This is a genomic window from Paracoccus sp. UBA889, assembly GCA_002294185.1.
GTDB lineage: Bacteria > Pseudomonadota > Alphaproteobacteria > Rhodobacterales > Rhodobacteraceae > Paracoccus.
In genome coordinates this window covers 28,740-70,972 of the sequence record DBFD01000030.1, presented here as the reverse complement: position 1 = coordinate 70,972, position 42,233 = coordinate 28,740, and the positions used below count along the sequence as shown (strand labels likewise).

Sequence of the window (42,233 nt, the reverse complement as noted above, 5' to 3'; positions counted from 1 at the left end):
AGGCCGGCAAGCCGGGTGCCGGCCTGATCCTGCGCAATCGGGCGGCCGGCTAGCCGGGCTGGGGTTTTTCATAGTCGAACCGGCACCCGGCCGACCACGCTTTCCGGTCGTTGCCGTGGCTGGGGATGCCGCCAGCATCCTTCAGCATCCGCGCCATGTGCAGCAGGTTCCAGGTCATGATCGTGGTATTGCGCTGCGTGAACTCGTTGTCGAGCCCGGCGCCATCATCGCCATAGCTCGGGCCTGGGCCCGCCTCGCCGATCCATCCGCAATCGGCCTGCGGCGGAATCGCGTAACCCAGATGCGACAGGGAATAGAGCACGTTCATCGCCACATGCTTGATCCCGTCCTCGTTGCCGGTGACCACGACACCGCCGGTCTTGCCGTAGAAGATGGACTGGCCCTTGTCGTTCAACATCCCCGACATGGCATAGAGACGCTCGATCAGCAGCCGGCAGACCGAAGATTGCTCGCCCAGCCAGATCGGCGTGCCGACGACAAGGATGTCTGCGGCCTTCACCTTGGGCCACAGGTCGGGCCAGTCGTCGCGGTCCCATCCATGCTCGCGCATGTCGGGTTGCACGCCAAAGGCAATATCGTGCGCGGTCATGCGGATCTCGTCGACGGCGACGCCGCTCTTGCGCATGATCCTGGCCGAGCTGCCCATCAACAATGAGGTATGGGACGCCTGGTCGGGATGCTTCAGGGTGCAGTTGAAGAACACGGCGCGCAGATCGGAAAAATCGGTGTTTTTTTCGCCGCGATGGGCGGCTTGCTTCTCGCTCGGGTCCATGGGGTCCTCTTTTCTTTCATTTGCAGGACATCGGGCGCCTCTTCTCTGCCCGATTGCTTCGCGCCGAAGCGGGATCCGGCTACAGGCCGAAACAGGGTGTGATGTCCTCGTCCGATATATCGAACGCTTTGCTTGCCATTGCGGTTCTCTCGGCATGTCGTCGATCAGAGATGGACCCGGCGAAATCACCGCCAGACCGGACATCCGCCCCCCCGCCTTCCCACAACGACCGGTGAACTGTTTCAGCTTGGCGGCAAGGGGTGTTGTGCGGCTTGTTTGGCCGGCGATTGCCTTGCAGCCTGCTTTGCCTTCGCGCAAGCGCACCCCCTTCCTCACGGCAGAGGCGACTTGATCGAGACAGGCGCTCCGACCGGCGATTCCGTCCTGCCGGATAAAGAGGGGCCGATCGTCCTTTTCAGCGCGGGCGCAAGCGGCAGTCCATACGGGGCGCGAGACGGCGCGTCCCATGACGCGCCTGACTTCCGGGGACGATCGCTCCGGACGAATGTTTCACGAATGCTTCGATCCCGTGGGATGATGTCCGCCGCCGCTGCCGACATGTCACGATGCACGCGCTTTGCGGGACGAACGGAATGGCGCAGGCCGTGGCCTGAATCTCGGGTCAGGGTTCGGCCTGCCGACCGACAAGAGCGGTCCGCGCCTGTTCGCGCCGCCTCAGCAGACCAGATCGAATTGGGCCACCCCCGTGTCGCCAGGCAAACGGGTCCTGATGCTGTCTGCCAGCACGCGGCAGCCCGTGACCCGTTCCCCGGCCTCGGCCATCAGGACGGGCACCCTGTCCCGCTGGGGGCGGGACAGGTATCCCATGCGGACGATTTCCACACGGTCGCCCTTGCGAAAGACGACGAAATCCAGTCCTTCCACCGTCACCGCCTGCCGCGTTCCGCCCATCATTCCGGGCGACGAGGTGGCGCAGGCCGACAGCAGTAGAAGCAAAAGCAAGCAGCGCATGACCGCTTGTCGCATCGCCGGGTTAACAAAGCGTTAAGACCCCTGCTGTTCCTCCAGCTTCTCGGCCAGCGATTCGGCGCGGGCGGCCAGCTCGGCCATGGCCTCTTTCAAATCCGAGGGGATCACCGGCACCTCGACACGGGCCGGGTTCGATTGCAGCCGGTTCAGATGGCGTTCGGCCTTTTCGGCGCGCTCCTCCATCACCGCGAAACGATCCGCCAACATCAGCCCGGCCAGCAGCAGCAGGCGCGGCTCGGGCATCCGGCCCGTCTGTTCCAGGATCTGCTGCGCCTCGGCATCGAGGACCGAGGCCGCACGTTGCAGCAGCCGCTCTTCGCCGTCCTGGGCGACCTGGCTGTATTCCTTGTGCCCGATGGTGAATGCGACCTCGGCCATTACCTGTTTCCCTCCTGAAAGCCATCGTCATCCGCGACCCCGCCATTCCCGGACCGTTCGTCGTGATCGCTGGGCAGGCCGTCTTTTCCGGTCTGCCGGGCTTCGGGCGCCTCGGGCACGCCGGCTTCGTCCCCCGCGGCTTCCAGCGTCGGATCGACAATCTGTCCCGGTGCGGCGGGCACCTGATCCTCGGCCAGCAGGCGTTCCAGTTCGACCATGATATCGCCCATCTGCGACAATTCGGCCTCGCGCGCGGCGCGAAGGGATTCGATCTCGGCCTCCAGCGCGCGCCGAATCGCGGGATCTGCGTCACCCTGCCCGGCGGCGTCGATCAGCGCGCGGTTGGCAGCGGTCAGTTCCTCGTTCGCGGCGGCCAGGCGAGCCGCCTGCTGGCCGGCGCCGTCCAGCCGGGCCCGCGCCTCGGCCAATGCCGCCTCCAGCGGGCCGCCGCGATCGGCACGCAGAGCGGCCAGTTCCTGCGCCAGACGGTCGGCCTCGGCCTGCGCGGCGGCCAGCGCCTGGTCCTGATCGGACTGCGTGGCCGGGGATTGCGCGCCTCGGCCGGTGCCGGCTTCGAGGATCTGGTCGATGCGGTCCAGCGCGGCGCTGAGGCGGCGTTCGCTGACGGAAATTTCGCTCATCGGCGTCGGTCCTTCGGTGGCGTCAGCAACGGTTTTGGCACCGCGCGGACCATAAAACAAGAACGGGCGGGGAAAACCCCGCCCGCCACTGTGATTGACGCCGCCTGTTCAGGCAAGTTCTCGCCGTTCGGCAATCAGACCCTTCACGATCGACCAGCAGGCGATCAGCAGGATGATGGTGAAGGGAAGCCCGGTCGAGACGGCCATGGCCTGCAAGGCGGTCAGGCCGCCGCCCAGCAGCAGCGCGATCGCCACCAGACCCTCGAAGCTGCACCAGAAGATGCGCTGCGGGATCGGCGCGTTCACCTTGCCACCGGCCGCGATCGTGTCGATGACCAGGCTGCCCGAGTCCGACGAGGTCACGAAGAACACGATCACCAGGATGATGCCCACGAAGCTGGTGATCGAGGTCAGCGGCAATTGTCCCAGCATCTGGAACAGCTTCAGCTCCAGCGCCGCATCGGCGATACCCTCGAACCCGCCCACGGTCATGGTGATGGCGGTGCCGCCCAGGGCGGTCATCCACAGGATCGAGATGACCGAGGGCACGATCAGCACCGCGATCAGGAACTGACGCACCGTCCGGCCGCGGCTGACGCGGGCGATGAACATGCCGACGAAGGGCGACCAGCTGATCCACCAGGCCCAGTAGAAAGCGGTCCAGCCCTGACGGAAGTTGTCGTCGCTGCGCCCGAACGGGTTCGACAGCGGCACCAGTTCCCGCGCATAGGCGCCCAGGTTGCCGAAAAAGCCGCGGAAGATCTCGATCGTGGGGCCGAAGAAGATGATGAACAGCAGCAGGACCAAGGCCAGCACCATGTTGATCTCGGACAGCCGCTTGACGCCCTTCTCGACACCCAGCACGACCGACATCGTCGCGATTCCGGTGATGCAGACGATCAGGATGATCTTGGTCGTGTTCGAGTTCGAGATACCGAACAGGAAGTTCAGGCCCGCCGTCGCCTGTTCCGCCCCGAAGCCCAGCGAGGTTGCCAGACCGAAGATCGTGGCAAAAACCGCCAGAACGTCGATGACATGTCCCGGCCATCCCCAGACACGTTCGCCCAGAAGCGGATAGAAGATCGACCGCATGGTCAGCGGCAGACCCTTGTTATAGGCGAACAGGGCCAGCGCAAGCGCCACGATCGCATAGATCGCCCAGGGATGCAGACCCCAGTGGAAGATGGTCGCGGCCATGCCCAGGCGCCGGGCCTCCATCTCGTTGCCCTGCGCGCCGCCCAGGGGCGCCCAGTCGGTGCGCACGCCGCCTTCCATCGTGACCCCGCCAAGCGCGGTCTGATAATGGCTGATCGGTTCGCTGACGCCATAGAACATCAGCCCGATCCCCATCCCGGCCGCGAACAGCATCGCGAACCAGCCCGACAGGCTGAAATCCGGCGTCGCGTCGGGTCCGCCAAGACGGATCGTCCCCAGCGGCGACAGGATCAGCCCCAGGCACAGCAGCACGAAGACATTGCCCGACAGCAGGAAGAACCAGTCGAGATTGCTGGTCAACCCGTCGCGCATCTGCAGGAACACGGGTTCGAGCTGAGTGGGAAACAGCATCGTCACCAGCGTGAACAGCACGATGGTGACGGCCGAGATCATGAAGACCGGGTTGTGAACATCGAAGGGAAAGGGTTTCTTGCCCTCGATATTGTGCTGGCCGATCTCGTAATCCGTCTGGATCACCTGGGTGGGGCCCTCGGGCGCGGGTATCGCCTCGATATCGGGTTCGGGATCGGGCTCGAAGCGGCCTTTCAGCGCCTCGCGTTCGCGGCGTTCGTCGCCGGGCCGGCCCTTGACGTTCTTCTGCCCCTTGGGCTGTGTCGAATCTGTCATGCGTCCCTTTCTCGTTATGATTGGATCGGGGCGGCGGATCAGCCGTGACTGGCGGAAATCCGCGCGTGGAACCGGGTTTCTGTCACATTCTCTTCAGAATGGCCACAAGGGGCGCGAAAGTGGCGGACAAATGCGACCCGGGCAACGCGGGTTGCGACATCGGCCGCTTTGTCCGCCGGCGCCAATGCGGAATCCGTCCGCGAAAACACGCGGCTCGGTCTGGGAACCGGATCGGGCTGGCCGGTCGCGCCCTTGCCAGGCGTGATCCCGGCGGGTGCAAGAAGCGGCTGCGGTGGCCCGGCTTGACCCCGGCCGTCCTGCATGAGCAGTATCGCCGCCGTCTCGACTCGGTCCTCCGGAGGGTCCATGGGCAAGCAGAATCGCAGCTTTGTCGTCGTCGGCCTCGGCTCCTTCGGCAGCGTGGTTGCATCCGAACTGGCGCGGTTCGGCAACCGCGTTCTGGGCGTGGACAAGAACCAGCGTCGGGTCGCGGCCCTGGCCGAGCAATTGTCGAATGCGGTGATCCTCGACGCCACCGACGAGGGCGCGCTGCGCGAGGCCGGGGTGGACCGCTACGACGTGGCGCTGGTCTCGATCGGCAACGATCTGGAAAGCAACGTGATCGCGGCGATGAACCTGCGCCTGATCGGCGTCGGCTCGGTCTGGGCCAAGGCCGAAAACCGCACCCACCATCGCATCCTGTCCAAGATCGGCGCCGACCGCGTGGTTCTGCCGGAACTGGAGATGGGCCGCCACACCGCACAGATGCTGAACAATCCGGCGGTGCAGGATTACGTCGCGCTTGGTAACGGCTTTTCGGTCGTGAACCTGATGCTTCCCGAGCGACTGAAGGGCAAGACACTGTCCGAACTGAACATCGGCGAGGGGATCACCGCGCTTGGGATGATGCGCGGAACCGAATATATCGACCTGCGCGGCAAGGCCGATCCGGTGCTGAACACGAATGACCGCCTGCTGCTGCTGGGCAAGCGCGTCGATCTGACCCGGTTCGGCGACCGGATTTGAGCGTGCGGACGCATCCGCTGGCCGCGTTCCGGGGCTGGTTGTCGCGCACGCCGCCGCCGGCCGTGCTGGCGGTCCTGTACCTGTCGCTGATCCTTGCCGGCGGGCTGGCGCTGATGCTGCCCTTCACGACCACGCGGGCGATCAGCTTTTCGGATGCGATCTTCACCTCGACCTCGGCGGTGACGGTGACGGGTCTTTCGGTGATCGACACCGAACTCGATCTGACCTTCTGGGGGCAGGTGGTCGTTGCGGTGCTGATCCAGCTTGGCGGGCTGGGGCTGATGACCTTCGCCGTGCTGGTCTGGTCCGCGCTTGGCCTGCCGCTGCGCATCACGCACCACACCTATCTGCGCGAGGATCTGAACCAGACGTCCTATGTCCGCCTGACGCAACTGGTCTTTACCATCTTCCGCGTGGCGCTGATGGCCGAGATCGCGGGCGCGATGCTGCTGTCGCTCAGCTTCATGCCCCGCGAGGGGCTTGGTCCCGGCCTGTGGGACGCGGTCTTCCATTCCGTCTCGGCCTTCAACAATGCCGGTTTCTCGACCTTTTCCGAGGGCCTGGTCCGCTATGCGACCGATCCGCTGGTCAACATCGTCATCCCCGGCCTCTTCATTCTGGGCGGGATCGGCTATGTGGTCGTGTCGGATGTCTGGAACCGGCGCTTCTGGTATGGCTGGACCCTGCATACGCGGCTGATGCTGGTGGGAACGGCGGCGCTGATCGTGATCGGGGTGGGGCTGACGGCGATCCTGGAATGGAACAATCCGCTGACGCTGGCGCAATATGACGGCCCGGTCGCGCGGATGACGGTGGCCTGGTTCCAGGGCGTGACGCCCCGCACGGCCGGCTTCAACACCGTCGATATCGGTGGGCTACACGATTCGACCTCGTTGCTCTACATGGCGCTGATGATCATCGGCGCCGGCCCGACCTCGACCGGGGGCGGGCTGAAGGTCACGACCATCGTGGTGATGTTGCTGGCGACCCTGGCCTTCTTCCGCCGCCGGACCGAGATCTGGGCCTTCGGGCGGTCCATCGGGCTTGACGAGGTGCTGAAGGTGATGGCGCTGATCGCCATCGCCTCGGTGCTGATCTTCACGGCGGTGTTTCTGATGATGGCCAGCCACGACGGCTATTTTCTCGACATCAGCTTCGAGGTCGCCTCGGCCTTCGGCACCACCGGCCTGTCGCGCGGCTACACTTCGGAACTGAACCCCTTCGGCCGGATCATCATCATCACGGTGATGTTCCTGGGCCGGGTCGGGCCACTGACACTGGGCTTTTTCCTGGCGACGCGCACGACGCCCCGCGTGCGCTATCCCGAAGGACAGGTCCATCTTGGCTGATCCGCCGCGCCGCCCTATAAGGCCCGCGTCGTGAAAGGAAATTCCATGCGCAAGGCGACCATCACCCGCAACACTGCCGAGACCCGGATCGAGGTGGCGATCGACCTGGACGGCACCGGAACCTATGACAACCGGACCGGCGTGGGTTTTTTCGATCACATGCTGGACCAGTTGTCGCGCCATTCCCTGATCGACATGACGATCCGGGCGACGGGCGATCTGCATGTCGACGACCACCACACGATCGAGGATACCGGCATCGCCATCGGTCAGGCGCTGACCAAGGCTCTGGGCGACAAGACCGGCATCCGCCGCTACGGCAACTTCCTCCTGGCGATGGATGATGCGCTGGTCCGCGCCGCGCTGGATTTGTCGGGGCGGCCCTATCTGGTCTGGAACGTCGATTTCCCGTCGGCAAGGATCGGCGGCTTCGATACCGAACTGGTGCGCGAATTCTTCCAGGCGCTGGCCACCCATGGCGGAATCAGCCTGAATCTCGCGCGCCTGGACGGGATCAATTCCCATCACATCGCCGAGGCCGCCTTCAAGGCGGTCGCCCGCGCGCTGCGCGAGGCGGTCGAACCCGACCCGCGCATGTCCGGCGCCCTGCCCTCGACCAAGGGTGCGCTGTGATGCGTGTGGCGCTGATCGATTACGACAGCGGCAACCTGCATTCGGCCGAAAAGGCGTTCCAGAAGATGGGCCGGAGCGTCGGGGCCGAGATCGTTGTGACGTCCGATCCGGGTATCGCGGCACGCGCCGACCGGATCGTGCTGCCGGGCGACGGCGCCTTTCCCGCCTGCCGCGCGGCCCTGGGTGAGGTCGATGGAATGGCCGAGGCCCTGCGCGAGGCGGTCTTGAATCGCGGCGTGCCTTTCATCGGCATCTGCGTCGGAATGCAGATGCTGGCGACGACGGGATACGAATACCGCCCGACGGCCGGGCTGGACTGGATCGGCGGCGAAGTGGCGCGGATCGACGCGCCGGGCCTCAAGGTGCCGCATATGGGTTGGAACGATCTGGTCATCGACCGCCCCCATCCTGTCCTGGAAGGTATCGGCACGGGCGATCATGCCTATTTCGTCCATTCCTGGCAGTTCCGGGTAGCGGATCGGGCGCATCTGCTGGCCCATGTCGATTACGGCGGCGCGGTCACGGCGGTGGTGGGCCGCGACAACATCGTCGGCACACAGTTTCATCCCGAAAAATCGCAAGGCGTCGGTCTGCGCCTGATCGCGAATTTCCTGCGCTGGACCCCCTGACAATGACGGGGGCGGGACAGGAAGATCCTGCCCCGGTCGCTGCCGCTGGGCGGGGCGCGCGCGTCCCGCGCGCCGGCGGCGCAAAACCGCGCCCTATCCCCGCGCTTCGGCCAGCGCGGCGCCGAGCGCGCGCGTGAACAGCCCGGTATCGGTGGCCAGCGAGGCAAAATCGAATCCCTGTCCCAGCATCGCGCGCACCATCGCGCCATCGCCGCAATGCACGCCGGCCAGCAATCCCGCCTGCCGCGCCGCCGCCAGAACATCGCCGATTGCCTGCAGCACCTCGACCGCCTCGGGGTTCAGCGTGGGGGCGTAGCCCAGCGACAAGCCCAGATCGGCGGGGCCGACATAGACCCCGCTGAGCCCCTCGACCGCCATGATCTCGTGGCGGTTTCGCAGCGCCTCGCGCGTCTCGATCATGGCAAAGACCTGCACCAGATCGGCCGAGCGGGCGACGTAGTCGACATGCAGGGCGCCGGCCCGCACCGGCCCGTAGCTGCGCGCGCCCAGCGGCGCATAGCGCGCGGCCCGGACCAGCGCGCGCGCCTCGTCGGCGCTGTTGATCATCGGGCAGATGATTCCGTCGGCCCCGGCATCCAGCGCCTTCATCGCGATGCCGGGTTCGTTCCACGGGATGCGCACGAATTTCGGCGCCGGGCTGGCAGACATCGCCTGCAACATCGCCAGCATGTCGGCATAGCCGACCAGCCCGTGTTGCATGTCGATGGTCAGCAGATCATAGCCCGCATGCGCATGGATTTCGGTCGTGACCGGCGACGGGATGCCGCACCAGCCGTTGATTGCCTTGCCGCCGGCCCTGAAATGGTCGCGGAAAGTCCCTGCCGTCAAAGTCATTCGTGGCCTCCTCATCCGCCGGAGTGAAGGCAAACACAGGCTGGCCCGCGCGGCAAGTGGCCCCGGCTCTGGACCTTGGCCGGGCGATGGGGTTCTGTGGCCGCCTGCAAGGACGCGACGGAGGACGGCATGGACGGGTTGGAACAGCGGATCGCACAGGCGCGCGGGGATGAACCGGCCGATCTGGTCCTGCGCGGCGGGCAGGTCTTCGATCTGGTCACCGGCAGCATGATCGACGGCGACGTGGCGATCTGCGGCGAAACGATCGTGGGCATCGGTGCGCGATACGAGGCGCGCGCGGTGATCGACGTGACCGGGCTGACGCTGGTTCCGGGCTTCATCGACACCCATCTGCATGTCGAATCCAGCCTTGTCACGCCGTTCGAGTTCGACCGCTGCGTGACACCGCGCGGCATCACCACCGCGATCTGCGACCCGCACGAGATCGCCAACGTGATCGGCCTGGACGGTATCCGCTATTTTCAGCAGGCCAGCCTGCATCTGCTGATGGATCTGCGGGTGCAACTGTCCTCCTGCGTGCCGTCGACCGAGATGGAGACCTCGGGCGCGCGGATCGAGGCCGCCGACCTGGCACCGCTGATGGGACATCCCTCGGGGATCGGGCTGGCCGAGTTCATGAATTATCCCGGCGTGATCCACCGCGACCCTGCCGCGATGGACAAGCTGCGCCTGTTCGCGGGCGGCCATGTCGACGGCCATTGCCCGCAGCTTTCGGGCCGCGATCTGAACGCCTATATCGCCGCCGGCATCCGCACGGAACACGAGGCGACAACCGCCGGGGAGGCGCTGGAAAAGCTGCGCAAGGGGATGCGCGTGCTGATCCGCGAGGGTTCGGTCAGCAAGGATCTGGAAGCCCTGCAGCCGGTCCTGACCGAGACGACCAGCGCCTATCTGTGCCTGTGCACCGACGATCGCAACCCGCTGGATATCGGCGAGCATGGTCACCTGGACTACATGATCCGGCGGCTGATCCAGATGGGCACGTCGCCGCTGGCCGCCTATCGCGCGGCCTCGCTGTCGGCGGCCGAAGCCTTCGGGCTGAAGGATCGCGGGCTGATCGCGCCGGGGCGGCGGGCCGATATCGTGGCGCTGGATTCGCTGGAAGGTTGTCACGCGGCGCTGGTCCTGTGTGGCGGCCGGGTCGTGGACGATGCGGCATTTGCCGCACGTGGCGACGTGCCGCCCGTCGGCCGAAACTCGGTCAAGGCCCCGAAGGTCGAGGCTCGTGATTTCCGGTCCAGCGGCAACCGGGCCGAAACCGACGTGATCGGAATCATCGAAGGCAAGATCATCACCCGCCATCTGCACGATGAGATCGCACCGAAGGATGGCGACAAGCGGCCCGACCCCGCGCGCGATCTGATCCGGATCGCGGTGATCGAGCGGCATGGCAGGAACGGCAACATTGCCACCGGCTTCGTCAGGGGCTTCGGCATGGCGCGCGGGGCCATCGCCTCGACCGTCTGCCACGATCACCACAATATCGCGGTCGTCGGCGCGGATTATGCCGACATGGCGCTGGCGGCAAACCGGCTGTCGCAGATCGAGGGCGGTCTGGTGGTTGCGGCCGAGGGCGAGGTTCTGGCCGAATTGCCGCTGCCGGTCGCCGGGCTGATGAGCCTTCAGCCCTTCGAGACGGTGCGCGACCGGCTGGCCCGATTGCGGAAGGCGGCGAAATCGCTGGGTGTGACGCTGGAAGAGCCGTTCCTGCAACTGGCCTTTCTGGCCCTGCCGGTGATCCCGGCACTGAAGATCACCGATCGCGGCATGGTCGATGTGGAAAGGTTCGAGATCATCTCGGGCTAGGCCTGCCTTCGCTCCGCCCGAAAGGCGGATGGACAGACATCGCCACGGTCCGGAACGACGACAGCCGCCGGGCGTGCGGCGACTGTCCTCCGGGCGCGGGGGCCGTGTTCAGCCTGCCTTCACGTCCTTCCCGGGCGCGGCCGTCTCGCGCCGGTTGCGCAGTTCCTCGGCCACCAGAAATGCCAGTTCCAGCGACTGGCTGGCATTCAGGCGTGGATCGCAGGCGGTGTGATAACGGTCCGACAGATCCTCGTCGGTGACGGCGCGGACACCGCCGGTGCATTCGGTCACGTCCTTGCCGGTCATCTCGAAATGCACGCCGCCGGGGATCGTGCCCTCGGCCTTGTGAATGCCGAAGAATTCGCGCACCTCGCGCAGGATCGAATCGAAGGCCCGGGTCTTGTAGCCCGACGAGGACTTGATGACGTTGCCGTGCATCGGGTCGCAGGACCAGACGACATTGGCGCCTTCTTCCTGCACCGTCCTGATCAGGCGCGGCAGATGATCGCCGACCTTGCCGGCGCCGAAGCGTGCGATCAGGGTCAACCGGCCGGCCTCGTTGTCGGGGTTCAGCTTTTCCATCAGCACCTTCAGATCGTCGGGCGTGGTCGTCGGGCCGCATTTCAGGCCGATCGGGTTCTGAACGCCGCGACAGAATTCCACATGCGCGCCATCGGGCTGCCGCGTGCGGTCGCCGATCCAGATCATGTGGCCCGAACCGGCGACCGGCAGTCCGGTCGTCGTGTCGATCCGGGCCAGCGCCTCTTCGTATTCCAGCAGCAGACCCTCGTGGCTGGTATAGAAATCGACCTTGGACAATTGATGCGCCGTGTCGGAATTGACACCCGCCGCCTGCATGAAGGCCATGGCGTCCCGGATGCGATCGGCGATGTCGCGGTATTTCGCGGCCTCGGGGCCGCCGACGAAATCGGCGATCCAGCTTTGGACCCGGTGCATGTCGGCATAGCCGCCGGTCGAGAAGGCGCGCAGCAGGTTCAGCGACGCCGCCGCCTGCGTATAGGCGGCCAGCATCCGCTGCGGGTCGGGAATCCGCGCCTCGGGGGTAAAGTCGAAGCCGTTGACGATGTCGCCGCGATAGCTGGGCAGTTCGACCCCGTTCGCGGTCTCGGTCGGCGCGCTGCGCGGCTTGGCGAATTGCCCGGCCATGCGGCCGACCTTGACGACCGGCAATTGCGCGCCCCAGGTCAGCACGACGGCCATCTGCAGCAGAACCTTGAAGGTGTCGCGGATGTTGTCGGCGCTGAATTCGGCGAAGCTTTCCGCGCAATCGCCGCCCTGCAACAGAAAGGCGCGGCCCGCTGCGACCTCGGCCAGTTGCTCGCGCAGGCGCCGCGCCTCGCCCGCAAAGACCAGCGGCGGATATCGGCGCAACTGCGCCTCGACCATCTGCAACGCGGCGGCATCGGTGTAGTCCGGCATCTGGACGCGCGGATAGGCACGCCAGCCGGCCTTGTCCCAGTTCCGGGCGGCGGTCTTGCGGGTCTCCTGCGTCATGGCGCGCACTCCTTGAAAAAATGGTCGGGCCGGTATAGGGCCGAACCGCGTCAAGGGAAAGGGTGGCGAAGCCTTGCGGACGCGGCAACCGCCCCTTGCGGCGGCGCGAAATCCCTGCTGATGTGCCTCATCGACAACAAAGCCAGTCCGATGTCCGCCGACAAGCCACGCCGTTTCACCTTCCTGCTGCTCGACCGTTTCACGATGCTGCCTTTCGCCGCCGCGATCGAACCCTTGCGGCTGGCGAATCGGGCCGCCGGAAAAACGCTGTTCGAATGGCGCCTGATCGGGCCCGGAGGGGATGTCGCCGTCTGCTCCAACGGGGCCCGCGTGGAACTGGATGGCGGGCTGGACGCCGAGATCGCCTTCGGGCGCGACGACGTGGTGATCCTGTGCGGCGGCATCGGGATCGCGCGCGTGGCGACGAAACCGGTGCTGAACTGGCTGCGCAAGCAGGCCCGCAGCGGCGCCGGGATCGGCGCGGTCTGCACCGGCGCCTGGGTTCTGGCCGAGGCCGGTCTGCTGGACGGCCGCAAGGCCACGATCCACTGGGAAAACCACGACGGTCTGGCCGAGGCTTTCCCCGAGGTCGATCTCTACCGTTCGGTTTTCGTGCATGATGGCAACCGGCTGACGGCGGCGGGCGGCACCTCGTCCATCGACCTGATGCTGCATCTGATTGCGGAATGGCATGGCGACGCGCTGGCGGCCGAGGTGGCCGACCAGATGCTGCACACCGCGATCCGCACCGATCAGGACCGTCAGCGCCTGTCGATCCCGACGCGGATCGGCGTTCGCCATCCCCGACTGGCCGCCGTGATCGCGCGGATGGAGGGCAATCTGGAAGATCCGATCAGTCCGGCCACCCTGGCCCGCGATGCCGGCATGTCCACTCGGCAGCTGGAACGCCTGTTTCGCCGTTATCTGAACCGCAGTCCCAAGCGGTATTACATGGAGACGCGGCTGGCCCGCGCCCGGAACCTGCTGATGCAGACCGAGATGTCGATCATCGAAGTGGCGCTGGCTTCGGGCTTTTCCAGCCCGTCGCATTTCTCCAAATGCTACCGCGCGCAATATGGCAGCACCCCCTATCGCGAACGCGGCACCGGAGCGGCGCCGAACGGCGGCGAGAATGCACCGACCGTGCATGGATCGGGCCGGCCCGGAACCGACCGGCCTTTGTCACGATCGCGTTAACCCTTCTTTAACCATCTGCCGGTAAACCGCGAAAAAGCGCGGGCCGATCACCCGCGGCCGGAACGTCCGGGAACAGGACAGGCACGGTGGCGGGGGGCGGATGGCGGAACTGAGCGAATACAAGATCACGATGGTGACGCTGGACTCGCCGCCGCCCATCGGCAGCAGCACCAACACGGTGTTCGAGCCCTGGTACAGGCAAAACTCGTTCACGATGTCGGGGGCGCGTGTCAGCACTGTCGCCGTTCTCGACGATGATCCCAATTTCGAGGTGCCGCGCTATTCGACCGACCTGGAACAATTTCTCGTCTCCGATACCGCGTTCGGTCCCGACCTTGTCGCCGCAGGCAACCGGCTGTCGGTGTTTCGCGGCTCGATCATCAAGGATGCAGACGGCAACCGCTTCCTGGCCAACTTTCCCTTCATCAATGGAACGCGGGGAAGTTTCGGCAACATGGTCGGGGGCCGCAAGGCCATCCTGATCACGCCCCTGCCGGTGACCGATGCCAGCACGGGGAAGACGACATTTCCCAAATTCGATGTCAATGCGACCTTCTCCTATGTCTCGGAGAAGGGGTTCGGCAACGGATATGCCAGCGTCGCCTACGCCCCCCAGGCGGCAATCTGCTTTACCGCCGGAACGATGATCGAGACGATGTTCGGCGCGCAGGCGATCGAAACGCTGTCGGCCGGCGACATGGTGCTGACGCGCGACAACGGCTTTCGGGTCTTGCGCTGGATCGGATCGACGCTGCTGGGCCGCGACCGCCTGGATCTGCAACCCCATCTGCGGCCGATCCTGATCCGCGCGGATGCGCTGGCGCCCGGCTTTCCCTCGCGCGATCTGCGGGTGTCGCCGCAGCATCGGGTTCTGGTGCGATCGGTCATCGCCCGGCGCATGTTCGGCGAGGACGAAATCCTGGTGGCCGCCAAACACCTTCTGGGCCTGCCGGGGATCGAGATCGTCAATCCCGCGCTTGGTGTCAGCTATCATCACATGCTGTTCGACGATCACGAGGTGGTCCGGTCCAACGGCGCCTGGACCGAAAGCCTCTATACCGGCCCCGAGGCGCTGAAAGCCGTCAGCGGCGCGGCGCGGCGCGAAATCCTCGCCCTGTTTCCGCATCTGTCCGATCCGGGTTTCCGATCCACCGGCGCGCGACGCCTGCTGAACGGCCGCGAAGGCCGCAAGTTGGCACAGCGGCACGTCAAGAACAGCCGGCAATTGGTGAACGAAGCCTGAATCCCCAAGGGATTTGTGTCGTGACGCCGTTCAGAAATGGATCGCCCGGCCATAGGCGTCCAGCACCGATTCATGCATCATCTCTGACAGCGTCGGGTGCGGGAAAATGGATTCCATCAGTTCGGCCTCGGTCGTCTCAAGCTGGCGCCCGACGATATAGCCCTGGATCAGTTCCGTGACTTCGGCGCCGATCATGTGCGCGCCCAGAAGCTCGCCGGTCTTGGCGTCGAAGACGGTCTTGACAAAACCCTCGGCCTCGCCCAGGGCGATCGCCTTGCCGTTGCCGATGAAGGGGAACTTGCCCACCTTGACCTCATAGCCCTGTTCCTTGGCCCTGGCCTCGGTCAGCCCGACGGATGCGACCTGCGGCTGGCAATAGGTGCAGCCGGCGACCGAGTTCGGCTTGATCGGGTGCGGATGGCCGCCCGCGACCAGTTCGGCGACCATGACGCCTTCGTGGCTGGCCTTGTGCGCCAGCCAGGGCGCCCCCGCCACGTCGCCGATGGCAAACAGGCCATCGACGCCCGTGCGGCAATATTCGTCGGTCACGATATGGCTGCGGTCGACCTTGACGCCGGCCTCTTCCAGGCCCAGCCCCTCGACATTGCCGACAATGCCGACGGCGGAAATCACCGTGTCGAAATCGATCGTCTTGGTCTTGCCGTCCTTCTCGATATGGGCGGTGACCTTGTCCTTGGCCCGGTCCAGTTTCGTGACCGTCGCCTTTTCCATGATGGTCATGCCCTGCTTTTCGAAGGCTTTCCTGGCAAAGGCGGAGACCTCGGAATCCTCGACCGGCAAAACGCGGTCCATCACCTCGACCACGGTGGTATCAGCCCCCAGCGTGTTGAAGAAGCTGGCAAATTCGATGCCGATGGCGCCCGATCCGATGACCAGCAGCTTTTTCGGCATATGCGGCGGCTTCAATGCGTGCTTGTAGTTCCAGACCAGCTTGCCATCCGGTTCCAGCCCCGGCAATTCGCGGGCCCGCGCGCCGGTCGCGATGATGATCGACCGGGCCGTGACCTCTTCGCTGCCCTTGTCGGTCTTGACCGTCACCTTGCCTTTGCCGGCCAGCCTGGCCTCGCCCATGATGGTTGTGACCTTGTTCTTCTTGAACAGATGCCCGATACCGCCCGACAATTGCTTGGCCACCCCGCGCGAACGATCGACGACCTTGTTCAGGTCATAGCCGATCCCTTCGGCGCTGAGACCGAAATCCTTGGCGCGTTCCATCAGGTGAAAGACCTCGGCGCTGCGCAACAGGGCCTTGGTCGGGATGCAGCCCCAGTTCAGGCAGATGCCGCCCAGATGCTCGCGTTCGATACAGGCCACCTTCAGCCCCAGTTGCGCGCCCCGGATCGCCGCGACATAGCCGCCAGGCCCCGCACCGATCACCACCATGTCGAAATTCTGGGCCATTGGTTCCCCCCGCTCGGTCAAGATGGTTCAGCGTTAAACCAATCCCCCGGCAGCGGCAAGCATCGGCCCCGATCTCAGGCGGCGGGGGGCGGCGCGTCCTGCGCGTCGGCCTGGCCGGAGGATTGCGCATCGTCCAGGGCCGCCCCCACCACAAGCTGCGTGTTGCCGGGGGTGATGACGGCGTAGTTGCCCTGTTCGTCCGGGGTCAGCGCCCGGCGCCGGGTCATCCGCCACCCCGCATAGATCGCCAGCGCCAGCATCAGCACGCCCATATAGGCCCAGAACCCCGACGGTCCCATCTGCGCCATCATCCAGCCGGTGATCAGCGGGCCGCCAAAGGATCCGACGCCATAGATGAACAGCAGCCCCGCCGATGCCGCGGCCATGTCCGACTGATCGAGATAGTCGTTGGTATAGGCCAGCAGAACCGCGTAGATCGGGTTCGCCACGCCGCCCATGATCGCCCCCGCGACCACCAGCCCCAGCGTACCGGGCTGCACCACCACCACGACCAGCGTCGTCAGCGCGCCCACGGCCGACAGGATCAGCACCAGCCGGCGCCGGTCCCAGCGGTCCGACACCCAGCCAAGCGGATACTGCAGCACCAGCCCGCCCGAATAGATCGCCGCCACGAACAGCGATATCTGTGCGACCGACAGCCCGATCGACGCGCCCCAGACCGACGACATGCCCGCAAGCGCCGAGAAGACCCCGCCCATCAGGAACACGCCCACGCAGCCCAACGGCGAGGCATCGTAGAGCCGGGCAAAGGACATGCGCTTGATCGTCTCGAAGTTGGGGGCGGGCCGGGCAGTCAGCAGGATCGGCGTGAAGGCCAGCGAAACCAGGACAGACGGGATGATGAACAGCAGGTATCCCGCCGGATCGCCGATATTCAGCAGCCCCTGCGCGATCACGATCCCCAGAAGCTGGGTGATCATGTAGGCCGCCAGCGCCTGTCCCCGGTTCTCGTTGGTCGAACTTGCGTTCAGCCAGCTTTCGGCGGTGATATAGACCCCGCAGAAGCAGAACCCCACCATGACCCGCAGAAGCGTCCAGACGATCCAGTCCGGCTGGATCGAATACAGCACCACCGCTGCCGAGATCAGTGATCCGAGGGCCGCGAAGACACGGACATGGCCGACATTCTTGATCACGCCGGGCACGACCAGGCTGCCCAGCAGGAAGCCGCCGAAATAGCCGGACATGACAACGGACATCTGGAAGGTGGGAATCCCCTCGATGCCGCCACGGATCCCCAGAAGCGTGCCCTGCATCCCGTTGCCGATCATCAGAAGAAGCATCCCCAGAAGCAGGGGCCAGGTGCTGCGCATCACCGAAGTCATGTCTCGTCTCGTTTCGTCAGGGTGTCGCCAGGGGTCCGGAAGACCCGTTTCATCAGATCGCCCGCCCTAATCCCGTGTGCCCGGCGATGCCAGCCGGAAAGCGACGTCAGGGAATCAGGAGCGACGCATCGCCGTAGCTGAAGAAACGATACCGCTGCGATACCGCATGTGTATAGATTTGCTTGATCTTTTCGGGCCCCATCAGGGCGGAAACCAGCATCAGCAGGGTCGATTTGGGCAGGTGAAAATTGGTCATCAGCCCATCTGTCACCTGGAAGTGATAACCGGGATAGATGAAGATGTCGGTCATGCCCTCGAACGGGGCGATCCGGCCGTCTCCGGCGGCGGCCGTTTCGATCAGTCGCAGCGCCGTGGTGCCGACGGCGATGACGCGCCGGCCCCCGGACCTGGCGCGGTTGATTGCCGCCGCCGCGTCCGGCGTGACCTCGCCCCATTCGGCGTGCATCCGGTGCGTCGTCACGTCCTCGACCTTGACGGGCAGAAAGGTGCCCGCGCCGACATGCAACGTGACGTGGACGAATTCCACGCCGCGGGCGTCCAGGGCGGCCAGCAGCGCCTCATCGAAATGCAGGCTGGCCGTGGGCGCGGCGACGGCACCCCGCCGCGCGGCCCAGACCGTCTGGTAATCCTGCCGGTCCTGGCTGTCGGGTGCGCGCAGGCTGGCGATATAGGGCGGCAGCGGCATCGCGCCGACCTGCGCCAGCGCAGCGTCGAATGCCTCGCCCGTGGCATCGAACCGCAACTGCAATTCGCCCTGCCCGATCGCCGCGACCTCGGCCGAAAGCTGTGGTCCGAAACGGATCACCTCGCCCTCGCGCAACTTGCGCAGCGGTTTGGCCAGCGCGCGCCAGCCATCGGCGGCCGGTTCCAGCAGCGTGATCTCGATCCTGGCGCTGACGGCCCCCTGCGCCGAATCGCGTTCGCGGCTGCCGGTCAGGCGCGCGGGGATGACCCTGGTGTCGTTCAGCACCAGCAGGTCGCCGGGTCGCAGGATCGCGGGCAGATCGCTGACAACACGATCCGCGATGGTCCCGTCCTCGGCCAGCAACAGTCGCGCCGCGCTGCGCGGGCGGGCCGGCCGCGTAGCGATCAGCCCCTCGGGCAGTTCGAAATCGAAATCGGACAGTTTCATGGCCGGGCTTCTGCGCCTGACGGGGCCGCGGGTCAAGCATCGCGCGCAGGCCGCTCGCCATGCCGTGATGAGCGGGCGAAAAAGGCGGGCTTTACATGCCCGACAAATTCACTAGGTTTCGCTCATCCAGGAGTTTTCCATGATCGTCTGCCATTGCACCCAGATCACCGATCATCAGATTCGCGCCGCCATCGACTGGATGCGTGCCGCCGATCCGCAAACGATCATCACCCCGGGCAAGGTCTATCACGCACTGGGCCAGCGCCCCGATTGCGGCGGCTGCATGAAGCTGTTTCTGGACACCATGCGCCGCTGCGATAGTCTGGGCGTCGCCCCGCCGATCCTGCGGGTGAACACGGACAAGAAGGAGGATTCCGGTCATGAAGGGCGACGCCAAGGTCATCGAGTATCTCAACGCCGCACTCCGGTCTGAACTGACGGCCGTCAGCCAGTATTGGCTGCATTACCGGCTGCAAGAAGATTGGGGTTATGGACGGATCGCGGACAAGTCGCGGGCCGAATCGATCGAGGAAATGCATCATGCCGACCGGCTGGTCCAGCGGATCATCTTTCTCGAAGGCCATCCGAACCTGCAAAAGCTGGATCCGCTGCGGATCGGGCAGAACCTGAAGGAAACGATGGAAAGCGACCTCGCCGCCGAACATGACGCGCGGACCCTGTATATCGAGGCCCGTGATCATTGCGAGAAGGTCGGCGATTACGTCAGCAAGGTCCTGTTCGAGGAACTGATCGCCGACGAGGAAGGCCATATCGACTATCTGGAAACCCAGATCGAACTGCATGACACCATTGGCGCGCAGAATTTCGGCCAATTGAACGCCAAGCCCGCCGACGAGGCCGAATAGGCGGACGTCGCCCCGCCATCCCCCTGATGGCAGCGGAAGGATGGCGGGACGCGCGCCTTGGTCTGGCCTTCGTGCCTCGGTTCCGGCCGAGGACCGTTATGAACTGATTCCGGTTAAGATTCCGTTAACGCCGCCCGGAAGGGGCGGCGCTTCCCATCAGAACAACAGCTTCAGGATACCGATGACCACGGCAAGTCCGATCAGAAAGATGAGAAGGACGACGCCCCCGGCGAATTTGAACATGACAAGCTCCTTGACGTATCCAGGCTTTAACCGGATCAGGTCGCGAATGTTCCGCGCCACGGGGTTTTCCGGCATGGATGCGGCGACGGCGCCTCAGGCCAGCCACTCGCGGGCAAGATCGGGCAGGTCGTCGAAATGGGCCAGCAGCGCCTCGGGCGCGAGGCGGCCGATCGCCTCGCCTTCCGGGCCGAAGGCCACCAGCGCCACCCGGACCCCGGCGGCCGAGGCCGTCCTGCGATCCGTTTCGGTATCTCCGACCAGAAAGGATGCGCTGACCGACCCGCCCGCCGCCTCGACCGCGGCACGATAGGGGCGCGGATCGGGCTTGCGGACCGGCATCGTATCCGCCCCGACCAGGCTCGCGAACAGGTCGCGGATGCCCATCTCGCGCAGCAGGATTTCGGCCAGGCCTTCGGGCTTGTTGGTGCAGACCGACAGGCTGAATCCGTCGCCCGCCAGCCGCTCCAGCGCCGCGCCGACGCCGGGGTAAAGCCGCGTATGCACGGCGATGTTCTGGCCGTAATGATCCAGCAGGCGGGGATAATCCTCGTCCTCGGCGGAGGGCGGCAGCAGGGTGTCGGCACCGATCCGACCGTATCCGGCACGCAGCATCGCACGACCGCCGTGAAAGGCGATCAGCGCGTCAGCCACCGGGTCCAGCAGATCGCCCAGGCCACGCGCGTTGAAACAGGCATTGGCCGAGGCGATCAGATCGCCCGAGGTATCGGCCAGCGTGCCGTCCAGATCGAAGACCACCGTTCCGCCCATCCTGCCCTCTCGTAACGATCCGTAAACAAAGGTGAACGCCGCGTGCCCCCGGGGGACTTTCCAGCGCGCCCCGCCACGTCTAGAACGCCGGACAAGGAAAATGAACCGGCGAAGGGGCAGGCATGACGGATATTCCCGTATCGGTGGTGGTTCTGGCGGCGGGACAGGGCAGCCGAATGCAGTCGGACCTGCCCAAGGTGCTGCATCGGCTGGCCGGGGTGCCGCTGATCGCTCATGCACTGACCGCGGCCCGCGGGCTGGACCCCGAACAGGTCATCGTGGTCGCCGGCCACGGCGCGCAGGCCGTGGAACAGGCGGTTGGCCAGCTTGACCCCGAGGCGCGGCTGGTGCGCCAGGACCGTCAGCTTGGCACCGGCCACGCCGTGCGGCAGGCCCTGCCCGAACTGGAGGGATTCGAGGGCAAGGTGGTCGTTCTCTACGGCGACACGCCCTTCATCGGGCAGGATACGCTGGCCGCGTTGGCAGGCCACCCCGCCGATGTCGTCGTGCTGGGATTCGAGGCCGAGGATCCGGGCCGTTATGGACGACTGGTCGTCGGCAGCACGGGTCTGGACAGGATCGTCGAATACAAGGACGCGGACGACGCTACGCGGCAGATTGCCCTGTGCAATTCCGGCGTGATGGCGCTGGATGCGGGCCTGTTGCGGCAGCTGATCGTGCGGCTGTCTGACAACAACGCGGCGGGGGAATATTATCTCACCGACCTGGTGGCCCTGGCCCGGGCCGAGGGCCGGCGCACGGATGTCGTCACCTGCGATGAGGCGCAGACATTGGGCATCAACACGCGCGCCGAGCTGGCCGCCGCCGAAACCGCGTTCCAGGCCCGAGCCCGGGCCGAGGCGCTGGCGGGCGGCGTGACCCTGTTCGATCCGGGCAGCGTCTGGTTCGCGCTGGACACCTGCATCGGCCGTGACGCGGTGATCGGCCAGAATGTCGTCTTCGGGCCCGGCGTCACCATCGAATCCGGCGCCGAAATCCTGCCCTTCTGCCATCTGGAAGGCTGCCACATCTCCTCAGGCGCGACGGTCGGCCCCTTCGCCCGCCTGCGTCCAGGCGCGGAACTGGGCGGCGACGTGCATGTCGGCAACTTCGTCGAGATCAAGAATTCGGTTCTGGACGAGGGCGTGAAGGTCGGTCACCTGACCTATCTGGGCGATGCGCATGTGGGCGAGCGCGCGAATATCGGCGCGGGCACCGTCACCTGCAACTATGATGGCGTCGGCAAGCACCGGACCCGGATCGGGCCGCGCGCCTTCATCGGATCGGACACGATGCTGGTCGCGCCGGTGCGGGTCGGCGCGGATGCGCTGACCGGATCGGGCTCGGTGATCACGCAGGACGTGCCGGACGGGGCGCTGGCTCTGGCGCGCGCGCGGCAGGTCAACAAGCCCGGCCTCGCGACCCGGCTCATGGCGGCTTTGCGCTTGGCAAAAGGCAATAAATAATGTGTGGAATCATTGGCATACTTGGAAAACATGAAGTTTCACCGCAACTGGTCGATGCGTTGCGCCGACTGGAATATCGCGGTTACGACAGCGCCGGCGTCGCGACGGTCGACGATGCGGGCAGGCTGGATCGCCGCCGCGCGGTGGGCAAGCTGGTGAATTTGTCGGACCGGCTGGTTCTTGATCCGCTTCGCGGCCATGCCGGGATCGGGCATACCCGCTGGGCCACCCATGGCGCCGCCACCGAGACGAATGCCCATCCCCATCGGCATGGCCGCGTGGCCGTGGTTCATAACGGCATCATCGAAAATTTCCGCGACCTGCGCGAGGAACTGGCCACGAACGGCCTCAGGCCCGAAAGCCAAACCGATACCGAGACGGTGGCCCTGCTGACCGGCCATCATCTGGATCGGGGCCTGTCACCGCTGGAGGCCGCGCGCGCCACCCTGTCCCGCCTGCACGGCGCCTTCGCGCTGGCCTTCCTGTTCGAGGGCGAGGGCGATCTGATGATCGCGGCACGCCGGGGCAGCCCGCTGGCCATCGGCCATGGCACGGGCGAGATGTTTCTGGGTTCGGATGCGGTGGCCCTGTCGCCCTTTACCGACCGCATCACCTATCTGGAGGATGGCGACCACGCCGTCCTGACCCGCGCGGGCGTGCAGGTCTATGAGGCCGGGGGGCGTCCGGTCGGCCGCGGCGAAAGCCGGATCGACGTCGGCGCGACGGCGATCGACAAGGGCGGCTACCGGCATTTCATGGCCAAGGAAATCGCTCAGCAGCCGGTGGTGATCGGCGACGTGCTGAACCATTACGTCAAGGACAACCGGATCGTGCTTCCCGAGGGGCTGGATTTCACGGGCGTGGACCGCATCGCGCTGGTCGGTTGCGGCACCGCGCATCTGGCGGGCCATGTCGCGAAATACTGGTTCGAGCGGCTGGCGGGCCTGCCCTGCGATATCGACGTGGCCTCGGAATTCCGCTATCGCGAGCCGCCGCTGTCGGACAAGAGCTGGTTCATCGCCATCAGCCAGTCGGGCGAGACGGCGGACACGCTGGCTGCCCTGCATTATGCCAAGGACCGGGTGGCCCGAACCGTCGGTCTGGTGAATGTGGGCACCTCGGCCATTGCGCGCGACAGCGACGTGGCGCTGCCGACGCTGGCGGGGATCGAGGTCAGCGTGGCGTCCTCCAAGGCCTTCACCTGCCAGTTGACGGTGCTGGCGATCCTGGCGCTGAAGGCGGCCCGTGATCGCGGCCGGATCGACGATGTGCAGCTTGCGGGCCATCTGGCCGATCTGCGCGCCGTGCCGGGCCTGTTGCAGCAGGCGCTGAACCTGTCCGATGATTGCCGGGCGCTGTCGGAATGGCTGGGTCAGGCGCAGGACGTGCTGTATCTGGGGCGCGGGGCGCTGTATCCGGTGGCGCTGGAAGGTGCGCTGAAGCTGAAGGAACTTAGCTACATTCACGCCGAAGGCTATGCCTCGGGGGAATTGAAGCACGGCCCTATCGCGCTGATCGACCGCGATCTGCCGGTGATCGTTCTGGCCCCCCATGATGCGCTGTTCGACAAGACCGTCTCGAACATGCAGGAGGTGATGGCCCGGCACGGGCAGATTCTGCTGGTCTCGGACCAGGCCGGGATCGCGGCGGGGGGCGAGGGTGTGCACGCCACGCTGCGCCTGCCCTCGGGTGGCGGGGCGTTCCAGCCGATCCTCTATGCGATCCCGATGCAATATCTGGCCTATCACACGGCGGTGGCGAAAGGCACGGATGTGGATCAGCCGCGCAATCTGGCGAAATCCGTCACGGTCGAGTGATGCCCGCGCGGCGTGACGCCGCGCCCCTTCCGCGCTAGGATCGGAACCATGTGGCGCCTTCTGGTCCTTGCGCTGTGCCTTCTGCCGCTTGCGGCGGCCGCACAGGAACGTCCGCAGACCGGACTGATGTGGAACCGCAGCGGGTTGCCCGCGACCTTTCCGCTGCAGGTCAAGACCCTGCCCGGCAAGGATTACCTGGTCCATGTGACCGAACCTGGCAGCGGCCGGGCGATCATGGCGGGCTATATCCGTGGCGGGGATTTCTTTCGCCTTCTGGTGCCGCCCGGCCAGTGGCGGCTGCGTTTCGCCTATGGCCTCGACTGGCAGGGAAAAGACGCCCTCTTCGGCCCGGAGACAGGCCGGACCGAGATGCGGCAGGTTCTGGATTTCAGCATTCTCGGCCTGAATCGGCGCCGCGTCTATATCGTCACGCTCATCGAGGAGAACGGCACCATGAAGATCGTCGATGCGGACCCGCGCGCGGAATGCCAGATCGTGTCGTGGACCAGCGAGGACGCCGAATACCCGCCGGAACGCGGGCTGGATCCGGTCATGCGGGAACGCCGTTACGGCATTCCGCGACCCAACGGTCTGGAGGCGCCGCCCAAGCTGCGCTATATCGAGCGCAGCTTCGTGATCCGCAAACGTCTCTGCGGCTGATCACATCGAAAAGGACGTGCCACAGCCGCAACTTGAGGTGGCGTTCGGATTGTCGATGGTGAACCGGGCGCCGATCAGCTCATCCGCGAAATCGATCACCGCACCCGCCAGATAGGGCAGCGAGACCGGATCGACGACGACCCGCTGGCCGGCGCCTTCCAGCACCAGATCGTCGGCTTCGGCCTGATCCAGCCGGATCTCGTATTGAAACCCGGAACAGCCGCCCCCGGCCACCGCGACGCGCAGCGGACGGACGTCGCCGCCCGCATTGATCTCGGCAAGGTGGGCAAAGGCCCGTTCGGTCACTTTCGGAGGCAGGTTCATGGGGCGTTCCCGTTTTCGTCCTTGGGTCAGGAATATAGGCTCTGCACGCATCCCTCGCAAGGAAGGACCGCGCCTTGTCCACCGCCCCCTATGCCTGCCAGCCCGAAGACAGTCGCGGCAGGCTGCATCCGGAAAGCCTGTCCACCTTCCGCTCGCCCTGGCAGCGCGACCGCGACCGGATCATCCATTCCAGCGCCTTCCGGCGGCTGAAGCACAAGACGCAGGTCTTCGTCGAACATGACGGCGACGAATATCGCGGCGATTACTTCCGCACCCGGCTGACCCACACGATCGAGGTGGCGCAGGTCGCCCGCACCATCGCCGGCGCGCTGCGGCTGAACACCGACCTGGCCGAGACGGTGGCGCTGGCCCACGATCTGGGCCACCCCCCCTTTGGCCATACCGGCGAGGATGCGTTATCCGCGCTGATGCAGCCCTATGGCGGCTTCGATCACAACGCGCAGGCGCTGCGGATCGTCACCCGGCTGGAACGGCACTATGCCGATTTCGACGGGCTGAACCTGACATGGGAGGCGCTGGAGGGGATCGCCAAGCATAACGGGCCGGTGGAGCCGCCCCTGCCCTATGCCCTGGCCGAGGTGAACGGCGACTGGGATCTGGAGCTTTCAAGCAATGCCAGCGCCGAGGCGCAGGTGGCGGCCGTGGCCGATGACGTGGCCTATAACCACCACGATCTGCATGACGGTCTGCGGGCCGAATTGTTCACCGAGGAGGAACTGGCCGAATTGCCCGTGATCGGTCCCGCCTTCGCCGAGGTGGACCGCCTCTATCCCGGCCTCGACCGGATGCGGCGGCGACACGAGGCGCTGCGGCGGGTCTTCGGCGTCATGGTCGAGGACGTCATCGCCGTGGCCGAGAACCGGCTGGCGGGCCTGCAGCCGCAATCGGCGCAGGAAATCCGCGACATGGACGGGCCGATCATCCGCTTTTCCAAGCCGCTCTACCAGAACATCAAGGCGATCAAGTCGTTCCTGTTCACGCGCATGTATCGCGCGCCCTCGGTCGTGGATGAACGGGTCCGGGTGACGGCGATCCTGAACGAGCTGTTCCCGCTGTTTCTGTCGGACCCCGCCCAGATGCCGCCGCAATGGCACAGCGCGGCCGAGGCGGCGCCCGATGAAACCCGCCGTGCCCGCATCGTGCTGGACTACGTCTCGGGGATGACCGACCGCTATGCGATATCAGAGGCGCAGCGGCTGCTGACCGGTTGAAAGGGCGCGACACGGGCTGTCCGTGCCGCGCCATGTCATGCGGCGCCGCAAGACCGATCGGCCTCAGTCCCGGATCGAGCCCTCGTCATCGCCACGCCGGCGCATCCCCGACTTGACGCGGCGACCCACGATCAGCGGCAGAAGGAATCCGGCTATCGCGATGGCCCACAGCGTGATCGCCAGCGGGGAATCGATCAGGGTGAACCAGTTGCCGTTGTCGATGGTGATGGCGCGGCGCAGGTTGTTTTCCATCTGGTTGCCCAGAAGTGTGCCAAGGATGATGGGCACCAGCGGCACGTCGAACTTGCGCAGCACCCAACCCATGACGCCGAAGCCGATCATCACCAGAAGATCGAACGAGGAACCGGAAATGCCGTAGATGCCCACGAAGCTGACCATCGCCACGACCGGCATCAGCACCCGTGGCGGGACCAGCAGGATGCGGGTGAACAGGCCCACCATCGGGATGTTCAGCGCCAGCAGCATGAAGTTGGCGATGAACAGCGCCGCGATCAGTCCCCAGACCACATCCGGATTGTTGGTGAACAGAAGCGGCCCGGGCGTGATGTTCAGCGACAGCAGGACCGCCAGCAGCACCGCCGTCGTCCCCGATCCCGGCACCCCAAGCGCCAGCATCGGCACCAGCGCGCCGCCGGCGGCGGCGTTGTTGCCGGCCTCGGGCGCGGCGACACCGCGCGGGTCGCCGGTGCCGAAGGTGTTGTCCTTGTCCACCAGCCGCTTTTCCATCGTATAGGAGATGAACGAGCCCAGCGAGGCGCCCGCCCCGGGCAGGACGCCCGCGACAAAGCCCAGGCCCGAAGTCCGCAGCATTGTCGGGATGCAGGATTTCAGCATCGACCAGGGCGGCGTCAGTCGGCCGATCTTCAGCTTGCGGCCCTCGGCATCCGAGGCGCCGTGCCCCTCTTCCAGGAAGATGAAGACTTCCGACAGCGCGAAAAGGCCGACGATCGCGACCAGGAAATCCAGCCCGTCGTAAAGATTGACCTCGCCGAAGGTAAAGCGCGGCACGCCGGTCTGCGTGTCGACGCCGATCATCGCCAAGCCAAGGCCAAGGGCCGCGGCAAAGGCCGATTTCGCCTGGTTGGTCGAGGAAACCCCGCCCAGCGTCATGAAGGCCAGCGCGAACAGCGCGAAATATTCGGCCGGTCCGAAAAGCAGCGCGATCTTGACCAGTTGCGGGGCCAGCACGATCAGGCCCCAGGTCGCGATGAAGGATCCGACGAAAGAGGCGATGCCCGACAGCGACAGCGCCTCTCCGGCCAGGCCCTTCCTGGCCATCGGGTGCCCGTCCAGACAGGTCATCATCGCTGGCTCGTCCCCCGGTATGTTCAGCAGGATCGACGAAATCCGCCCGCCATACATCGCCCCGTAATAGACCGAGGTCAGCAGGATCAGCGACGGCGTGGCGCCAAGCCCCAGCGTGAAGGCCAGCGGGATCAGGATCGCCACGCCGTTCGATGGCCCCAGCCCCGGCAGCGCGCCCATGATGGTGCCCAGAAAACAGCCCAGCAAGGCAAGGCTCAGATTCTGCCAGGTCAGCGCGATGGCGAAGCCGTCGGCAAGATTGGACAGGGTTTCCATGACGCGCTCCTTCAGAAGCCGAACGGGCCGCGCGCCAGCGACAGACCCAGAGCCAGATTGAAGATGACATAAATGCCCAGCGAGGTGCCGATTCCCGTCGCCGTGGCCCAGAGGATCGTCGACCCGAGACGCCAGGACAGATAGGTTGCGGCGAAGGCTGTCGCGATGACGAAACCCGCTTCCGGCAGCAATTTGGCATAGAGGATCATGACCAGCACCGCCGCGCCGATCTCGGCCAGGCGGCCCAGGGCGGGCCAGGTCGGATCGGGATCGGGGCGCAGCGCGATGACGATGCTGGCCAGTCCCAGGACGGCCGCGATGATCAGGGGAAATGCCTTGGGACCGACAGCGTCCGACAGGAAGCTTTCCTCGATCGACAGCGCGGCCAGCGCGAAACCGATCGCCAGCAGGATGCCGACGAGGCCAAGGATGCGATCGCTCATCGCTGATTTCCTTTCGGGACAGAAGCGGCGCCGCGAAAGGTCGCGGCGCCCGAGATGTTTGCCGGCATCAGCCCGCGTCTACTTGATGATGCCGATCTTGCGCGAGATGTCCTGGATCCGGGTCACCGATTCGGACACGAATTGCTGGAATTCCTCGCCCTGAAGGTCCAGCGGCGCGATGCCGTTCACCTTCATCACCTCTTTCCATTCGTCCGAGGCATAAAGCTCGCCCAGCTTCGACACCCAACCGTTATAGGCTTCGTCGGACATGCCGCCCGGCCCATAGAAACCGCGCCAGTTCGCGCCGACAGCATCCACACCCTGTTCCTTGGCGGTCGGAAAATCGGCGAATTCGCCGTCAAGCCGTTCGGGGGCCAGCACCGCGATCACCCTGATGTCGCCGCTATCGACAAAGCCCTTGGCCTCGGAAAGGTCGCCAGTGAAGGCCTGGACCGACCCTGCCAGAAGCTGGGTCACGGCCTCGCCGCCGCCATCGAAGGCGATATACTTGACCGAGCGGACATCCTCGATGCCATAGGCATCGGCCGCGATCAGCACCTTCAGGTGATCCCAGCCGCCCACGGCCGAACCGCCCGCGACCGAGATCGAACCCGGATCGGCCTTGATCTTGTCCAGCAGTTCCGGCAGCGTCTTGATCTCGCTGTCGGCCGCCACGGCGATGACGCCGTAATCGGCCCCGATCGAGCCCAGCCAGCGGACCTGATCCATGGTGTTGCCCGGATAGGCGCCCTGTGCCAGCCGCGTCGCGGTCGCCGAGGACGCCGCCACGATCAGGTTGTTGTCGTCCTCGCGCTTGTTGACGACCTCGGCAAAGGCCACGCCGCCGCCGCCGCCGGCCAGATTGACGACCTGCATCGTCGTGTCGATCAATCCCAGATCCTGCATCGTCTTGCCGACCTGGCGGCAGGTGAAGTCCCAGCCGCCGCCGGGATTGGCCGGGGCGATGCATTCGGGATTGGTGGGATTGAAATCCTGCGCCATCGCGCCCAGCGACGACGCGCCCAGCAACGCGGCGGCCGCGATCATCCGGCTTGCCTTGAAAATCATGGTTTTCCTCCTGTTGTCCTACGGATGCTACGCCGCATTCCTGCAAGGGCGCAACATCGTCCCTGAGGCGGGATCTTGAGCGTCATTTGATGGCACGAAGCCTTGCAGCAGGCAAGCCTCGTCGTGAACAAGCCGTGCCGGGGAAAGGAAAAAATTTACCGAGGCCGAACCCGCCCCGAGGATCTCCATGCCCGCCTGCAAGGGCTTTACGCACCTTTTCTGCTGTCCGGGGAGTCTTGGCCTTCCCGCGATCGCGGCACGAGGGGCGCCCCGTGTCGCGGGCTCCCGAAGGGCTTCACATCATGCGCAGACAGGCACCCAAGAAATGACCGCCCCGACCAGGGTTCATCCGAGACGGTAATTCGGGCTTTCGCGCGTGATCTGCACGTCGTGCACATGGCTTTCCTTGAGCCCCGCCCCGGTGATGCGGACGAACTGGCAGTTGCGGCGCATCTCCTCGATCGTGGCGCAGCCGGTATAGCCCATGGCGGCGCGCAGCCCGCCGACAAGCTGGTGGATCACCGTGCCGGCCGGTCCCTTGTAGGGCACCTGCCCCTCGATGCCCTCGGGCACCAGCTTGTCGGTCGCGGCATCCTTCTGGAAATAGCGGTCCGCGCTGCCCCGCGCCATCGCGCCCAGCGAGCCCATGCCGCGATAGGATTTGAAGCTGCGGCCCTGATACAGGATCACCTCGCCGGGGCTTTCATCAGTGCCGGCGATGGCGCTGCCGACCATGGCACAGCTGGCGCCCGCGGCGATCGCCTTGGCGAAATCGCCGGAATACTTGATGCCGCCATCGGCGATCACCGGCAGGCCATCGGCGCCGGCGCAGGCGTCCATGATCGCGGTCAGCTGCGGCACGCCGACCCCGGCAACCACCCGCGTCGTGCAGATGCTGCCCGGTCCGATGCCGACCTTGACGGCATCCGCGCCCGCCTCGATCAGTGCCCGCGTGCCTTCCGCCGTGGCCACGTTGCCCGCCACCACCTGCACCTCGTTCGAAAAGGTCTTCACCCGTTCGACCGCCCTGGCGACGCCTGCCGAATGGCCGTGAGCGGTATCGATCACGACCATGTCCACGCCCGCCTCGATCAGCGCCTGGCTGCGTGCAAAGCCCTCTTCGCCGACGGTCGATGCGGCGGCCACGCGCAGCCGCCCCAGCTCGTCCTTGCAGGCCAGCGGGTTCACCACCGCCTTCTCGGTATCCTTCAGCGTCAGAAGGCCGGTCAGATGACCCTGGCCATCGACGATCAGCAGCTTCTCGATCCGGCGTTCCTTCATCAGGTCGATGGCCTGCTGGCGATCGGCAGGCTCGGTCAGCATCGCCAGCCTGTCCGAGGTCATCATCACGCTGACCGGGGTGCGGTCGTCGCTGGCGAACCGCATGTCGCGATTTGTGACGATGCCGACGACGCGGCCCTCGGCATCGACGACCGGAAAGCCTGTGACGTTGTAGCGGTCCTGAAAGGCCTTCGCATCGGCCAGCGTCTGATCGGCGCGCAGCGTGATGGGCTTGTAGACGATGCCGCTTTCGAACCGCTTGACACGGCGCACCTCGTCGGCCTGCTGTTCGGTCGTCAGGTTGCGATGAATGACCCCCATGCCGCCTGCCTGCGCCATGGCGATGGCCATGCGGCTTTCGGTCACCGTGTCCATGGCCGAGGACAGAAGCGGAATGTTCATCCGGATGGTGCGCGTGACCTGGGTCGCGACATCGGCGGTCGAGGGCATCACCGTCGAGGCGGCGGGAACCAGAAGGACATCGTCAAAGGTCAGGGCCTCACGAATCTGCATGGGGTCATCCTTGCGGCAAGTTCGTTTGGCAGTTTCCCCTTTCACGCGCGGCGCCGATTGTCCAGAGCCGAAGAACCGGCGCCGGCCGCCGGGCTGCGTTGCAGCAAAGACACGCTGCCCCCAGGTCAGCGAGATCAGAACGTTGCGTCATCGGGCCGGCACGATTGATTGCATCACGAAGTCCCGTAAGGTGACAACCTGGATCGGTTGATCCGTCTAGGGAGGACAACTTATGAGATATACACTGACCGGCGCGGCCACCCTGCTGCTGAGCGCATCGCCCCTGCTGGCAGGCGGGATCGAACGCGCGCCGCAATCGCTGAGCCCGCTGTTCGAAGACGGAAACTACGCCGAGCTCAGCTTTGGCGGCGTCGATCCGACGGTCGAGGGCAAGGACCGCACGCCAGCGGCGGCCGGAGGCCCCTACAACACCGGCGACGTGGCGCAGGGCTACGGCTTCGTGGGTCTGGCCTACAAGCACCAGTTCACGCCCAGCATTTCCGGCGCCATCATCATCGAACAGCCCTTCGGCGCCGATATCCGTTATCCGACGCAACCCGGCGCGATCCCGGATCCGGGCCAGGACGGGTCGCTCCTTCTGGGCGGAACCAGCGCGAAGGTGGATTCCACCACCTTCACCGCGCTCGGACGCTACAAGTTCCAGAACAATTTCTCGGTTCATGGCGGCATCCGCGGGTCGCGTGCCGACGGCAAGGTCAGCCTGAACGGCGCGGCCTATGGTCCGGTGGCGGGCTATTCGGTCGATCTGGATACCGACACGGCCGTCGGCTGGGTGGCCGGCGCCGCCTGGGAAAAGCCCGAGATCGCGGCCCGCGTCTCGCTGACCTACAATTCCGAGGTCGAGCATGAATTCGACACGACCGAATCCGGCCCGCTGGTCGATCCCGACGGGGCCGGGCCGCTGCCGGCCCTGCCGCTGCTGACCGGCACCTCCATGACAAAGGTCAAGACCCCGGAAAGCTGGAACCTGGAATTCCAGACCGGCGTCGCGCCGGATACGTTGGTCTTCGGATCGATCCGCTGGGTGAACTGGTCCGAATTCCGGGTCGATCCGCGCAACTTCACCGCCGTGACCGGTGGCGGACTGGTCAGCCTGGAGGACACCACCACCTACACGCTTGGCGTGGGTCGCAAGTTCACCGATGCCTGGTCCGGTTCGGCCTCGTTCACCTATGAGAAGGCCGGGAATGATCTGGTTTCGCCGCTGGCCCCGACCAACGGGCGCAAGGGCATCACGCTGGCGGCGATTTATACGCGCGACAACATGAAGATCACCACCGGCGTCAACTATACCAAACTCGGCGATGCGAGGCCGGAAACCGGCACACCCGACACCGCGCGCGCGGACATGAAGGGCAATGACGCCTGGGGCGTGGGAATGAGGATCGGCTACAGTTTCTGATCGCCCGACCAGGAAGAAACGGAAAGGCCCGCCGCATCGTCGGGGCCTTTCCGCCAGCCCGCCCTGGTGCAAGGCTGTCGCCGATGCCGCTCCGGGCCGGGCGGCGCCACCCCGGCCGTCCCCGCACCGGTCATGGCCGCACCGAAACCTGCGCTGGCTTGACGCCCGCCCCTTTCCCTTGGGCGCGCCGCGGATTACCAAGTCCGAAACCAAGGACGGGGCGGCACATGATCCATCACAGCGGCCAGGACTGGCTTCGGGCAGCGAACCGGCGCGTTCTGCTGTTCGGCATGTCGGGACTGGGCAAGACCCATCTGTCGAACATGCTGCGCGCCTCGGGAGAGTGGTTTCACTATTCGGTCGATTACCGCATCGGCACCCGCTACATGGGCGAATATATCGCCGACAACTTCAAGCACGAGGCGATGAAGGTTCCGTTCCTGCGTGACTTGCTGCTATCCGACAGCGTCTATATCGCCAGCAACATCACCTTCGACAATCTGGCGCCGCTATCGACCTATCTCGGCAAGCCCGGCAGCCCCAGCCGCGGCGGCCTGCCTTTCGACGAATATCACCAACGTCAGGACCAGCACCGCCGGGCCGAGATCGCGGCGCTTCTGGACACCCATCACTTCATGTCCCGCGCAATCCGGATCTACGGCATTCCGCATTTCGTCTGCGACAGCGGCGGCTCGATCTGCGAGGTGGTCGATCCGGACGATCCCGACGATCCGGTCCTGTCGGCGCTGGCGCGCGATCTGCTGATGGTCTGGATCAAGGGCAGCGACGCGCATACCGCCGAACTGGTCCGCCGCTTCGACAGGGCGCCGAAACCCATGTATTACCAGCCCGAATTCCTCGAAAACGCCTGGGTCGCCTACCGGGTCGAGAAGGGCCTGACCGGCGACGAGGTCAACCCCGACGATTTCATCCGCTGGACCTATGCCCGCGCCCTGGCCCATCGCCAGCCGCGCTATCAGGCCATGGCGCGGCGCGGCATCACGGTGCTGGCCGAAGAGGTGGCCGAGGTGAAGGACCCGGCCGATTTCAATGCCCTCATCGCCCGCGCCATCGACCGGCGGCCGGACTGATCCGGCCCGCCGGCGGGCGCCGAAACCGTCCCGGGTCGCGCGCATCCGGCGCATTCGATCACGCCTGCCTCGTGTCTCTGCCTCGCGCTCTTTCCAAATACCTCGGGGGGAGTCGCGGGACGCGACGGGGGGCGGCGCCCCCCTTGCCCGCCCGCCATCGCGGCACGGCATCTTGCCGTGACCGCCGCTGCCTTCTACTTATCGGTCGCAAAAGGATCGCAGCCATGCCCATCACCCTGAACGAGAACCTGCCCGCCTACCGAATCCTGTCGGAAGAGGGCGTGATGGTGATGTCGCCGGGGCGTGCGGCAACCCAGGATATCCGCCCGCTGCGGATCGGCCTGCTGAATCTGATGCCCCGCAAGATCCAGACCGAGAACCAGTTCGCAAGGCTGATCGGCGCGACGCCCCTGCAGATCGACTTTCAGTTGATCCGCATGTCGGATCATGAAAGCCGCAATACGGCCGCCGACCACATGGAAAGCTTCTATCGTCCCTTCCGCGAGGTCGCGGCGACGGGCGAGAAATTCGACGGCCTCGTGATTACCGGCGCGCCGATCGAACACCTGCCCTTCGAGGCGGTCACCTACTGGGACGAACTGACCCAAGTCTTCGACTGGACCCAGACCCATGTCCATTCCACCTTCGGCGTCTGCTGGGGCGGGATGGCGATGGCCTGGCATTTCCACGGCCTTCCCAAGCACATCCTGGACGCCAAGGCCTTCGGCTGCTTTCGGCACCGGAACCTTTTGGCCGCCTCGCCCTATCTGCGCGGGTTCTCGGATGACGTGCTGGTTCCCGTCAGCCGCTGGACCGAGGTGCGGCAGGACGAACTGGACCAGCGCCCGGCCCTGACCACGCTGCTGGCCAGCGACGAGGTCGGCCCCTGCCTGGTCGAGGATCCGGGTCGCCGCGCGCTCTATATCTTCAACCACCTGGAATATGACAGCACGACGCTGAAGGACGAATATGACCGTGACGCGCTGGCCGGAAAGGCCATCGAGGTGCCGCGCAACTACTATCCCGACGACGATCCGGCCCGGATGCCGCTGAACCGCTGGCGCAGCCATGCGCATCTGCTCTACGGCAACTGGATCAACGAAATCTACCAGACCACGCAATACGACATGTCCAGGATCGGAACCCCTTGATGGCGAAAGCGAAACCCTCCGCGCCCGACCTGCCGCTGGTCGGCCAGATCAGCGACTATCTCGACCGGGGCGCCCCCAGGGACGTCCGCAAGACCATCGAGAAGGCCGGCAAGAAAGAGATCCTCGATCCCGGCTATCCCTACCGCGAGGAGATGGACAAGACCGATTACGAGGATCATCTGGAGATGCTGCAGTTGCAGCTTGTCCGTATGATGCACGACATTTCCTCGACCGGCAAACGTCTGGTGGTGCTGTTCGAAGGCCGCGATGCGGCCGGCAAGGGCGGCACGATCGAACGCCTGCGCGAGAACCTCAATCCGCGCTCGTGCTATATCGTGGCGCTTCCCAAGCCGACCGAACGCGAGGCGGGGCAATGGTATTTCCAGCGCTACGTGGACTGGCTTCCCGCTGCCGGCGAAATCGCGCTGTTCGACCGCAGCTGGTATAATCGCGGCGTGGTCGAGCGTGTCTTCGGCTTCTCGACCGAGACGCAGCGCAACGCCTTCTTCCGGCAGCTTCCGGGATTCGAGCAGACCCTGGTCGATGACGGCATCATCCTGGTCAAGCTGTGGCTGAACGTGGGCCGGGCCGAGCAATTGCAGCGTTTCCTCGACCGCGAGAAGGATCCGCTGAAACAGTGGAAGCTGTCGTCCATCGACGTGGAGGGTCTGGCCAAATGGGATGAGTATACCCAGGCGATTCACGACACGCTGAACCTGTCGCATTCGCCCATCGCGCCCTGGGCCGTGATCCGGTCCGACGACAAGCGCCGGGCCCGGATCGCGGCGATCCAGACGGTGCTGAACGCGGTCGATTACGCCGGCAAGGACCGCAAGCGGATCGGCGAGGTCGATCCCAAGATCGCCGGCGGTCCGGAAATGCTGCTGACCTGAACCGCGCAGGGTCCGCCGGTCCGCCGAACGGCCATGGCGGTCTGGAAAGGCTGCGGCGGTCGTGCCAGATTGGCACCGATCACAGGGGGAAAGACGCATGGATCTGTCAGTCAGCCGCGCCGTCGTGACCGGCGGTGCCTCGGGGCTTGGCCAGGCGACGGCCCGGCATTTTCGCGAACGCGGCGCGCAGGTCGTGCTGCTGGACCGCGATCCGGCCGGGGCAAGGGTCGCGCGGGCCATGGGCGCCGGTTTCGCCGAAACCGACGTGACCGATGAGGACAGCGTATCCCGCGCCATCGCGGCCTCGGTCGAGGCGATGGGCGGCATAGACATCTGCGTGAACTGCGCCGGCATCGTGATCGGTGAAAAGACCCTGGGCCGCGAGGCGCCGCACAGCCTGGCAGGCTTTCGCCGCACCGTCGAGATCAACCTGATCGGCAGTTTCAACGTGCTGCGGCTGGCCGCCGCCGAGATGGCGAGGAATGGCCGCGACGAGAACGGCGTCATCGTCAACACGGCCTCGATCGCGGCTTTCGACGGGCAGAAGGGACAGGCGGCCTATGCGGCCTCGAAGGCCGGGATCGCCGGGATGACGCTGCCAATCGCCCGTGACCTGTCTTCGCGCAACATCCGCATCTGCGCCATCGCACCCGGCATCTTCGCAACGCCGATGCTGCGCGGTCTGCCGACAGAAGTGCAGGACGGGCTGGCCGCCGGGGTGACCTTTCCCCGACGGCTGGGCGATCCGGCCGAATTCGCCCGGATGGCGGGAACGATCGTCGAGAACGCCTATCTGAACGGCGAGGTGATCCGGCTGGACGGCGGCCTGCGCATGACCTGAGACGGCCGGGGGCGCTTCGCCCCCCGGACCCCCCGAAGGTATTTGGAAAGAGCGCGAGGGAGAGGCGCAAAAGATTATCGATTCACGTCATGATCTTCTCGCGGATTATGAATTTGCCATTCGCCGGGCCGCTGTCTATCCAGCAGGCTTCGATGACGAGGCCCGATATGACCGCATTGCCCCCTTCTCCTGCTTTCGCCCTGCTGGATCGCGCGGCGGCCGAACGGATTCTGATCCTTGACGGGGCGATGGGCACGCAGATCCAGAATCTGGACCTTGACGAAGTGGATTATGCCGGTACCGGCTCGGGACATGCCTGCGGGCATTCTTCGGAGCGACCGCAAAAGGGCAATAACGACCTGCTGGTCCTGACCCAACCCGAGGCGGTGGAGGACATCCACTATCGCTATGCCATGGCCGGGGCCGATATCGTCGAGACCAACACCTTTTCCTCGACCACCATCGCGCAGGCCGATTACGGACTGGAAGCGGCCGTTCACGATCTGAATGTCGCAGGCGCGCGCGTCGTGCGGCGGGCCCTGGACCGCGCCACCGCCGAGGATGGCAGGCCACGTTTCGTGGCCGGCGCCCTGGGCCCGACCAACCGCACCGCATCGATCAGCCCGGATGTGAACGATCCGGGATTTCGTGCCGTGACCTTCGACGATCTGCGGGCGGCCTATCTTCAGCAGGCCAGGGGCCTGATCGAGGGCGGCGCGGATATCCTGCTGATCGAGACGATCTTCGACACGCTGAACGCCAAGGCCGCGATCTTTGCCTGCCTTCAGGCGATGGAGGCGCATGGCCAGCGTATGCCGCTGATGATTTCAGGCACCATCACCGATGCCTCGGGGCGCACCCTGTCGGGCCAGACGCCCACCGCCTTCTGGCATTCGGTCCGCCATGCTCGGCCCTGGACGGTCGGGCTGAACTGCGCGCTTGGCGCCTCGGCCATGCGCCCGCATCTGGCCGAGATGGCTGGCGTGGCCGACACGCTGATCTGCGCCTATCCCAATGCCGGCCTGCCCAATGCCTTTGGCCAATACGACGAGGGGCCGCAGGATACGGCCCGGCAGGTGGCGGACTTCGCGCGCGAGGGGCTGGTCAATGTCGTCGGCGGCTGCTGCGGCACGACGCCCGATCATATTCGTGCCATCGCCGATGCGGTCGCAGAATTCAGCCCGCGAAAGGTGCCCGACTATGTCTGAACGCCAACTTCGGCTATCCGGCCTGGAACCCTTCGTGCTGACCGACGACATTCCCTTCGTCAATATCGGCGAACGCACCAACGTCACCGGCAGCGCCCGCTTCCGCAAGCTGGTCAAGAACCGCGATTATGCCGCCGCGCTGGAGGTCGCCCGCGATCAGGTCGAGAATGGCGCCCAGATCATCGACATCAACATGGATGAGGGGCTGATCGATTCGAAGGCGGCGATGGTCGAATTCCTCAACCTCCTGGCGGCCGAACCCGATATTGCCCGCGTGCCCATCATGATCGACAGTTCCAAATGGGAGGTGATCGAGGCCGGGCTGCAATGCGTCCAGGGCAAGCCGGTCGTCAACTCGATCAGCATGAAAGAGGGCGAAGACCAGTTTCGCCAGCACGCCCGGCTGTGTCTGGCCTATGGCGCGGCGGTCGTGGTGATGGCGTTCGATGAACAGGGCCAGGCCGACACCGCGGCGCGCAAGATCCAGATTTGCGAACGCGCTTATCGCATCCTTGTCGATGAAGTCGGCTTCCCGCCCGAGGATATCATCTTCGATCCCAACATCTTCGCCGTGGCCACGGGGATCGACGAACACAACAATTACGGCGTGGATTTCATCGATGCCGTGCGCTGGATCCGCGCGAACCTGCCCCATGCGCATGTTTCTGGTGGCGTGTCGAACCTGTCCTTCAGCTTTCGCGGCAACGAACCCGTGCGCGAGGCGATGCATGCGGTGTTCCTGTATCACGCCATTCAGGCGGGCATGGACATGGGCATCGTCAACGCGGGGCAACTGGCTGTCTATGACCAGATCGACCCGGACCTGCGCGATGCCTGCGAGGACGTGGTCCTGAACCGCAGCCCCGATGCTACCGAACATCTGCTTGAGATCGCCGAACGCTATCGCGGCGAAGGCGGGGCGCAGCGGCGGGAAAAGGATCTGTCATGGCGCGAATGGCCGATCGAAAAGCGGCTGGAACATGCGCTTGTCAACGGGATCACCGAATATATCGATGCCGATACCGAGGAGGCCCGCCAGGCGGCCCAGCGGCCGCTGCATGTGATCGAGGGCCCGCTGATGGCCGGGATGAACGTGGTGGGCGACCTGTTCGGCGCGGGCAAGATGTTTCTGCCGCAGGTGGTCAAGTCCGCGCGCGTGATGAAACAGGCGGTGGCGATCCTGCTGCCCTACATGGAAGAGGAAAAGCGCCTGAATGGCGGGACCGAGCGTGAAAGCGCGGGCAAGATCCTGATGGCCACCGTCAAGGGCGATGTCCACGACATCGGCAAGAACATTGTCGGCGTCGTGCTGGCCTGCAACAATTACGAGGTGATCGACCTGGGCGTCATGGTGCCCAGCCAGAAGATCCTGGACGTCGCGCGTGAACAGAATGTCGATGTGATCGGCCTGTCGGGCCTGATCACCCCCAGCCTGGACGAGATGGTCCATGTGGCGCAGGAGATGGAACGCGAGGGCTTTCATCTGCCGCTGTTGATCGGCGGGGCCACGACCTCGAAGATCCACACGGCGGTCAAGATCGCACCACGCTATCACAGGGGCGCTGCCGTCTATGTCACCGATGCCAGCCGCGCGGTCGGCGTCGTCTCGTCGTTGCTGTCACCCGCCCAGCAACAGAATTACGTTGCGGGCATCCGGGCCGAATACAGCGAGGTGGCCGACCGGCACGAACGCGCCGAGGCTGCCAAGTCGCGCCTGCCCCTGCAGGCCGCGCGGGACAACGCGCTGAAACTGGACTGGACCGGATTCGCCGCGCCCACGCCATCCTTTTCGGGAAGGCGGGTGATCGAGGACTGGGATCTGGCGCAGATCGCGCGCTATATCGACTGGACCCCGTTCTTCCAGACCTGGGAATTGAAGGGCGTCTATCCGCGCATCCTCGACGATGAAAAACAGGGGCAGGCCGCGCGCAGCCTGTTCGACGACGCCCAAGAGATGCTGGCCCGGATCATCGAGGGCGGCTGGTTTCGGCCCCGCGCGGTCGTGGGCTTCTGGCCGGCCAACGCGGTGGGCGACGATATCCACCTGTTTACCGGCGAGGATCGGTCCGAGGTGCTGGCACGCTTTCACACGCTGCGCCAGCAGGTGACCAAGCGCAACGGCCGTCCCAATGTGGCGCTGTCCGACTTTGTGGCACCCGAGGGGCACCGCGATTATCTGGGCGCTTTCGTCGTCACCGCAGGGCCCGAGGAACAGGAAATCTCGGCCCGGTACGAACGCGCCAACGACGATTACGGCGCGATCATGGTCAAGGCGCTGGCCGATCGCATCGCCGAGGCGATGGCCGAGATGCTGCACGAACGGGTCCGCCGCGAGTTGTGGGGATATGCCCCCGACGAAGCCCATGCGCCCCAGGACCTGATCGCCGAGCCCTATGCCGGCATCCGCCCGGCCCCCGGCTATCCGGCGCAGCCCGACCACACCGAAAAGGACACGCTGTTCCGCCTGCTGGACGCCGAAGCCGCGACCGGGGTGACGCTGACGGAAAGCATGGCGATGTGGCCGGGATCGTCGGTGTCGGGCCTCTATATCGGTCATCCAGAGGCCTATTATTTCGGCGTGGCCAAGATCGAACAGGATCAGGCGCGCGATTATGCCGATCGCAAGGGCATGTCGCTGGCCGAGGTCGAACGCTGGCTGGCCCCGGTGCTGAACTACCAGCCAAAGGCAGACGCCGCCTGATGGCGCGAGAACCGGCCGCCGCCCAGCCTGTGCCCGCGACGCGGCCGGGCCGGGCCGGGGTCGCGCGATGCTACAGCGCCATCCGCGCGGCCCGGATCGCGATGCGCAGATCGGGCCGGATGTCGGCAGGCGGCGCATGGCCCAGGTCACGCGCGCGGGCCGATGACATCAGCTTGGCCTGCATCCCCTCGGGGCGGCTGCGGTCGTGGATGAACCGGCCCCGCCACCCGGCCAGGTCAGCGATCATCCGGTAATATTCATCGACGCTGTAATCCCGGTCCGCCCCGACATTCAGCAGCAGCGGCAGGGTTTGCAGACGGTTCAGCGCCGTCAGCACGAACCGGGCCAGATGATCGACGGCCAGAAATTCGCGCCGTGCCCGACCCCCGCCCCAGATCGTCACATGATCGGCGCCATCCGCCTTGGCGCGCAGGATCTTGGTGATGGCTGCGGCGACCAGATGGGCCGAATCCCGTCCGAAATGATCCTGCGCGCCGAACAGATTGCACGGAATCAGGGTCCGGTAGGCGAATCCGTGTTGTCCCGAGATCGCCGCGCAAAGCCGCGCCGCCGTGATCTTGGCCAGGGCATATCCCTCATTCGAAGGCTCCAGCGGGCCAGCCAGCACATCCTCTTCCACCAGCGGCTGGCGCCAGTCGCGCGGATAGATGCAGGACGAGCCGATATTGACCAGCCGCGACACGCCGGCCCGGAACGCACCCATGATCAGGGCATCGTTGAGCCGCAGGTTTTCCGCCAGAAACCCGGTCGGATCGTCCAGGTTGGCCTGAATCCCGCCGACTTTCGCCGCCGCGTGGATCACCGCCTCGACCCGGTGCGCGGTGATCCAGTCGGTCACCGCCTCTCGCTGCGTCAGCGGCAATTCGGCGCGCGATGGCGCCAGCAGGTCAAGCCCCGGCGCGACCCGGGGCGCCAGCCGCAGCAGCGCGCGGCCGACCATGCCGCTGCCGCCGGTCAGCAGAACGCGCATCAATCGCCGCTGTCGCGGGCATAGACATCCTCGTAGCGGATGATGTCATCCTCGCCCAGGTAGGATCCGGTCTGCACCTCGATCAGCACCATCGGCACCTTGCCCGGATTTTCCATCCGGTGGCGCGCGCCCAGCGGGATATAGATGGACTGGTTTTCGGTCACCAGCGTGACGTGATCGTCAACCGTGACCCTGGCCGTGCCGCTGACCACGATCCAGTGTTCGGAGCGATGGACGTGGCTTTGCAGCGACAGCGCCGCGCCCGGCTTGACCACGATCCGCTTGACCTGAAAGCGGTCGGCCAGCGCCAGCGTCTCGAACCAGCCCCAGGGGCGGTGATCGCGCGGGAACGCCTCGGCCTGCTTGCGGCCTTTCTTCTTCAGCGCGGTAACGGCCTGCCGCACATCCTGCGCGCGCGATTTGTCCGCAACCAGGACCGCGTCCCCGGTGGCCACGACCATCACGTCCTGCAATCCGATACCCACCAATTGCAGATCCGCATGGTCCGATCGCAGCAGCACGTCGCGGCAATCGATGGCGGTGGAATTGGCATCGGCGACGACCCCGTCGCCGGCAGGCATCCGTTCCAGCTGCTCGCGCCAGACCGCGTCCCAGCCGCCCAGATCGGACCAGCGGCCCGAAAAACGCACCACGGTCAGATTGTCGGCCTTTTCCATCACCGCGTAATCGATGGAATTGTCCGGCAGACTTTCCCAGGGCGCTCGCGCCAGCCGCAGGAAACCCAGATCGCGGCGGGCGCCGTCCAGCGCAGCCCGCACCGGCGTCTGATAGTCGGGGGCATGGGCGTGAAA

General features: G+C 65.6%; 39 protein-coding genes. 20 read left to right on the top strand and 19 right to left on the bottom strand.

Features of this window, described 5'->3' with window-relative positions:
- Positions 1-49: 49 nt before the first annotated feature.
- From B4L36_RS05675 to B4L36_RS05655, 5 genes are all read right to left on the bottom strand, one after another.
- The gene (locus B4L36_RS05675) at positions 50-1,111 is read right to left on the bottom strand and encodes a flavodoxin family protein (protein WP_349675818.1); all 1,062 of its coding nucleotides are present in this window, start codon (positions 1,109-1,111) and stop codon (positions 50-52) included.
- Positions 1,112-1,468: 357 nt separating this feature from the next.
- Positions 1,469-1,765: a hypothetical protein gene (locus B4L36_RS05670; RefSeq protein ID WP_292953667.1), complete on the bottom strand. Its 297-nt coding sequence runs from the start codon at positions 1,763-1,765 to the stop codon at positions 1,469-1,471.
- A gap of 33 nt (positions 1,766-1,798) precedes the next feature.
- Positions 1,799-2,161, bottom strand: a complete 363-nt coding sequence (gene zapA, locus B4L36_RS05665; protein WP_292953664.1) for a cell division protein ZapA — start codon at positions 2,159-2,161, stop codon at positions 1,799-1,801.
- Positions 2,161-2,802, bottom strand: a complete 642-nt coding sequence (locus B4L36_RS05660; protein ID WP_292953661.1) for a hypothetical protein — start codon at positions 2,800-2,802, stop codon at positions 2,161-2,163. The genes zapA and B4L36_RS05660 overlap by 1 nt, the downstream gene beginning before the upstream one ends.
- A gap of 108 nt (positions 2,803-2,910) precedes the next feature.
- Complete coding sequence (locus B4L36_RS05655; RefSeq protein WP_292953658.1) at positions 2,911-4,644, bottom strand: BCCT family transporter; 1,734 nt, start codon at positions 4,642-4,644, stop codon at positions 2,911-2,913.
- 321 nt (positions 4,645-4,965) lie between these two features.
- On the opposite strand from B4L36_RS05655, the gene B4L36_RS05650 reads away from it, so the two are divergent.
- Genes B4L36_RS05650 through hisH form a run of 4 tightly spaced genes read left to right on the top strand, consistent with a single transcriptional unit; the run spans position 4,966 to position 8,281 of the window.
- Entirely contained in the window at positions 4,966-5,670 is a 705-nt protein-coding gene (locus B4L36_RS05650; RefSeq protein ID WP_348670935.1) for a potassium channel family protein, read from the top strand.
- A gap of 2 nt (positions 5,671-5,672) precedes the next feature.
- A complete protein-coding gene (locus B4L36_RS05645; RefSeq protein WP_292953655.1) occupies positions 5,673-7,019 on the top strand; it encodes a TrkH family potassium uptake protein in 1,347 nt (448 codons plus the stop codon).
- Positions 7,020-7,064: 45 nt separating this feature from the next.
- Positions 7,065-7,652 carry an imidazoleglycerol-phosphate dehydratase HisB gene (hisB, locus tag B4L36_RS05640; RefSeq protein WP_292953652.1) on the top strand — a complete coding sequence of 196 codons (588 nt, stop codon included), beginning with the start codon at positions 7,065-7,067 and terminating at the stop codon, positions 7,650-7,652.
- Complete coding sequence (gene hisH, locus B4L36_RS05635; protein ID WP_292953649.1) at positions 7,652-8,281, top strand: imidazole glycerol phosphate synthase subunit HisH; 630 nt, start codon at positions 7,652-7,654, stop codon at positions 8,279-8,281. Before hisB ends, hisH begins: the two co-directional genes overlap by 1 nt.
- A gap of 93 nt (positions 8,282-8,374) precedes the next feature.
- On the opposite strand, the gene B4L36_RS05630 is transcribed toward hisH, so the two are convergent.
- A complete protein-coding gene (locus B4L36_RS05630) occupies positions 8,375-9,136 on the bottom strand; it encodes an HpcH/HpaI aldolase family protein (protein WP_292953647.1) in 762 nt (253 codons plus the stop codon).
- A 129-nt stretch (positions 9,137-9,265) separates the two neighbouring features.
- Between B4L36_RS05630 and ade the strand changes: the two genes are divergently transcribed.
- A complete protein-coding gene (ade, locus tag B4L36_RS05625; RefSeq protein WP_292953644.1) occupies positions 9,266-10,963 on the top strand; it encodes an adenine deaminase in 1,698 nt (565 codons plus the stop codon).
- Between the two features lie 108 nt (positions 10,964-11,071).
- Here ade and B4L36_RS05620 read toward each other — a convergent pair whose 3' ends face one another.
- A complete protein-coding gene (locus tag B4L36_RS05620; protein ID WP_292953642.1) occupies positions 11,072-12,478 on the bottom strand; it encodes a class II 3-deoxy-7-phosphoheptulonate synthase in 1,407 nt (468 codons plus the stop codon).
- Between the two features lie 150 nt (positions 12,479-12,628).
- On the opposite strand from B4L36_RS05620, the gene B4L36_RS05615 reads away from it, so the two are divergent.
- Both B4L36_RS05615 and B4L36_RS05610 read left to right on the top strand, forming a co-directional pair.
- Positions 12,629-13,675: a GlxA family transcriptional regulator gene (locus tag B4L36_RS05615; protein ID WP_292953639.1), complete on the top strand. Its 1,047-nt coding sequence runs from the start codon at positions 12,629-12,631 to the stop codon at positions 13,673-13,675.
- Between the two features lie 100 nt (positions 13,676-13,775).
- Positions 13,776-14,918 carry a Hint domain-containing protein gene (locus B4L36_RS05610; RefSeq protein WP_292953636.1) on the top strand — a complete coding sequence of 381 codons (1,143 nt, stop codon included), beginning with the start codon at positions 13,776-13,778 and terminating at the stop codon, positions 14,916-14,918.
- 30 nt (positions 14,919-14,948) lie between these two features.
- Here B4L36_RS05610 and lpdA read toward each other — a convergent pair whose 3' ends face one another.
- The 3 genes from lpdA to queA form a co-directional block, all read right to left on the bottom strand.
- Entirely contained in the window at positions 14,949-16,340 is a 1,392-nt protein-coding gene (lpdA, locus tag B4L36_RS05605; protein ID WP_292953633.1) for a dihydrolipoyl dehydrogenase, read from the bottom strand.
- Positions 16,341-16,414: 74 nt separating this feature from the next.
- Positions 16,415-17,686 carry an MFS transporter gene (locus B4L36_RS05600; RefSeq protein ID WP_292953630.1) on the bottom strand — a complete coding sequence of 424 codons (1,272 nt, stop codon included), beginning with the start codon at positions 17,684-17,686 and terminating at the stop codon, positions 16,415-16,417.
- 106 nt (positions 17,687-17,792) lie between these two features.
- Positions 17,793-18,839: a tRNA preQ1(34) S-adenosylmethionine ribosyltransferase-isomerase QueA gene (queA, locus tag B4L36_RS05595; RefSeq protein ID WP_292953627.1), complete on the bottom strand. Its 1,047-nt coding sequence runs from the start codon at positions 18,837-18,839 to the stop codon at positions 17,793-17,795.
- Positions 18,840-18,978: 139 nt separating this feature from the next.
- Here queA and B4L36_RS05590 point away from each other — a divergent pair, with 139 nt between their 5' ends.
- Both B4L36_RS05590 and bfr read left to right on the top strand, forming a co-directional pair.
- A complete protein-coding gene (locus B4L36_RS05590) occupies positions 18,979-19,272 on the top strand; it encodes a (2Fe-2S)-binding protein (protein ID WP_292953625.1) in 294 nt (97 codons plus the stop codon).
- Entirely contained in the window at positions 19,220-19,705 is a 486-nt protein-coding gene (gene bfr / locus B4L36_RS05585; protein ID WP_292953622.1) for a bacterioferritin, read from the top strand. Before B4L36_RS05590 ends, bfr begins: the two co-directional genes overlap by 53 nt.
- Positions 19,706-19,861: 156 nt before the next feature.
- On the opposite strand, the gene B4L36_RS05580 is transcribed toward bfr, so the two are convergent.
- Together B4L36_RS05580 and B4L36_RS05575 are read right to left on the bottom strand one after the other, a co-directional pair.
- Positions 19,862-20,023, bottom strand: coding sequence for a hypothetical protein (locus tag B4L36_RS05580; protein ID WP_292953619.1), 162 nt, complete (start codon positions 20,021-20,023; stop codon positions 19,862-19,864).
- A gap of 18 nt (positions 20,024-20,041) precedes the next feature.
- On the bottom strand, positions 20,042-20,716 hold the full coding sequence (locus B4L36_RS05575; protein WP_292953616.1) for an HAD-IA family hydrolase: 675 nt from the start codon (positions 20,714-20,716) through the stop codon (positions 20,042-20,044).
- 122 nt (positions 20,717-20,838) lie between these two features.
- Between B4L36_RS05575 and glmU the strand changes: the two genes are divergently transcribed.
- The 3 genes from glmU to B4L36_RS05560 are packed head-to-tail and all read left to right on the top strand — an operon-like array spanning position 20,839 to position 24,659.
- Positions 20,839-22,182: a bifunctional UDP-N-acetylglucosamine diphosphorylase/glucosamine-1-phosphate N-acetyltransferase GlmU gene (gene glmU / locus B4L36_RS05570; protein ID WP_292953613.1), complete on the top strand. Its 1,344-nt coding sequence runs from the start codon at positions 20,839-20,841 to the stop codon at positions 22,180-22,182.
- Positions 22,182-23,999, top strand: coding sequence for a glutamine--fructose-6-phosphate transaminase (isomerizing) (glmS, locus tag B4L36_RS05565; RefSeq protein WP_292953610.1), 1,818 nt, complete (start codon positions 22,182-22,184; stop codon positions 23,997-23,999). The genes glmU and glmS overlap by 1 nt, the downstream gene beginning before the upstream one ends.
- A 48-nt stretch (positions 24,000-24,047) precedes the next feature.
- Positions 24,048-24,659, top strand: coding sequence for a hypothetical protein (locus tag B4L36_RS05560; RefSeq protein ID WP_292953607.1), 612 nt, complete (start codon positions 24,048-24,050; stop codon positions 24,657-24,659).
- Here B4L36_RS05560 and B4L36_RS05555 read toward each other — a convergent pair whose 3' ends face one another.
- Positions 24,660-24,983, bottom strand: a complete 324-nt coding sequence (locus B4L36_RS05555; protein ID WP_292953604.1) for a HesB/IscA family protein — start codon at positions 24,981-24,983, stop codon at positions 24,660-24,662.
- Between the two features lie 74 nt (positions 24,984-25,057).
- Between B4L36_RS05555 and B4L36_RS05550 the strand changes: the two genes are divergently transcribed.
- A complete protein-coding gene (locus tag B4L36_RS05550) occupies positions 25,058-26,215 on the top strand; it encodes a deoxyguanosinetriphosphate triphosphohydrolase (protein WP_292953601.1) in 1,158 nt (385 codons plus the stop codon).
- Between the two features lie 63 nt (positions 26,216-26,278).
- On the opposite strand, the gene B4L36_RS05545 is transcribed toward B4L36_RS05550, so the two are convergent.
- The 4 genes from B4L36_RS05545 to guaB all read right to left on the bottom strand — a co-directional run bounded on the left by B4L36_RS05545 (position 26,279) and on the right by guaB (position 31,122).
- Positions 26,279-27,817, bottom strand: coding sequence for a tripartite tricarboxylate transporter permease (locus tag B4L36_RS05545; RefSeq protein WP_292953598.1), 1,539 nt, complete (start codon positions 27,815-27,817; stop codon positions 26,279-26,281).
- Between the two features lie 11 nt (positions 27,818-27,828).
- Complete coding sequence (locus tag B4L36_RS05540) at positions 27,829-28,260, bottom strand: tripartite tricarboxylate transporter TctB family protein (protein WP_292953595.1); 432 nt, start codon at positions 28,258-28,260, stop codon at positions 27,829-27,831.
- Positions 28,261-28,338: 78 nt separating this feature from the next.
- Positions 28,339-29,328, bottom strand: coding sequence for a Bug family tripartite tricarboxylate transporter substrate binding protein (locus B4L36_RS05535; RefSeq protein WP_292953592.1), 990 nt, complete (start codon positions 29,326-29,328; stop codon positions 28,339-28,341).
- Positions 29,329-29,673: 345 nt separating this feature from the next.
- On the bottom strand, positions 29,674-31,122 hold the full coding sequence (gene guaB / locus B4L36_RS05530; protein ID WP_292953589.1) for an IMP dehydrogenase: 1,449 nt from the start codon (positions 31,120-31,122) through the stop codon (positions 29,674-29,676).
- Between the two features lie 232 nt (positions 31,123-31,354).
- Here guaB and B4L36_RS05525 point away from each other — a divergent pair, with 232 nt between their 5' ends.
- The 7 genes from B4L36_RS05525 to metH all read left to right on the top strand — a co-directional run bounded on the left by B4L36_RS05525 (position 31,355) and on the right by metH (position 40,430).
- Positions 31,355-32,545, top strand: coding sequence for an OmpP1/FadL family transporter (locus tag B4L36_RS05525; RefSeq protein ID WP_292953586.1), 1,191 nt, complete (start codon positions 31,355-31,357; stop codon positions 32,543-32,545).
- 227 nt (positions 32,546-32,772) lie between these two features.
- Positions 32,773-33,636, top strand: coding sequence for an ATPase (locus B4L36_RS05520; RefSeq protein WP_292953583.1), 864 nt, complete (start codon positions 32,773-32,775; stop codon positions 33,634-33,636).
- Positions 33,637-33,860: 224 nt separating this feature from the next.
- On the top strand, positions 33,861-34,787 hold the full coding sequence (locus B4L36_RS05515) for a homoserine O-succinyltransferase (RefSeq protein WP_292953580.1): 927 nt from the start codon (positions 33,861-33,863) through the stop codon (positions 34,785-34,787).
- Entirely contained in the window at positions 34,787-35,680 is an 894-nt protein-coding gene (gene ppk2 / locus B4L36_RS05510) for a polyphosphate kinase 2 (protein ID WP_292953577.1), read from the top strand. Before B4L36_RS05515 ends, ppk2 begins: the two co-directional genes overlap by 1 nt.
- 97 nt (positions 35,681-35,777) lie before the next feature.
- Positions 35,778-36,521: an SDR family oxidoreductase gene (locus B4L36_RS05505; protein ID WP_292953574.1), complete on the top strand. Its 744-nt coding sequence runs from the start codon at positions 35,778-35,780 to the stop codon at positions 36,519-36,521.
- 152 nt (positions 36,522-36,673) lie between these two features.
- Positions 36,674-37,729 (top strand): homocysteine S-methyltransferase family protein, encoded by a 1,056-nt coding sequence (locus tag B4L36_RS05500; protein WP_414692141.1) that lies wholly within the window; start codon positions 36,674-36,676, stop codon positions 37,727-37,729.
- A complete protein-coding gene (gene metH / locus B4L36_RS05495) occupies positions 37,722-40,430 on the top strand; it encodes a methionine synthase (protein WP_292953568.1) in 2,709 nt (902 codons plus the stop codon). The genes B4L36_RS05500 and metH overlap by 8 nt, the downstream gene beginning before the upstream one ends.
- A 70-nt stretch (positions 40,431-40,500) precedes the next feature.
- Here the strand turns inward: metH and B4L36_RS05490 are convergent, their stop codons facing one another.
- Together B4L36_RS05490 and B4L36_RS05485 are read right to left on the bottom strand one after the other, a co-directional pair.
- Entirely contained in the window at positions 40,501-41,421 is a 921-nt protein-coding gene (locus B4L36_RS05490; protein ID WP_292953565.1) for an NAD-dependent epimerase/dehydratase family protein, read from the bottom strand.
- Positions 41,421-42,233 (bottom strand): cupin domain-containing protein (locus tag B4L36_RS05485; RefSeq protein WP_292953562.1); only part of this gene is annotated, 813 nt, incomplete at its 5' end. The genes B4L36_RS05485 and B4L36_RS05490, both read right to left, overlap by 1 nt.

What these genes read in the sequence shown, in the direction of transcription:
- B4L36_RS05670 (WP_292953667.1), bottom strand. Translation starts at nt 1,765, where the DNA reads ATGCGCTGCTTGCTTTTGCTTCTACTGCTGTCGGCCTGCGCCACCTCG.
- zapA (WP_292953664.1), bottom strand. Translation starts at nt 2,161, where the DNA reads ATGGCCGAGGTCGCATTCACCATCGGGCACAAGGAATACAGCCAGGTC.
- B4L36_RS05660 (WP_292953661.1), bottom strand. Translation starts at nt 2,802, where the DNA reads ATGAGCGAAATTTCCGTCAGCGAACGCCGCCTCAGCGCCGCGCTGGAC.
- B4L36_RS05655 (WP_292953658.1), bottom strand. Translation starts at nt 4,644, where the DNA reads ATGACAGATTCGACACAGCCCAAGGGGCAGAAGAACGTCAAGGGCCGG.
- B4L36_RS05650 (WP_348670935.1), top strand. Translation starts at nt 4,966, where the DNA reads ATGAGCAGTATCGCCGCCGTCTCGACTCGGTCCTCCGGAGGGTCCATG.
- hisB (WP_292953652.1), top strand. Translation starts at nt 7,065, where the DNA reads ATGCGCAAGGCGACCATCACCCGCAACACTGCCGAGACCCGGATCGAG.
- hisH (WP_292953649.1), top strand. Translation starts at nt 7,652, where the DNA reads ATGCGTGTGGCGCTGATCGATTACGACAGCGGCAACCTGCATTCGGCC.
- B4L36_RS05630 (WP_292953647.1), bottom strand. Translation starts at nt 9,136, where the DNA reads ATGACTTTGACGGCAGGGACTTTCCGCGACCATTTCAGGGCCGGCGGC.
- ade (WP_292953644.1), top strand. Translation starts at nt 9,266, where the DNA reads ATGGACGGGTTGGAACAGCGGATCGCACAGGCGCGCGGGGATGAACCG.
- B4L36_RS05620 (WP_292953642.1), bottom strand. Translation starts at nt 12,478, where the DNA reads ATGACGCAGGAGACCCGCAAGACCGCCGCCCGGAACTGGGACAAGGCC.
- B4L36_RS05615 (WP_292953639.1), top strand. Translation starts at nt 12,629, where the DNA reads ATGTCCGCCGACAAGCCACGCCGTTTCACCTTCCTGCTGCTCGACCGT.
- B4L36_RS05610 (WP_292953636.1), top strand. Translation starts at nt 13,776, where the DNA reads ATGGCGGAACTGAGCGAATACAAGATCACGATGGTGACGCTGGACTCG.
- lpdA (WP_292953633.1), bottom strand. Translation starts at nt 16,340, where the DNA reads ATGGCCCAGAATTTCGACATGGTGGTGATCGGTGCGGGGCCTGGCGGC.
- B4L36_RS05600 (WP_292953630.1), bottom strand. Translation starts at nt 17,686, where the DNA reads ATGACTTCGGTGATGCGCAGCACCTGGCCCCTGCTTCTGGGGATGCTT.
- queA (WP_292953627.1), bottom strand. Translation starts at nt 18,839, where the DNA reads ATGAAACTGTCCGATTTCGATTTCGAACTGCCCGAGGGGCTGATCGCT.
- B4L36_RS05590 (WP_292953625.1), top strand. Translation starts at nt 18,979, where the DNA reads ATGATCGTCTGCCATTGCACCCAGATCACCGATCATCAGATTCGCGCC.
- bfr (WP_292953622.1), top strand. Translation starts at nt 19,220, where the DNA reads ATGAAGGGCGACGCCAAGGTCATCGAGTATCTCAACGCCGCACTCCGG.
- B4L36_RS05580 (WP_292953619.1), bottom strand. Translation starts at nt 20,023, where the DNA reads ATGCCGGAAAACCCCGTGGCGCGGAACATTCGCGACCTGATCCGGTTA.
- B4L36_RS05575 (WP_292953616.1), bottom strand. Translation starts at nt 20,716, where the DNA reads ATGGGCGGAACGGTGGTCTTCGATCTGGACGGCACGCTGGCCGATACC.
- glmU (WP_292953613.1), top strand. Translation starts at nt 20,839, where the DNA reads ATGACGGATATTCCCGTATCGGTGGTGGTTCTGGCGGCGGGACAGGGC.
- glmS (WP_292953610.1), top strand. Translation starts at nt 22,182, where the DNA reads ATGTGTGGAATCATTGGCATACTTGGAAAACATGAAGTTTCACCGCAA.
- B4L36_RS05560 (WP_292953607.1), top strand. Translation starts at nt 24,048, where the DNA reads ATGTGGCGCCTTCTGGTCCTTGCGCTGTGCCTTCTGCCGCTTGCGGCG.
- B4L36_RS05555 (WP_292953604.1), bottom strand. Translation starts at nt 24,983, where the DNA reads ATGAACCTGCCTCCGAAAGTGACCGAACGGGCCTTTGCCCACCTTGCC.
- B4L36_RS05545 (WP_292953598.1), bottom strand. Translation starts at nt 27,817, where the DNA reads ATGGAAACCCTGTCCAATCTTGCCGACGGCTTCGCCATCGCGCTGACC.
- B4L36_RS05540 (WP_292953595.1), bottom strand. Translation starts at nt 28,260, where the DNA reads ATGAGCGATCGCATCCTTGGCCTCGTCGGCATCCTGCTGGCGATCGGT.
- B4L36_RS05535 (WP_292953592.1), bottom strand. Translation starts at nt 29,328, where the DNA reads ATGATTTTCAAGGCAAGCCGGATGATCGCGGCCGCCGCGTTGCTGGGC.
- guaB (WP_292953589.1), bottom strand. Translation starts at nt 31,122, where the DNA reads ATGCAGATTCGTGAGGCCCTGACCTTTGACGATGTCCTTCTGGTTCCC.
- B4L36_RS05525 (WP_292953586.1), top strand. Translation starts at nt 31,355, where the DNA reads ATGAGATATACACTGACCGGCGCGGCCACCCTGCTGCTGAGCGCATCG.
- B4L36_RS05520 (WP_292953583.1), top strand. Translation starts at nt 32,773, where the DNA reads ATGATCCATCACAGCGGCCAGGACTGGCTTCGGGCAGCGAACCGGCGC.
- B4L36_RS05515 (WP_292953580.1), top strand. Translation starts at nt 33,861, where the DNA reads ATGCCCATCACCCTGAACGAGAACCTGCCCGCCTACCGAATCCTGTCG.
- ppk2 (WP_292953577.1), top strand. Translation starts at nt 34,787, where the DNA reads ATGGCGAAAGCGAAACCCTCCGCGCCCGACCTGCCGCTGGTCGGCCAG.
- B4L36_RS05505 (WP_292953574.1), top strand. Translation starts at nt 35,778, where the DNA reads ATGGATCTGTCAGTCAGCCGCGCCGTCGTGACCGGCGGTGCCTCGGGG.
- B4L36_RS05500 (WP_414692141.1), top strand. Translation starts at nt 36,674, where the DNA reads ATGACGAGGCCCGATATGACCGCATTGCCCCCTTCTCCTGCTTTCGCC.
- metH (WP_292953568.1), top strand. Translation starts at nt 37,722, where the DNA reads ATGTCTGAACGCCAACTTCGGCTATCCGGCCTGGAACCCTTCGTGCTG.
- B4L36_RS05490 (WP_292953565.1), bottom strand. Translation starts at nt 41,421, where the DNA reads ATGCGCGTTCTGCTGACCGGCGGCAGCGGCATGGTCGGCCGCGCGCTG.